This is a genomic window from Streptomyces sp. JJ38, assembly GCF_019303475.1.
GTDB lineage: Bacteria > Actinomycetota > Actinomycetes > Streptomycetales > Streptomycetaceae > Streptomyces.
On the sequence record NZ_JABLSI010000029.1, the window covers coordinates 1 to 56,933 of the forward strand.

49 protein-coding genes and 1 riboswitch are annotated in these 56,933 nt (G+C 73.0%); of the genes, 24 read left to right on the plus strand and 25 right to left on the minus strand.

Annotated elements, in window-relative coordinates:
• A partial coding sequence (locus tag HPT28_RS16880; protein ID WP_306824631.1) for a transglycosylase domain-containing protein occupies positions 1-2,493 on the plus strand: 2,493 nt, incomplete at its 5' end.
• Between the two features lie 73 nt (positions 2,494-2,566).
• Here the strand turns inward: HPT28_RS16880 and HPT28_RS16885 are convergent.
• Positions 2,567-3,019 (minus strand): GNAT family N-acetyltransferase, encoded by a 453-nt coding sequence (locus HPT28_RS16885; protein WP_219091934.1) that lies wholly within the window; start codon positions 3,017-3,019, stop codon positions 2,567-2,569.
• A 283-nt stretch (positions 3,020-3,302) separates the two neighbouring features.
• On the opposite strand from HPT28_RS16885, the gene HPT28_RS16890 reads away from it, so the two are divergent.
• Together HPT28_RS16890 and HPT28_RS27470 are read left to right on the plus strand one after the other, a co-directional pair.
• Positions 3,303-4,910: a globin domain-containing protein gene (locus HPT28_RS16890; RefSeq protein ID WP_219091935.1), complete on the plus strand. Its 1,608-nt coding sequence runs from the start codon at positions 3,303-3,305 to the stop codon at positions 4,908-4,910.
• 5 nt (positions 4,911-4,915) lie between these two features.
• Positions 4,916-6,115, plus strand: coding sequence for a pyridoxamine 5'-phosphate oxidase family protein (locus tag HPT28_RS27470; protein ID WP_306824632.1), 1,200 nt, complete (start codon positions 4,916-4,918; stop codon positions 6,113-6,115).
• Between the two features lie 12 nt (positions 6,116-6,127).
• Here HPT28_RS27470 and HPT28_RS16900 read toward each other — a convergent pair whose 3' ends face one another.
• The 4 genes from HPT28_RS16900 to HPT28_RS16915 form a co-directional block, all read right to left on the minus strand.
• Positions 6,128-6,601: an NUDIX domain-containing protein gene (locus HPT28_RS16900; RefSeq protein WP_219091936.1), complete on the minus strand. Its 474-nt coding sequence runs from the start codon at positions 6,599-6,601 to the stop codon at positions 6,128-6,130.
• Between the two features lie 186 nt (positions 6,602-6,787).
• Positions 6,788-7,948: a cystathionine gamma-lyase gene (locus tag HPT28_RS16905; RefSeq protein WP_219091937.1), complete on the minus strand. Its 1,161-nt coding sequence runs from the start codon at positions 7,946-7,948 to the stop codon at positions 6,788-6,790.
• Positions 7,945-8,229 (minus strand): hypothetical protein, encoded by a 285-nt coding sequence (locus HPT28_RS16910; RefSeq protein WP_219091938.1) that lies wholly within the window; start codon positions 8,227-8,229, stop codon positions 7,945-7,947. The genes HPT28_RS16905 and HPT28_RS16910 overlap by 4 nt, the downstream gene beginning before the upstream one ends.
• Positions 8,230-8,362: 133 nt before the next feature.
• On the minus strand, positions 8,363-8,734 hold the full coding sequence (locus tag HPT28_RS16915; protein ID WP_219091939.1) for a phage holin family protein: 372 nt from the start codon (positions 8,732-8,734) through the stop codon (positions 8,363-8,365).
• Positions 8,735-8,783: 49 nt separating this feature from the next.
• Here HPT28_RS16915 and HPT28_RS16920 point away from each other — a divergent pair, with 49 nt between their 5' ends.
• The 3 genes from HPT28_RS16920 to HPT28_RS16930 all read left to right on the plus strand — a co-directional run bounded on the left by HPT28_RS16920 (position 8,784) and on the right by HPT28_RS16930 (position 10,112).
• On the plus strand, positions 8,784-9,101 hold the full coding sequence (locus HPT28_RS16920) for a cupin domain-containing protein (protein ID WP_219091940.1): 318 nt from the start codon (positions 8,784-8,786) through the stop codon (positions 9,099-9,101).
• A 154-nt stretch (positions 9,102-9,255) separates the two neighbouring features.
• Entirely contained in the window at positions 9,256-9,477 is a 222-nt protein-coding gene (locus HPT28_RS16925; protein ID WP_219091941.1) for a DUF5326 family protein, read from the plus strand.
• 218 nt (positions 9,478-9,695) lie between these two features.
• On the plus strand, positions 9,696-10,112 hold the full coding sequence (locus tag HPT28_RS16930; protein ID WP_219091942.1) for an SsgA family sporulation/cell division regulator: 417 nt from the start codon (positions 9,696-9,698) through the stop codon (positions 10,110-10,112).
• 36 nt (positions 10,113-10,148) lie between these two features.
• Here HPT28_RS16930 and HPT28_RS16935 read toward each other — a convergent pair whose 3' ends face one another.
• Entirely contained in the window at positions 10,149-11,426 is a 1,278-nt protein-coding gene (locus tag HPT28_RS16935; RefSeq protein ID WP_308119320.1) for a YibE/F family protein, read from the minus strand.
• A 62-nt stretch (positions 11,427-11,488) separates the two neighbouring features.
• Positions 11,489-11,648, plus strand: a riboswitch (TPP riboswitch).
• Between HPT28_RS16935 and thiC the strand changes: the two genes are divergently transcribed.
• Positions 11,641-13,449, plus strand: coding sequence for a phosphomethylpyrimidine synthase ThiC (gene thiC, locus HPT28_RS16940; RefSeq protein WP_257578781.1), 1,809 nt, complete (start codon positions 11,641-11,643; stop codon positions 13,447-13,449). (Overlaps the previous riboswitch by 8 nt.)
• Positions 13,450-13,505: 56 nt before the next feature.
• Here thiC and HPT28_RS16945 read toward each other — a convergent pair whose 3' ends face one another.
• From HPT28_RS16945 to HPT28_RS16960, 4 genes are all read right to left on the minus strand, one after another.
• Positions 13,506-14,225, minus strand: coding sequence for a hypothetical protein (locus HPT28_RS16945; protein ID WP_257578782.1), 720 nt, complete (start codon positions 14,223-14,225; stop codon positions 13,506-13,508).
• Positions 14,226-14,519: 294 nt separating this feature from the next.
• On the minus strand, positions 14,520-15,341 hold the full coding sequence (locus HPT28_RS16950) for a hypothetical protein (protein ID WP_219091944.1): 822 nt from the start codon (positions 15,339-15,341) through the stop codon (positions 14,520-14,522).
• 190 nt (positions 15,342-15,531) lie between these two features.
• Complete coding sequence (locus HPT28_RS16955) at positions 15,532-16,611, minus strand: metallophosphoesterase (protein ID WP_306824633.1); 1,080 nt, start codon at positions 16,609-16,611, stop codon at positions 15,532-15,534.
• Positions 16,612-16,867: 256 nt separating this feature from the next.
• On the minus strand, positions 16,868-17,986 hold the full coding sequence (locus tag HPT28_RS16960; RefSeq protein ID WP_219091946.1) for a LacI family DNA-binding transcriptional regulator: 1,119 nt from the start codon (positions 17,984-17,986) through the stop codon (positions 16,868-16,870).
• Positions 17,987-18,454: 468 nt separating this feature from the next.
• Between HPT28_RS16960 and hisC the strand changes: the two genes are divergently transcribed.
• Positions 18,455-19,543 carry a histidinol-phosphate transaminase gene (hisC, locus tag HPT28_RS16965; RefSeq protein ID WP_219091947.1) on the plus strand — a complete coding sequence of 363 codons (1,089 nt, stop codon included), beginning with the start codon at positions 18,455-18,457 and terminating at the stop codon, positions 19,541-19,543.
• A 192-nt stretch (positions 19,544-19,735) separates the two neighbouring features.
• Here the strand turns inward: hisC and HPT28_RS16970 are convergent, their stop codons facing one another.
• Complete coding sequence (locus HPT28_RS16970; protein ID WP_219091948.1) at positions 19,736-20,134, minus strand: cyclophilin-like fold protein; 399 nt, start codon at positions 20,132-20,134, stop codon at positions 19,736-19,738.
• 261 nt (positions 20,135-20,395) lie between these two features.
• On the opposite strand from HPT28_RS16970, the gene HPT28_RS16975 reads away from it, so the two are divergent.
• Genes HPT28_RS16975 through HPT28_RS16990 form a run of 4 tightly spaced genes read left to right on the plus strand, consistent with a single transcriptional unit; the run spans position 20,396 to position 28,351 of the window.
• Positions 20,396-21,934, plus strand: a complete 1,539-nt coding sequence (locus HPT28_RS16975; protein ID WP_219091986.1) for a cytochrome ubiquinol oxidase subunit I — start codon at positions 20,396-20,398, stop codon at positions 21,932-21,934.
• Positions 21,935-21,971: 37 nt separating this feature from the next.
• Positions 21,972-22,994, plus strand: a complete 1,023-nt coding sequence (cydB, locus tag HPT28_RS16980; protein WP_219091949.1) for a cytochrome d ubiquinol oxidase subunit II — start codon at positions 21,972-21,974, stop codon at positions 22,992-22,994.
• A 4-nt stretch (positions 22,995-22,998) separates the two neighbouring features.
• Positions 22,999-26,685, plus strand: a complete 3,687-nt coding sequence (gene cydD, locus HPT28_RS16985; protein WP_219091950.1) for a thiol reductant ABC exporter subunit CydD — start codon at positions 22,999-23,001, stop codon at positions 26,683-26,685.
• 46 nt (positions 26,686-26,731) lie between these two features.
• Positions 26,732-28,351 (plus strand): GAF domain-containing sensor histidine kinase, encoded by a 1,620-nt coding sequence (locus HPT28_RS16990; RefSeq protein WP_219091951.1) that lies wholly within the window; start codon positions 26,732-26,734, stop codon positions 28,349-28,351.
• Between the two features lie 45 nt (positions 28,352-28,396).
• Here the strand turns inward: HPT28_RS16990 and HPT28_RS16995 are convergent, their stop codons facing one another.
• A complete protein-coding gene (locus HPT28_RS16995) occupies positions 28,397-29,266 on the minus strand; it encodes a Cof-type HAD-IIB family hydrolase (protein WP_219091952.1) in 870 nt (289 codons plus the stop codon).
• Between the two features lie 230 nt (positions 29,267-29,496).
• Here HPT28_RS16995 and HPT28_RS17000 point away from each other — a divergent pair, with 230 nt between their 5' ends.
• A complete protein-coding gene (locus tag HPT28_RS17000) occupies positions 29,497-30,402 on the plus strand; it encodes an LLM class flavin-dependent oxidoreductase (RefSeq protein WP_219091953.1) in 906 nt (301 codons plus the stop codon).
• Between the two features lie 63 nt (positions 30,403-30,465).
• Complete coding sequence (locus tag HPT28_RS17005; protein ID WP_219091954.1) at positions 30,466-30,855, plus strand: hypothetical protein; 390 nt, start codon at positions 30,466-30,468, stop codon at positions 30,853-30,855.
• A 40-nt stretch (positions 30,856-30,895) separates the two neighbouring features.
• Here HPT28_RS17005 and HPT28_RS17010 read toward each other — a convergent pair whose 3' ends face one another.
• Positions 30,896-32,680: an SDR family oxidoreductase gene (locus HPT28_RS17010; protein ID WP_219091955.1), complete on the minus strand. Its 1,785-nt coding sequence runs from the start codon at positions 32,678-32,680 to the stop codon at positions 30,896-30,898.
• A gap of 233 nt (positions 32,681-32,913) precedes the next feature.
• On the opposite strand from HPT28_RS17010, the gene HPT28_RS17015 reads away from it, so the two are divergent.
• From HPT28_RS17015 to HPT28_RS17035, 5 genes are all read left to right on the plus strand, one after another.
• On the plus strand, positions 32,914-33,930 hold the full coding sequence (locus HPT28_RS17015) for an ABC transporter ATP-binding protein (RefSeq protein WP_219091987.1): 1,017 nt from the start codon (positions 32,914-32,916) through the stop codon (positions 33,928-33,930).
• Entirely contained in the window at positions 33,920-34,846 is a 927-nt protein-coding gene (locus tag HPT28_RS17020) for an ABC transporter permease (RefSeq protein WP_219091956.1), read from the plus strand. The genes HPT28_RS17015 and HPT28_RS17020 overlap by 11 nt, the downstream gene beginning before the upstream one ends.
• Positions 34,843-35,760 (plus strand): ABC transporter ATP-binding protein, encoded by a 918-nt coding sequence (locus HPT28_RS17025; protein ID WP_219091957.1) that lies wholly within the window; start codon positions 34,843-34,845, stop codon positions 35,758-35,760. The genes HPT28_RS17020 and HPT28_RS17025 overlap by 4 nt, the downstream gene beginning before the upstream one ends.
• Before the next feature lie 15 nt (positions 35,761-35,775).
• The gene (locus tag HPT28_RS17030) at positions 35,776-36,498 is read left to right on the plus strand and encodes an ABC transporter permease subunit (RefSeq protein ID WP_219091958.1); all 723 of its coding nucleotides are present in this window, start codon (positions 35,776-35,778) and stop codon (positions 36,496-36,498) included.
• A 139-nt stretch (positions 36,499-36,637) separates the two neighbouring features.
• Positions 36,638-37,510 (plus strand): ATP nucleotide 3'-pyrophosphokinase, encoded by an 873-nt coding sequence (locus tag HPT28_RS17035; RefSeq protein WP_219091959.1) that lies wholly within the window; start codon positions 36,638-36,640, stop codon positions 37,508-37,510.
• A 139-nt stretch (positions 37,511-37,649) separates the two neighbouring features.
• Here the strand turns inward: HPT28_RS17035 and HPT28_RS17040 are convergent, their stop codons facing one another.
• The 10 genes from HPT28_RS17040 to HPT28_RS17085 all read right to left on the minus strand — a co-directional run bounded on the left by HPT28_RS17040 (position 37,650) and on the right by HPT28_RS17085 (position 48,598).
• Positions 37,650-38,405: an SDR family NAD(P)-dependent oxidoreductase gene (locus tag HPT28_RS17040; RefSeq protein WP_219091960.1), complete on the minus strand. Its 756-nt coding sequence runs from the start codon at positions 38,403-38,405 to the stop codon at positions 37,650-37,652.
• A 43-nt stretch (positions 38,406-38,448) separates the two neighbouring features.
• The gene (locus HPT28_RS17045) at positions 38,449-39,267 is read right to left on the minus strand and encodes an HAD family hydrolase (protein WP_219091961.1); all 819 of its coding nucleotides are present in this window, start codon (positions 39,265-39,267) and stop codon (positions 38,449-38,451) included.
• The gene (gene serS, locus HPT28_RS17050; RefSeq protein ID WP_219091962.1) at positions 39,264-40,541 is read right to left on the minus strand and encodes a serine--tRNA ligase; all 1,278 of its coding nucleotides are present in this window, start codon (positions 40,539-40,541) and stop codon (positions 39,264-39,266) included. The genes HPT28_RS17045 and serS overlap by 4 nt, the downstream gene beginning before the upstream one ends.
• 560 nt (positions 40,542-41,101) lie before the next feature.
• On the minus strand, positions 41,102-42,031 hold the full coding sequence (gene pheA / locus HPT28_RS17055; RefSeq protein ID WP_219091963.1) for a prephenate dehydratase: 930 nt from the start codon (positions 42,029-42,031) through the stop codon (positions 41,102-41,104).
• Positions 42,032-42,162: 131 nt separating this feature from the next.
• Positions 42,163-43,545: an iron uptake transporter deferrochelatase/peroxidase subunit gene (gene efeB / locus HPT28_RS17060; protein ID WP_219091964.1), complete on the minus strand. Its 1,383-nt coding sequence runs from the start codon at positions 43,543-43,545 to the stop codon at positions 42,163-42,165.
• Between the two features lie 10 nt (positions 43,546-43,555).
• Positions 43,556-45,445: a copper resistance CopC/CopD family protein gene (locus tag HPT28_RS17065; RefSeq protein WP_219091965.1), complete on the minus strand. Its 1,890-nt coding sequence runs from the start codon at positions 45,443-45,445 to the stop codon at positions 43,556-43,558.
• 13 nt (positions 45,446-45,458) lie between these two features.
• On the minus strand, positions 45,459-46,028 hold the full coding sequence (locus tag HPT28_RS17070; RefSeq protein WP_219091966.1) for a copper chaperone PCu(A)C: 570 nt from the start codon (positions 46,026-46,028) through the stop codon (positions 45,459-45,461).
• Complete coding sequence (locus HPT28_RS17075; protein WP_219091967.1) at positions 46,025-46,702, minus strand: SCO family protein; 678 nt, start codon at positions 46,700-46,702, stop codon at positions 46,025-46,027. Before HPT28_RS17075 ends, HPT28_RS17070 begins: the two co-directional genes overlap by 4 nt.
• 110 nt (positions 46,703-46,812) lie before the next feature.
• Entirely contained in the window at positions 46,813-47,544 is a 732-nt protein-coding gene (locus HPT28_RS17080) for a YcnI family protein (protein ID WP_219091968.1), read from the minus strand.
• A gap of 250 nt (positions 47,545-47,794) precedes the next feature.
• Positions 47,795-48,598, minus strand: a complete 804-nt coding sequence (locus HPT28_RS17085; protein WP_219091969.1) for a hypothetical protein — start codon at positions 48,596-48,598, stop codon at positions 47,795-47,797.
• 197 nt (positions 48,599-48,795) lie between these two features.
• Between HPT28_RS17085 and HPT28_RS17090 the strand changes: the two genes are divergently transcribed.
• The gene (locus HPT28_RS17090; protein WP_219091970.1) at positions 48,796-49,242 is read left to right on the plus strand and encodes an ATP-binding protein; all 447 of its coding nucleotides are present in this window, start codon (positions 48,796-48,798) and stop codon (positions 49,240-49,242) included.
• A gap of 69 nt (positions 49,243-49,311) precedes the next feature.
• Here HPT28_RS17090 and HPT28_RS17095 read toward each other — a convergent pair whose 3' ends face one another.
• Complete coding sequence (locus tag HPT28_RS17095; protein ID WP_219091971.1) at positions 49,312-50,883, minus strand: MFS transporter; 1,572 nt, start codon at positions 50,881-50,883, stop codon at positions 49,312-49,314.
• A gap of 109 nt (positions 50,884-50,992) precedes the next feature.
• Between HPT28_RS17095 and HPT28_RS17100 the strand changes: the two genes are divergently transcribed.
• The gene (locus HPT28_RS17100) at positions 50,993-51,733 is read left to right on the plus strand and encodes a hypothetical protein (protein ID WP_219091972.1); all 741 of its coding nucleotides are present in this window, start codon (positions 50,993-50,995) and stop codon (positions 51,731-51,733) included.
• 73 nt (positions 51,734-51,806) lie between these two features.
• Here HPT28_RS17100 and HPT28_RS17105 read toward each other — a convergent pair whose 3' ends face one another.
• The gene (locus tag HPT28_RS17105; protein ID WP_257578789.1) at positions 51,807-53,126 is read right to left on the minus strand and encodes an LCP family protein; all 1,320 of its coding nucleotides are present in this window, start codon (positions 53,124-53,126) and stop codon (positions 51,807-51,809) included.
• Between the two features lie 878 nt (positions 53,127-54,004).
• Between HPT28_RS17105 and HPT28_RS17110 the strand changes: the two genes are divergently transcribed.
• The 3 genes from HPT28_RS17110 to HPT28_RS17120 are packed head-to-tail and all read left to right on the plus strand — an operon-like array spanning position 54,005 to position 56,853.
• Positions 54,005-55,390 carry a hemolysin family protein gene (locus HPT28_RS17110; protein ID WP_219091974.1) on the plus strand — a complete coding sequence of 462 codons (1,386 nt, stop codon included), beginning with the start codon at positions 54,005-54,007 and terminating at the stop codon, positions 55,388-55,390.
• A complete protein-coding gene (locus HPT28_RS17115) occupies positions 55,387-56,433 on the plus strand; it encodes a hemolysin family protein (RefSeq protein WP_219091975.1) in 1,047 nt (348 codons plus the stop codon). Before HPT28_RS17110 ends, HPT28_RS17115 begins: the two co-directional genes overlap by 4 nt.
• 54 nt (positions 56,434-56,487) lie before the next feature.
• Entirely contained in the window at positions 56,488-56,853 is a 366-nt protein-coding gene (locus HPT28_RS17120) for a sporulation protein (RefSeq protein ID WP_219091976.1), read from the plus strand.
• Positions 56,854-56,933 lie beyond the last annotated feature (80 nt).

Here is a 56,933-nt window from a genome sequence, read left to right on the forward strand (position 1 = left end):
CGCCGTGCGCAGGCCGTGGGGGCCGGGGCCGGGGCGGGAGCCGCCGCGGTCGCGGGCCGGGCGGGCCGCCGCGCGGCCCGCCCGGCACCGGTGGCGAAGAAGCGGTTCATCGACTACCCGCGCTCGGGCAAGCAGGGCTTCCGCCGCTGGACGCCGTCCTTCAAGCAGATCTCCGCGATGTGCATCATGGGCTTCGGCATGCTCGTGGGCCTCTTCGCCATCGGCTACGCCATGGTCGGGGTGCCCAACGAGGCGAACGCCGCCGCCCGGCAGCAGAACAACGTCTACTACTGGGCCGACGGCTCCGTCCTCGGCCGTGAGGGCTCGACGAACCGGCAGAACATCGACCTGAAGGACATTCCCAAGTCGATGCAGAACGCGGTGATCGCCGCCGAGAACGAGACGTTCTGGACCGACAGCGGCGTGGACCCGAAGGGCATCGCCCGTGCCGTCGTCAACATGGCGAAGGGCGGGGACACCCAGGGCGGCTCGACGATCACCCAGCAGTTCGTCAAGAACAACTTCCTGTCCCAGGAGCAGACCCTCGACCGGAAGTTCAAGGAGCTCTTCATCTCCATCAAGGTGGGGACGACACTGGAGAAGGAGGAGATCCTCCAGGGCTACCTGAACACCGCCTACTACGGGCGCAACGCCTACGGCATCCAGGCCGCCGCGCAGGCCTACTACAGCAAGGACGCGGTGGACCTGGAGCCCGACGAGAGCGCCTTCCTGGCCACCGTCCTCAAGGGCCCCGACCTGTACGACCCCGCCGGCGGCCTCAGCGACGCCGCGAGCGCCAAGGCCAACGCCGAGCGCGCGAAGAAGCGCTACTACTGGATCCTGGACCGTCAGCTCGAGCTGGAGCTCATGACGAAGAAGGAGCACGCCCAGTACTCGAAGGAGTTCCCGATGCCGCAGGACCCCAAGCCGGTCCGCGGCGACTCGGCGCAGGCGAGCTACATGATGGAGACCGCCAAGCGGTACGTCATGGCCAAGACGGGGCTCACACGTGACGACTTCGAGCTCGGGGGCTTCCAGATCTACACCACCTTCGAGAAGGGCAAGACCAAGCAGCTGGAGAAGGCGGTCAAGTCGGCGCGGGAGAAGCACCTCAAGCCGGAGGAGCGGGAGAAGGACCAGTTCGTCCAGTTCGGCGCGGCCTCCGTCCAGCCGAACGACGGAGCCATCGTCGCCATCTACGGCGGCGAGGGCGTGGACAAGGGGCACTACAACAACAACGCCGACACCAGCGGTATCCAGGTCGGTTCGACGTGGAAGCCCTTCGTCCTCGCGGCGGCGATGGAGCACGGCACGTACCTCAGTGACGGACAGGGCATCTCGCCGGAGAGCAAGTACGACGGCGACAACGGCATCGTCATCAAGACGCAGGACGGCTCCCCGTACCTGACCAAGGACCACGAGCCCTTCCGCCAGGTGAACGAGGGCGACGCCGACTACGGCATCGTCACGCTCCGGGAGGCCATGGAGGTCTCCGCCAACAGCCCGTACGTCCAGCTCGGTATGGACGTCGGAATGCAGAGGGTGCGGGACACGGCCGCGGCGGCGGGCATCAGCGACCACAGCTTCGACGCCCTGAACCCCTCCTTCGCGCTCGGCACCTCCACCCCGTCGGCGATCCGCATGGCCGACGCCTACGCGACCTTCGCGGCCTCCGGCATCCAGACCGAGCCGTACTCGGTCACCAAGGTGCTCCGCGGCGGCGACGAGGTGGCCGGCTTCGAGAAGCCCAAGAAGAAGCAGGCCATCGACCCGAACGTGGCCAACACCGTGACCGACGTCCTGGAGGGCGTCGTCAAGAACGGAACCGGTAAGCAGGCCCTGGAGCTGAACCGCGCGGTGGCGGGGAAGACGGGTACGACCGACGACAACAAGTCAGCCTGGTGGGTCGGGTACACCCCGCAGCTCTCCACGGCGGTCACGATGTTCCGGGAGGACCCGAAGAACCCGGGCCTGCTGTCCATGAACGGCACCGGCGGGCTGGACTCCATCCACGGTGGTGACATCCCGACCCGGGTCTGGGTGGACTACATGAAGGAGGCGCTCAAGAAGACGCCCCCCGAGGCGTTCCCGGAGCCGCGTCCCATCAGCAACGTCGTCAACGGCGGGAACGTGCCGGAGGAGAAGCCGGAGGAGCCCGAGGAGAAGCCGGAGGAAGAGGAGACCGAGGAGCCGACCGAGGAGCCCACGGAGGAGCCGACGGAGGAGCCGACCGACGAGCCGACGGACAAGCCCACCGGCAAGCCGTCCTGTGGCCCGCTCGACTGGAACTGCGACGACTCGAGTGGCCAGGACTCCGGCCAGACGGGCGAGACCACCGGGGAGACCTCCGGTGAGACGACGGGTGAGACGACCGGGGACACCACCGGCGACACCGGGGACACCACCGGCGACTCGGGTGGTGGCAACGGCAACGGGAACGGCGGCAACGACAGCGGTGGCTGGTTCGGCGGGTCGGACGCCGACAGCGGCTAGCCGAGGGACGCGGCAGCACCGGCGCGGGGCGCCATCGGCCTGACGGCTGATGGCGCCCCGCGCCCGTCCGCGTTCACAGGGCGAGCTTGAAGCCCGCGTGGGAGGCCGTGAAGCCGAGGCGCTCGTAGAAGCGGTGCGCATCCGTGCGGGAGGCGTCGGAGGTGAGCTGGACGAGCGGGCAGCCCAGCCGCCGGGCCTCCTGCACGGCCCAGCGGATCAGGTCCGAGCCGAGCCCGCTGCCGCGCTCGTCGGCGTGCACCCGCACGGCCTCGATGAGGGCCCGGGAAGCCCCCTGCCGGGACAGCCCGGGGATGACCGTGAGCTGGAGCGTCCCCACCGTCCGCCCGTCGCGCTCCGCGACGACCAGATGTTGCTGCGGGTCGGCGGCGATGGCGGCGAACGCGGTGCGGTAGGGGGTGAGGTCGTCGGGGGACTCGCGCTGGGCACCCAGCGCGTCATCGGCCAGCATGGCCACGATGTCCACTATGTCGTCGGCCGTGGCGGGCCGGATGGTGAGATCGTTCATGGCCCGAAGCCTACGGCGACGGGCTCGGTGAACCCCGTGTGGACTACGGACGGTGATTTCCCCACGGCCTCTGCAGAATCGTGGAATTGCTGCGCCTCCGACGACTCTTGTGCATTCATGAGGTAACGGTATGGTCGGGTGCGCATCACGCCGCAATGCTCGGTCGGGCGTCTGACCTGCCCATGAACGCGGTGACATATCCGCGTCAGATAGGGACAAGACGAGTCGCTTCACGTCCACAGAAGTGCACGAACCGGCCTAAGACGTAGAGGACGAGGCACACATGACCACCATGTCGGCCGACAACGGGATACCCGGCCCCGAATCCGGCAGCGATGGTGACTGGGGCTGGTTTTCCCGGCCCAGCCGCAGTGAACCCGAGTCGCAGACCTCGGACGGGTCCTCCCCGTCAGGACCGGGCGGTGGCGCGGATGGCCACCCGGACGTCATCCCGCCGCAGTACACCCCCGGTCAGCCGCAGCACCAGCAGGCCCAGCCGCACCCGGGCGGCCCGCAGAATCCGCAGCACTCCGGCGCCCCCCAGCCCCGGCAGCACCCGCAGCCCGGGTACCCCGCCCAGGGCCAGCGCCCCCAGCAGGCCCAGCGTCCGCAGCAGGCGGGGCCCCAGCAGGCCCAGCGACCCCCGCAGCCTTCGGTGTTCGAGCCCGCGTCCGGCCCGCAGCCCGCCGCGAGCGGCGGCTCCCCGGCAGCCGGAGACGGCGCGCCGCAGGGCCGGGCGGGCGCGCCGCCCACCGCCGACGCCACGCTCATCCGCCGCACGATGGAGGAGGTCGAACCGGCCTCCGAGGCCGTCACCGCCTACTTCTACGCCATGCTCTTCGTGCGCCACCCGCAGTTGCGGGACATGTTCCCCGCGTCCATGGACGCCCAGCGCGACCGGCTGTTCAAGGCGCTGCTCACCGCCGCCCAGCACGTCGACAACGCCTCCGTGCTGACGGAGTACCTGTCCGCCCTCGGCCGCGGCCACCGCAAGTACGGCACCCGGCCCGAGCACTATCCGGCCGTCGGCGAGTGCCTGATCGCCGCGTTGACACGGTACGCGCACCACACGTGGTCGCCGCAGACGGAGGCGGCGTGGGTCCGCGCCTACACCGCCATCTCGCAGATCATGATCGACGCCGCCGCCGAGGACGAGGCACGTGCGCCGGCCTGGTGGCACGCGGAGATCGTCGCCCACGAGAGGCGGACGGACGACATCGCCGTCCTCACCCTCCGCCCCGACCAGCCCTACCCCTTCCTCGCCGGGCAGTACACGACAGTGGAGACGCCGTGGTGGCCGCGGGTGTGGCGCAGCTACTCGCTCGCCGCGGCGCCCCGGCCCGACGGGCTGCTGAGCATCCACGTCAAGGCCGTCCCGGCCGGCTGGGTCTCCGGGGCGCTGGTGCGCCGGGCCCGCGCCGGGGACGTCCTCCGGCTCGGTCCGGCCGCCGGGAACATGACCGTGGACCACGGAACCGACAACGGGCTGCTGTGCCTCGGCGGCGGCACGGGGATCGCCCCCATCAAGGCGCTCGTGGAGGACGTCGCCGAGCACGGCAGGCCCCGCCCGGTCGAGGTCTTCTACGGCGCCCGCAGCGACCACGACCTGTACGACCTGGAGACGATGCTGAAGCTGGAGTCGCAGCACCCGTGGCTGGCGGTGCGGCCGGTCGTCGCGGACGGCTGTCCCGTGCGCGCCTCGGGCCTGGCGGGCCAACTGCCCGACGCCGTCCGGGGAGCGGGCCGCTGGGGCACCTACGACGGCTATCTGTCCGGACCGCCGGGGATGATCCGCAGCGGCATCGACGCACTCGTGGGCGTGGGCATACCCGCCAGCCGCATACGGCACGACTCCCTGGACGAGCTCGTGTCGCAGGCCGCAGGAGACTGAGACCCTTGGGAGCACACGACGTGGAAGAGCGCGGAGACAGCGGCGGTCGGCCGGGCAGTGCGGGCGAGCACGAGATTCAGGCTCAGCTCGGATCCGAGCGGCGTGCGGACCGCTTCTACGCCGATCACATGCTCGACCACCTCAATGAGCGTATGAGGGAGTTCGCCTCCCGGCAGGAGATGTTCTTTCTCTCCACAGCGGATCGCGACGGCAACTGTGACAGTACGTTCCGGGCCGGTCCGCAGGGCTTTCTGCAGGTTCTGGACGAGCGAACGCTCGCCTATCCCGAGTACCGCGGGAACGGTGTTCACGCCAGCCTGGGGAATATCCGGGAGAATCCCCATCTGGGCATTCTGCTGATTGATTTCATCCGGGCCCGGATCGGGCTTCACATCAATGGGTCGGCGGAGATTCTGGAGGACGCGGACATACGGGCCGAATACCCGCACCTTCCGGAGGACCCGGTGCCCGGCCGCCGCGCGGAGCTGTGGGTGCGGGTGACCGTGGACGAGGCCTACATCCACTGTGCGAAGCACATCCCGCACCTCCAGCACGCGCCCAAGCGGACGAGGCGTGAGTGGGGCACCGACGACCACAAGCGCAAGGGCGGCGACTTCTTCGGCACCGCCCGCGACCGGGCCGAGCGGGAGGGGGGCCGCTCACCCCGGAGCGGTCACCGTCCGGCCGGTGGGACGTCGCCCCGGCCCACCACGCCCGGGCCCGTTTCCGCCGCCCCGGCTCCCGCCCCGGCTCCCGCCCCGGCTTCCGCCCCCGGGCCCGTGTCAGGACCGCGGGAGCCCGGCGGCGTCCCGGCCCCCGCGCCGGTGCCGAGTGCGGAGACGTTTCCGCCGCCTCCGCTCGTGCCGCCGCCGGGCGGGGCCGTCCCGCCGCCGCCCGAGCACCCGCCCGTTCCCGCCCAGCCCGCCGCCGGGCCGTCGGAGCCGGTCTCCCCGGTGCCGCCCGGGCCCGCCCCGCTGTCGGACCCGCTGACGGTGCCCGATGCCGACGCGCTCTCCGAAGCCGGCGTGCCGCCAGAAGCCGTCAAGTCGCCCGGGGCCGCGGAGCCGTCCGGGCAGCTGGCGTCGCTGGCCGCGTCGCGGGCCTGGCAGGAACGGGCCGAGCGGCTGCTGGCCGAGGCCCACGCCCGGCGCGACGAGAAGGACCGCGCCTCCTACGCCGAGTGGTTCAGCCCGCCCCGGAGCTGACCGCCCGCCGGGTCAGCCGAGGTCGTCCGCGAGCAGCGCCCGCACGCCCTCGATGTTGCGCCGGAGGTAAGCCCGCAGGGCCGGCGGGACGACGTTGACCGAGTCGACCCCGGCCGGGGTGAAGGGCAGCCGGACGACCTCGTACTCACCGGACGGCTCCTCCACCTCCGGGCCGTGCCGCCGGCTGAGGTCCATCGACGCCAGCCGGCACACGAAGAAGTGCTGGACCTTCACGCCGCCCTCGTCGCCCTCGGGCACGGTGTCCACGAAGGCGGGGACGGCATGGGTCACCTCGGCGCCGAGCTCCTCGTCCAGCTCGCGGTGGAGCGCGGCCGTGACGGACGCGTCCTCCGGCTCCATGCCTCCGCCGGGTGTGATCCAGTAGGGCTCCTCGCCGGGCTTGGTGCGCTTGATGACGATCAGCGCGTCGCGGTCGAGCAGGATGGCACGGGCGGTGCGCTTGACGACGGGTCGGGCGGAGGACATGCCAGGGGTCTCCCGCACCGGAACGCGACCGAAACCTCACCCGCCCCAGCCCATGCTCTCCGTCAACTGGACATTGACGGAGAGTCAACTACCCTGTGCCCAGAACCGCTCCGTCGGAGCGGGGGCGGCGGTTTGGGACACGAGGGGGAGTCCCAAACCGCTCGCGTCCGCGCGCCCCGCGGGCCGTCACTCCAGGGGCGTCTGTGGGCCCCCGGCCTCCGCCAGCGCCCGCAGGACGTCGGCGACGAGGTCCCGTGTGTCCTCGACGCCCACGGAGAGCCGCACGAAGCCGTCCGCCACGGCGTCCCCGCCCCAGCGGCCCCGCCGCTCCGCCGTGCTGCGCACTCCGCCGAAGCTCGTGGCCTGGTGCACGAGGCGGAGCCGGGACAGGAACCGTTCGGCGAACGCCCGGTCGGGCAGGGTGAACGACACCACGCAGCCGAAGCCGCGCATCTGCCGGGCCGCCAGCGGATGCGCCCGGTCCTGAAGCAGCCCGGGGTACCGCACCCCGGCGACCTCCGGCCGCTCGGCGAGGGCCCGCGCCACGGCCAGCGCGGACTCCGCCTGCCGCGCCACCCGGAGCTCCAGCGTCGCCAGGCTGCGGTGCGCGAGCCACGCCTCCATCGGTCCCGGGATCGCGCCCACCGTCTTGCGCCACAGCCGGACGTCCTCGGCGACGGCGGCGTCGCGGCAGGCGACGTAGCCGAGCAGCACGTCGCCATGGCCGGTCAGCGCCTTGGTGCCGCTGGCGACGGACACGTCGGCGCCCAGCAGCAGCGGACGCTGGCCGAGCGGCGTGGCCAGCGTGTTGTCGACGACGACGAGCGCGCCCTCGGCGTGGGCCGCCTCGGACAGGCGTCGGATGTCGCACACGTCGAGCCCCGGGTTCGACGGCGTCTCCAGCCACAGCAGGGACGCGCCCGCCAAGGCCTCGAACTGCTCCGGCCCCCCGGTCGGCACCGTGCGCACCCGGGCGCCGTAGGACTCCAACCGCTCCCGCAGCAGAGCCAGCAGGTTGTAGCCGTCCTCGGGGAGGACGACGACGTCGCCGGGGCGCACCCGGGAAAGCAGCACGGCGGACATGGCGGCCATGCCCGAGGCGAAGGCCACCGCCTGGGCCGTGCCTCCGGGGTCCTCCAACTCGGCGACGGCGCGCTCCAGCGCCGTCCACGTGGGGTTGCCGTCCCGGCCGTAGGTGTACGGGGCGTCGGCCGGGTCGCCGGGCAGGTGGTAGTGGGCGGCGAACGCCGGCCCGGGCAGCGGGGGCGCGTAGGGCTCCTCGGGCGGCAGCCCGGCGCGCACGGCCCGCGTGCTCTCCCCGGGCGTCTGGTGGCTGTCGGGTGTCATCGGCGGGCCAGCTCCTCCGTGATCGCGTCGAGCAGCCGCGGCATCGCGGACTCGATCATCTCCAGCACCTCGTCGAAGCCCTCGGGGCCGCCGTAGTAGGGGTCGGGGACGTCGGCGTCCTCACCGGCCGGGAAACCGCCGTCGGCCCAGCCGGGCTCGTACGAGCGCAGCAGCCGCACCTTGGCGGCGGGGGAGCGGCAGATGTTGCCGGTGCACACGACGCACACGCGGTAGGGCGCCGCGGGGCGGGCGGTGGACGGGCTCCGGTCGAGGAGGGACATGCGCCCATCATCGACGACGGGTTCCCGCCGGGGCAGCCCGCCCCCGGGGCGCCCCGAGGCGGCCCGAGACGCCCCGAGGCGGCCCGGGCGCCTCGGGGCGCGGGAAGGCGCGGGAAGGCCAGGGATCCGGGGGTCAGTCGGGCAGCACCAGCTCGACGGCCCACGCGACGATCGAGATGATCAGACCGCCCAGCAGCGCGGTGCCGAAGCCCTCGACGTGGAACGGGACGTCCAGCCCGTCGGCGATCCAGGAGGTGAGCAGCAGCATCAGCGCGTTGATGACCAGCATGAACAGACCGAGCGTGAGGATCAGCGCCGGCAGGGACAGCAGGTTCACGACCGGCTTGACCACGAGGTTGACGACGCCGAAGATCAGAGCGACCACGATGAGCGTGAGCGCCTTGTCTCCCGTGCTGTCACCGGTGAGCGTGATGTCGCCCACCAGCCAGACGGCGACGGCCAGAGCGACCGCGTTGGCGAGGGTCTTGACAAGAACATTCATCATGCTGGGGATGGTCTCCCAGAACCGCCCGGCGAAACGAGGGGTTCACACGGTGAAGTCGTTCCACTTGGCGGAACTGGAGGCCGAGCGGGCCGCCAACGACGGCGCATATCTCCAGTTCCTGCGGGAACGGAACATGTCGGTCGGCCTGTACGCCCTCGACCGGGGATCTCAGGATCCCCAGAAGCCCCACGGCCAGGACGAGGTCTACTTCGTCGTCAGCGGCCGGGCCGCCCTGACCGTCGGCGACGAGACGACGAGCGTCGCGCGCGGCAGCGTCGTCTACGTGCCCGCCGGAGTGCCGCACCGCTTCCACCACATCAGCGAGGACCTGCGGGTCATGGTCGTGTTCTCTCCCCCGGAAGGATGACGGCGGCGGGCGTGCCGCCCCCCGCGCCCCTAAGGGGCCGCTCAGGGCTGGACCCGGGCCGGCGGCACTCCCGCCGCGGTCTGCCGTTGCCTAGCATCGGAGGCAGCCGGACGACACGCCGGCACGGACTCGGCTCGGAGAACAGGGAGCGGACATGAGCACGAAGAGCACCCTCGCGGGGTTGCCCACATGGATCAAGTGGGTGGGAATCCTCGTCGTCGCGATGATCGTCTTCAAGGCGGTCGTATGGCTGGTGACGGCGGTGGTCGGCCTGCTGTTCAACCTGCTGCTGTTCGCAGCCGTCGTCGCCGTCGTCGTCTTCCTCGCACGGAAGTTCCTGTCGTCGTCCTCCGGTAACTCCTCCGGAGGCTGGTGAACCGACGCTCGGATCGCTGACCTGGGCGCCTCCCGCCGACGGAGGGACATGAACGCACCAACTCCGTTGTCAATCGGGTGACTTTGAAGCACGCGCATTGTGGAACTTCTCGATCTTGGTGAACGATGCCCCCAGGGGCCCCTGAGCCCCCAAATCCACAGCGAGGTCCACAGCAGCCCTGCCGAGACGCGGCCGGGCACGAGACGCCGGGGGCGCGGATGAACGGCAGGGTTCAGGCGCAGGTCATGATGAGCTTCCTCGCCTCGGAGGAGCTCTCCTTCCGGATTCCGGTGGAGCTCGTCTATGAGGCGGCCGATCCGTACGCGCTCCGCTTCACCTTCGGCCTCCCCGGCGACGAACCGGTGACCTGGGTCTTCGGCCGCGAGCTGCTGGTGGACGGCATCACCCGCCCGGCGGGGGAGGGCGACGTCCACATCAGCCCCGTCGCCGACGAGGCCCTGGCCGATCTGCACATCCGGCTCCAGGTCGGCCCCGAGAGCGCTCTGTTGCGGGTGAGCGCGCCGCCGCTCGTCGCGTTCCTCGACCGCACCGACCGCATCGTCCCCCTCGGCCAGGAGCCCGCCTGCGCGGACTTCGACGCCGAGCTGGACAAGATCCTCGCCGGCCGCCCGTAGCGCCGAGTCCCGGCCCGGGGTGCCCGGCCGGTGCCGTCACTTCGCGCGCCGCCGCCGGCCGCCGCGCGGGCGCCGCAGCCCCGCGTCCCCGCGGCCCAGCCCGGCGGAGACGACGAGCGCGGCCAGCCCCGTCGTCACCGGCACCGAGGCGACCAGGCCGATCGAGCCCACCAGCGTGCGGACGATCTCCTCCGCCACCAGCTCGCTCGTGGCCACCCGTCCCACCCCGGCCTCCGCGACCGAGAACAGCAGCAACAGCGGCAGCGCCGCGCCCGCGTAGGCGAGGACGAGGGTGTTGACCACCGAGGCGATGTGGTCCCGCCCGATACGCATGGCCGCGCCGTACAGCCGCCGCCGGCTCGCCGTCGGATCGGCCTGCTTCAGCTCCCACACGGCCGAGGTCTGGGTGACGGTGACGTCGTCGAGCACGCCGAGGGAACCGATCAGCACCCCGGCCAGCAGCAGCCCCTGGATCTCGATGTCCGGGTAGAGGCTGTGCACCAGGGCGGTCTGGTCGTCGGTGTTGCCCGACAGGTCCGCCCAGCCGATGAACAGCGAGCCGAGCAGGCCGATGAGCACGAGCGAGATCAGCGTGCCCAGCACCGCGACCGAGGTCCGCGCGGTCAGCCCGTGGCACAGGTACAGCGTCACGAGCATGACCGCGCTGCCGCCCACCACGGCCACCAGCAGGGGGTTCGCCCCCTGGAGGATCGCGGGCAGGATGAACAGCGTCAGCACCGCGAACGTCGTCGCCAGCCCCACCAGGGCCAGCACCCCGCGCAGTCGGCCGACCGCCACGACGACCAGCGCGAAGAACAGGGCCAGCAGGATCATCGGGACGTCGCGGTCGATGTCGACGATGCTGTACTGCAACTCCTCCGGTGCCTGTGGCGCGTAGGCCACCACGACCGTCTGCCCGGTGTCCGGGCGGCGGGTCGCGTCCGGGGTGAGCACTTCCGTGAACGTGCGTCCGGTATGCGGACCCGTCGTCACCTCCACCGTCAGCAGGCGGCAGTTCCCCGCCGTGGCCGGGTCGCCGTCCTGCTGCTGGGCGTTGACCTCCGCGCAGTCCACCACCTCGGACTTCGTGACCCGGGCCTCGCGCAGCTGGCGGTCGAAGCCCACGCCGGAACGCCCGTCCTCGCCCTCGGGGGCGCCCCCCGGCCACAGGATGACGAGCCCCGCGAGAACCGCCGTGGCGAAGGGGATGAGCACCGCCGCGATGACCGTGCGCAGATGCTGGGACACTGGCGCGGCGGGGCCGTGATGGTGGGTGTGCTGGTGGCCCTGTTCGGGAGTGTGGGAATCGGTCACGGACCGATCATCGCAAGACCCACTGGCGCGTTGCCGGGGCGAACCGCTAGCGTATGCGTGCTTTTGCACATCGCGGGAGCTCCGAGCACGGGGCTGAGAGGGCGCTGACCTCCGTACGCCGACACGTCGGGCACACCGAACGCGTCGGGACGGGGAAGGCTGCGTCGACCGCCGAACCTGTTACCGGGTAATGCCGGCGTAGGGAGTGGGTCTCATGACCATGCACGATGCACACACGCGCGCGGACGACGGCGACCAGCGTGCCGCCGACAACGCCGCCGGGAACCCGGCGGAGCCGCGCATCGGCTGGCACAAGGGTTACGTCGACGGCTCGCGCCCCGACATCCGGGTGCCCGTGCGTCGGGTCCACCTCACCAACGGCAAGGACGTGACGCTCTACGACACGTCCGGGCCGTACACCGACCCCCAGATCGACACCGACGTCCGCCGCGGCCTGCCGCCGCTGCGGGAGAACTGGATCATCAGCCGCGGCGACACCGAGGAGTACGCCGGCCGGGAGCTGCGTCCCGAGGACGACGGCATCAAGCACACCTCGCCGCGCGGCGGGCTGCGTAACCTCGACGCCGTCTTCCCCGGCCGCCCGCGGCAGCCCCGGCGCGGGCGGGACGGCGCCGCCGTGACCCAGCTCGCCTATGCGCGCCGCGGGGAGATCACCCCGGAGATGGAGTACGTCGCCGTCCGGGAGAACCGTTCCCCCGAGTTCGTGCGGGACGAGATCGCGGCCGGCCGCGCCGTTCTCCCGGCCAACGTCAACCACCCGGAGATCGAGCCGATGATCATCGGCAAGAACTTCCTGGTGAAGGTCAACGCCAACATCGGCAACTCCGCCGTCACCTCCTCCATCGAGGAGGAGGTGGAGAAGATGACGTGGGCGACGCGCTGGGGCGCCGACACCGTCATGGACCTCTCCACCGGCCGCAACATCCACACCACGCGCGAGTGGGTGCTGCGCAACTCCCCCGTCCCCATCGGCACCGTCCCCCTCTACCAGGCGCTGGAGAAGGTCGACGGCCAGGCGGAGGAACTGAGCTGGGAGGTCTACAAGGACACCATCATCGAGCAGGCCGAGCAGGGCGTGGACTACATGACCGTCCACGCGGGTGTGCTGCTGCGCTACGTCCCGCTCACCGCCCGCCGCAAGACCGGAATCGTCTCCCGCGGCGGCTCCATCATGGCCGCCTGGTGCCTGGCCCACCACAAGGAGAGCTTCCTCTACACGCACTTCGAGGAGCTCTGCGAGATCCTGCGGGCCTACGACATCACCTTCTCCCTCGGTGACGGCCTGCGCCCCGGCTCCATCGCCGACGCCAACGACGAGGCGCAGTTCGCCGAGCTGAAGACGCTGGGCGAGCTGAACAGCATCGCCAAGTCGCACGACGTCCAGACGATGATCGAGGGCCCCGGTCACGTCCCGATGCACAAGATCAAGGAGAACATCGACCTCCAGCAGGAGATCTGCGAGGAGGCACCGTTCTACACGCTCGGCCCGCTGACGACGGACGTGGCACCCGGCTACGACCACATCACCTCGGGCATCGGCGCGGCGATGATCGGCTGGTGGGGCACGGCGATGCTCTGCTACGTCACGCCGAAGGAGCACCTGGGCCTGCCCAACCGGGACGACGTCAAGACCGGCGTCATCACCTACAAGATCGCCGCCCACGCGGCGGACCTCGCCAAGGGGCACCCCGGCGTCCAGGAGTGGGACGACGCCCTGTCCGACGCCCGCTTCGAGTTCCGCTGGGAGGACCAGTTCAACCTGGCCCTCGACCCGGACACCGCCCGGGAGTTCCACGACGAGACGCTCCCGGCCGAGCCCGCCAAGACCGCGCACTTCTGCTCCATGTGCGGTCCGAAGTTCTGCTCCATGAAGATCAGCCAGGACATTCGCCGCCAGCACGGCGGCGACCTGACGACGGAGGAGATCGAGGAGGGCATGGCGGAGAAGTCCAAGGAGTTCGCCGCCTCCGGCAACCGCGTCTACCTGCCGATGGCCGACTGACCCGGCCGAACGGAACCGACCGGCGACTTCCTCCGGAGGTCGCCGGTCGTCTGTTGTCAGCTGCGTTGAGCGCTCCGCAGGCGCTCGACCTGTCGGCTGATCAGGTCGGCTGGGAAGGACGAATGTTCCCCCACATCCAGCTTGCTGAACGAGGCGATGGTGTTACCGGCGCGCACGACCGTGAAATGCTCGTTGCGCTCTTCGGGCAGTTCCGGGCCGAGCGGGATGATGACTTGGAAGCTCACGGCCTCGTCACCGAACTGCGGCGGAGCTTCCACGACGACCGACGCCGTGTACTCGCCCGTGTAGCTTTCTCCCGTGAAGAAACGGCACGAGGCGAGTGCCTGCTCGAGCTTCGTGAAGTGCTGCTCGGCCTGTCCGTGCTTGTACGAGGCCAGGGTCGACTCGCCGCCCCAGACGTCGCCCTCCCAGTTGAATACCTGGACGATCCGAGCCGCCGCGGGTCGGCCTTCGGCGATGTCCCGCATGGTCTGGCAGGTGGGGTCGGACACTGGTGGGAAGGGGCGGCTGGTGCCCGCCGGCTCGGATTCCCGCACGGGTATGCCACCATCGCGAGCCTCCGGGACGTCCCCTTCCTTGAAGGCGAGCTCTCTCAGCTGGGTGACTGTCAGGGGCTGCGGACGGGGCTCGACGGGACCCGCCGAGCTCGACGGTTCCGTCGAGGTACCGGATTCCTGCTGAGCCGAGCAGCCACACACCACGAGGACACCCGCCGCCAGAGCTGTGCACGTCGTCTTGCGCAGACCTGTGCGCATGAGTCCCTCCCGGACATCGTGAACGAAAGGCCGGGCCTCCCGTGCCTGCCGCCTGCCTCGGCTGGTCATTCTGCCTTCCGGGCACGGGAGCGGATGCCTCATGCGTTTCGGGCAGGACGTTCGCCGTGAGCACGGTGACCCTACGTCTGCGGACGGCGGTTCGGCCGGGGGTGGGCCGGCAGCCGGGGCCGGGCTCGGACGAGGACGGGGTTTCCGTTCGACGTAGCCGTACCGCCCTCGTCCTCAGGGCCCCGGGCGCGTGATCGTCCGGTGATCACACCGAAGCGTGCGGCGTCAGTCCGACGACTGGTCCGGGCCGGTGAAGTCCGGGCTGCTGAAGTCGGGGCTGGAGTAGCGGGGGCGGGTGCGCGTGTCCTCGGTGGCGGCTGGGCTGGTGAACCCCGGGTGGGAGTAGCCCAGCCGGGGTGTGCGGGACTGCTCGGGCGCGGTGGTGGCGGGCTCGGCGTTGGCCAGTGCCTCGCGCAGGAAGGGCAGGATGCCGCGGTCGAGGAGCGCACTGCGCCAGGCTTCCCGCGCGCGGTCCACCTCGGCTTCGAGCGTGCCGTCTCCGTGGCGTGCGGCGGTTCCTGGGCCCGTGCCCGCCCGTATGGAACTGGCCGAGTTGCGTAGGGCGGTGAGAACGAGGCTGATACAGGCGGCGAGCAGCCCGGCCGCGGCGAGCGCGGCGAAGACCCAGCCGACGCTCCGCATCGGGTCGGCCAGGGTGAGGTCGGGGGAGACGGCGGCGAGGGTGTAGCCGACGGCGAGAAAGATGACGGCGGCGGCCCCGGCGAGGATGGGCACGAGGACCGACACCATCGCGAACAGCCCGGCGCCGCCGGTCTCCCCGGTGCCGCCGCCCAGCCCGGGAGAGCCTCTGGAAGACCGGCGCAGCTCCTCGCGCAGGGTGGTGAAGCGCTCGTACTCCGCCGCCGCGCAGGAGGCGATGGAGGCGGTGGCGGCCAGGGCCATGGCGCGCAGCTGCTCGCTGCCGAGGCGTCGGCCGATGCCGTCGAGGCCGGGCCGGCCCGAGGCAGTGTGCAGTGCGTCGTCGAGGACCCGCTCGAACTCGTGCCGGTCCTCGAACCGCAGATGCGGGGCGCTGTTCATGTGCATCCCCCGATGCTCCGTAGGGCCGTGGCGTCGGCCGGCTTCCGGGCAGGTGGAAGGGCGGATGGAAGAGCCTTGATGGTAGAGCGCTTCCGGGGTGCGGTGACAGGGTGTTTCCGGAATTGCCCCCGGTCCGCTGTGGCTACGTCTGCCCGCTTCAGCGGCAGGTCAAGCCGCTCTGGCTGGATCTTTGGGGTCAGTCGTCGAGGGGAAGCCGGCTCACGAGTAGCTTTCCGGCCATGGTGACGCCGCCGTCCATGGCGATGGCGAGCCGGTCCGCGTACACGTGGGGCCCGGCGACCTGGGGCCCCTCGTCGCCGTCCCCGGAGCCCTCGGCTGACGCGACGTCGCCGAGCAGGTAGGGGATCGGGCTGTGGCCGTGCACGATGCGCCGCCCGCCGTAGGTGGCGAGCAGCTCGCGGGCCGTCTGCGGGCCGGCGTCCTCGTCGCGGAAGGCGAAGCGCTTGGTGAACTTGCGGAACAGGTCCCAGGTCTCGTCCGCGTCGCGCCGTTCGAGGGCCTCGGTGATGGCGTCGTTGACGGCTCCGATCGTCTCGCCGTACTCGAGGTAGGCGGTGCTGTCGGAGTGGATGAGGAGGTGGTCGTCGGCGAGCGTCATGGCGTCGAGTCGGCTCATCCACTGGAGGTGGTGCTCCTGCAGGCGCTCCATGTCGCCGCGCTGCCCGCCGTTGAGCAGCCAGGCGGCCTGGAAGGAGGCGGTTCCCGCGCCGGAGTCGACGGGGGTGTCGCCGAAGCGGCGGGCGCCGATGATGAGCAGCTCGTGGTTGCCGAGGAGAGCCTTGCAGTAGCCGCCGGCCGCGGCGGCCTCGGCGGAGAGCCGCATGACGAGCTCGATGACGCCGACCCCGTCGGGCCCGCGGTCGGTGAAGTCCCCGAGGAACCACAGCCGGGTGTTGCCGGCGGCCCAGCGGTCCTCCGCGTCGGTGAGCCCGGCCTCGCGCAGGGCGACGCGGAGCTCGTCGAGGTAGCCGTGGACGTCCCCGACGACGTAGAGCGGCCCGCGCGGATCCTGGGGGTCGGCCGCGGGGGCCGGGGTCTCGACGAGGGTCGGGGTGGGCTGGGCGGCGGCCCCGGCGCCGATGACGGGGAGGTCGCGCTGGGTCGGGGTGTAGCCGTCGTCCTCGGGGAACGCCTGCTCGTTCACGGGAGGCTGGGAGGGCATGGGGGGCATGGGGGTGTGGGCGGGCGGGACGTGGGCGATGCGCGGCATGTGCGGCGCGGTCGCGCCGCTGCTCGTGTTCGTCGGCTGCCACATCACGGGTCCCTGACCGGCCCCCTGAGTCATCGACCCCTCCACCCATACGCGCGCTGTGCACCTGCCGGACCATGCTGTCGTGGGCGTCCCTGGTCGGAGGCCGGGCCGGTGCCGTGCGCCCCATCATAGGAACGCAGGTCGGGGCTTGTGACGCACCTGGGGGGTGCCAATTGCCGTCGGGTGGCCGGGGAGCCGGGTTTTTTCAGCATTCCTCCGCTTTTCTCCTGAGCCGGTTCCGTGGCCGGGAGCCGCCGGGTCAGTCGGTGGGCGCGGGTCCGCGGCGGGGGGAGATGATCGTCGCGCGGGGCGGGCGGCGCTGGGAGGAGGCGCGCACGATGAGCTCGGTGGGCATGACCTGCTGGACGGTCTGTCCCGTGGCGCCGACGCCCTCGATGGCGTCGATGAGGAGCTGGATGACGGCGGTGCCGATGCGTCCGGGCTTGAGTGAGAGCGTGGTGATGGGCGGCTCGGTGGTGGCGTAGACGGTGGACTCGCTGCAGCACACCAGCAGGAGGTCCTCCGGGACACGGAGCCCGTAGCGGCGGGCGGCGGCGAGGAGGTCGGTGCCGTTGGGGTCGAACAGGCCGTAGACGGCGTCGGGCCGGTCGGGACGGGCGAGCAGCCGGTCGGCGGCGACGGCGCCGGCGCAGGGGTCGTGGGCGGGGTAGGTCTCGTAGACGGGGGGCTGGCCGACGCGCTCGCACCACTGGAGGTAGGCGGTGGTGGAGAGCCGGGTGTAGGTGTCGGTGCTGGTGCCGGTGAGCAGACCGATGCGGCGGGCGCCGGATTCGGAGAGGTGGTCGAGGAGGCCGGTGACGGCGGCCTCGTGGTCGTTGTCCACCCAGGCGGTGACGGGGAGGGTGGCCCCGGGGCGGCCGTCGGAGACGACGGGGATGCCCTGGCGGACGAGCTCGGTGACGACGGGGTCGTGATCGGCCGGGTCGATGACGACGGTGCCGTCGAGCGCGACGTTGGCCCAGACGTCGAAGGTGCTGTGGCGGGCGGGGGCGGGGAGGATGACGAGGGCGTAGCCGCGGGCGAGGGCGGCGGAGGTGGCCGCGCGCACCATGTCGGCGAAGTAGGCGAACTCGGTGAAGGTGAACGGTTCTTCGCCGTACGTGGTGACGGTCAGCCCGATGAGCCCGGATTTCCCTGTGCGCAGGGTGCGGGCGGCGGCGGAGGGGCGGTAGCCGAGCCGGTCGGCCACTTCGCGGACGTGGCGGCGTGTGGCGTCGGGGAGGCGGCCCTTGCCGTTGAGCGCGTCGGAGACGGTCGTGATGGAGACGCCGGCGGCTGCGGCGACATCGCGGATGCCCGCACGTGCCAGCCGACGGCCGCTGTTCCGGCTCACCTGGTGCTTCCCTGCTGCTGTCATGGCGTGCCGATAGTAGGGCTGTGCGGTGTTACTCGCGGGGGCGTTCCCCCATGGGGTAACAGGCACGATTCTGCAAGATCGTTATGGGCTAACTGCCTTTGAATGATGAGTAGTTGCAGGTCATGGCTATAGCTCCAGGGGGTATGTGGGGGCCTGGCCCCTCACTTCTCCGGATGTTGCGAAGAGGTCTCAACTCACCTTCACGAGTGAAGCGCGCCACGGAGCGCGCCTCCCGCGCTCGGCCTGTGCCGCGCGCCCCCGCCGCTGGGGCCCGCGGGGCGCCGTCCCGGCCGCCGCCCCGTGGTGGGATCGGTGAGCGGCCGAAGAGTGAGCGGCGAACTCTCGGGGAGCATGGGGGACGGAGCGGCCCTGGGGGTCCGTGGACATTCCTCTTAGGGTGTGCAGTATTGGCGGACGGGCTCCGGGGTGGTCGAACCGGGACCCGCCGAGGCTGTCAAGGAGGACGCGATGACCGACAAGACCCCGAAGCTGCGCGAGGCGCTGGACGGCATTCCCACGTACAAGCCCGGAAAGCCGGGTGCCGCCTCCGCCGGGGCCGTGTCCTACAAGCTGTCGTCCAACGAGAACCCCTACCCCCCGCTCCCGGGCGTGCTGGAGTCGGCCGTGGCGGCGGCCGGTTCCTTCAACCGGTACCCCGACATGGCCTGCACCGGCCTGCTGGCCGCTCTCGCGGAGCGCTTCGACGTCCCCGTCTCGCACCTGGCGACCGGAACCGGCTCGGTGGGTATCGCGCAGCAGCTCCTGCAGGCCACGGCCGGGCCGGGGGACGAGGTGATCTTCGCCTGGCGCTCCTTCGAGGCGTACCCGATCATCACGCAGATCTCCGGGGCGACGGCGGTGAAGGTGCCGCTGACGGAGACCGAGGAGCACGACCTCGACGCCATGGCGGCCGCCGTCACCGAGCGCACCCGGCTCATCTTCGTCTGCAACCCGAACAACCCCACGGGCGCGGCGATCGGGCGGGAGGCCCTGGAGCGCTTCCTCGACCGGGTGCCAGCCGAGGTTCTGGTGGTCCTGGACGAGGCGTACCGCGAGTTCGTGCGCGACGAGGACGTGCCGGACGGCCTGGAGCTCTACCGGGACCGGCCGAACGTGTGCGTGCTGCGGACGTTCTCCAAGGCCTACGGCCTGGCCGGGCTGCGGGTGGGCTTCGCGGTGGCGCACGAGCCCGTGGCCGCGGCCCTGCGCAAGACGGCCGTGCCCTTCGGCGTCAGCCAGGTCGCGCAGGACGCCGCCGTCGCCTCGCTGGGCAACGAGCAGGCGCTGCTGGAGCGCGTGGAGTCCCTGGTGGCCGAGCGGGCCCGGGTCAGCCGCGAGCTGGTGGTGCAGGGCTGGACGGTTCCGCCGACGCAGGCCAACTTCGTGTGGCTGCGGCTGGGCGAGCACACCGTGGACTTCGCGGCCCGGGCGGAGCAGGCGGGCGTGGTGGTCCGGCCGTTCCCCGGCGAGGGCGTGCGTGTGACGATCGGTGAGCCCGAGGCCAACGACATCTTCCTCCAGACGGCGGCGGCGTTCCGCAAGGAGCTGGAGGCGTAGCCACGTCGCGGGAGTCCGGCCCACCCCGGAGCCGGGTGGGCCGGACGTTGGTGGGCCCTGCGCTCGCGGGCCCTGCGCTCGCGGGCCCTGCGCTCGCGGGCCGTGCGCTCGGGGGCGGCGGACGCCGGGCGCCGGCCGTGGACGCGACGGGCGCTGCCGGGCCTGCGGGGTGCGCCGCGGGGGCGCCGCGAGTCAGGCGCGTTCGACGCGGATCGGATCGCCGTTGCGGACCGTCGCGAGCCGCCGGGCGTCGCCGTCGACGCTGCCCAGGACGTTGCAGGGGCTGGCGAGGCGGCACTCGTCGCCGCGGGAGATCGGGGTCGGGCCGTAGGGGAGGGCCAGGGCGTCCCCCTCCGTCCAGAAGGCGACGGTGCCGGGGTCGACGACCTGCCGGGCACCGCTTTCCAGGGGCAGGCTGAGCCCGGTGTCGAAGTAGACCTCCTCGCCCCAGGTGGCGGCCCGGGACTCCACCGGGAGGGCGGCCAGCAGCTTCCCGGCCGCCGGGGTGTCGTCGAGGGTCGCGGTGAGCTGACCCGCGGGCCAGACGATGCGGATGGTGCGGTGGGGGGCGGTTTCGGGTGTCTCACTCATGAGCTGATTTCAACATTTTGTTGACGTTTGAGGGAAGGGGGACCCCCTGATTCGTTGCGTGGACCCGTGCGACATAATGCTTGTGATTGTGAACGCATTCACGATCCTCTCCCTTTCGGGTGAGATCGTCCGTTCATGATCGGAAAACGTCAGACATCAGCAATGCCTGGATAAGACCGGAAAGGGAGAGCCGGACGAGAAGGGCAGCAGCCGTGCGCGTTCCCGCGCTCGCGGCGACGTGAAGGAGACAGCGACGTGCACGTGGACCTCGCCCTGGCGCCGGAGACGCTGGCGCGCTGGCAGTTCGGCATCACGACCGTCTACCACTTCCTCTTCGTCCCCCTGACGATCTCGCTCGCCTCGCTCACCGCGGGCCTGCAGACCGCCTGGGTGCGAACCGGCCGGGAGAAGTACCTCAGGGCGACCAAGTTCTGGGGCAAGCTCTTCCTGATCAACATCGCCATGGGCGTCGTCACCGGCATCCTGCAGGAGTTCCAGTTCGGCATGAACTGGTCCGACTACTCCCGCTTCGTCGGCGACGTCTTCGGGGCACCCCTCGCCTTCGAGGCCCTGATCGCCTTCTTCTTCGAGTCCACCTTCATCGGCCTGTGGATCTTCGGCTGGGACAAACTGCCCCAGCGCATCCACCTCGCCTGTATGTGGATGGTCGCGATCGGCACCATTCTGTCCGCGTACTTCATCCTGGCCGCCAACTCCTGGATGCAGCACCCCGTCGGCTACCGCATCAACCCGGAGTCCGGCCGGGCGGAGCTGACCGACTTCTGGCACGTGCTCACCCAGAACACCGCCGTCGCGCAGTTCTCCCACACCATCACCGCGGCCTTCCTCACCGGAGGCGCCTTCATGGTGGGCATCGCCGCCTACCACCTGATCCGCCGTCGGCACGTCGCCGTCATGCGGACCTCCCTGCGGCTGGGCCTGGTCACCATGGTGATCAGCGGGCTCCTCGTCGCCGTCAGCGGCGACCGGCTGGCCAAGATCATGTATGACCAGCAGCCGATGAAGATGGCCGCCGCCGAAGCCCTGTGGGACGAGGAAGGGCCCGCGCCCTTCTCCGTGTTCGCCTACGGCGACGTGGACGAGGGGCACAACAAGGTCGCGATCGAGATCCCCGGCCTGCTCTCCTTCCTGGCCCACGACGACTTCAGCACGCCCGTGCCCGGCATCAACGACACCAACGAGGCGCTCAAGGAGCGGTTTGACGAGGAACTCGGGCTCGGCGACTACCGGCCCAACATCCCCGTCGCCTACTGGGGCTTCCGCTGGATGATCGGGTTCGGGATGACGTCCTTCGCCCTCGGCGCCCTCGGCCTCTACCTCACCCGCAAGAAGCTCTGGCTCGCCCCCGCACTGCGCACCGGCGAGGACGAGGTGCCGCGCCTCGCCCTCACCCGCGGCCGCGAGCTCGGCCCCACCCTCACCCGCTGGTACTGGCGCGTCGCCCTGCTCACCATGGCCTTCCCCCTCATCGCGAACGCCTGGGGCTGGATCTTCACCGAGATGGGCCGCCAGCCCTGGGCCGTGTACGGCGTCCTGCCGACGTCCGCGGCCGTCTCGCCCAGCGTTTCCCAGGGTGAGGTGATCGCCTCCATGTCCGTCTACACCCTGCTGTACGCGGTGCTCGCGGTGGTGGAGGTCCGGCTGCTGGCCAAGTACGCCAAGGCCGGGCCGCCGGAGCTCACCGACGCCGACCGCAACCCGCCCACCCGCATCGGCGGGGGCCCGTCCTCCGGCTCGGGCGCCGCCGACGAGGACCGGCCGATGGCCTTCTCCTACTGACCGACGCCGACCCCACGACAGCGCGGAAAGGAGCATCATGGAACTCCCCACCCTCTGGTTCATCGTCATCGCCGTTCTGTGGACCGGCTACTTCTTCCTCGAGGGATTCGACTTCGGCGTCGGCGTCCTCACCAAGGCCCTCGCGCGCGACCGGTCCGAGCGTCGCGTGCTCATCAACACCATCGGCCCCGTCTGGGACGGCAACGAGGTGTGGCTGCTCGCCGCGGCCGGCGGCACCTTCGCCGCCTTCCCCGACTGGTACGCCACCCTCTTCTCCGGCTTCTACCTGATCCTGCTGACCATCCTGGTCAGCCTCATCGTGCGCGGCGTGGCCTTCGAGTACCGGGCCAAGCGCCCGGAGGAGCGCTGGCAGCGCAACTGGGAGCACGCGATCTTCTGGTGCTCCGCGCTGCCGGCCTTCCTCTGGGGTGTCGTCTTCGCCAACCTCGTCCGCGGCGTCCCGATAGACGCCGACAAGGAGTACGCGGGCACGCTGCTGGACCTGCTCAACCCGTACGCCCTGCTCGGCGGCCTGCTCACGCTGGCCCTGTTCACCTTCCACGGCGCCGTGTTCACCGCGCTCAAGACGGTGGGCGACATCCGGACCCGCGCTCGCCGCCTCGCCACCGGCCTCGGCGTGTGCACGGCCGTGCTGGCCGGTGGCTTCCTCGGCGCCACCCAGGCCGACGGGGGCGGCACCGCCTCGCTCGTGGCCTTCGCCGTTGCCGTGGCGGGGCTGATCGCGGCCATGGTGGCCAACCTGCGCGGCCGGGAGGGCTGGGCCTTCGGCCTCTCCGGCGTCACCGTCGTGGCCGCGGTCGCCATGCTCTTCCTCGTGCTGTTCCCCGACGTCATGCCCTCCTCGCTGAACGCCGAGTGGAGCCTGACCGTGGACGAGGCCGCGTCCAGCCCCTACACCCTCACCATCATGTCCTGGTGCGCGCTGATCGCCACCCCGCTGGTGCTGCTCTACCAGGGCTGGACGTACTGGGTGTTCCGCAAGCGGATCGGCACGCAGCACATCGCCCCCGATCCGCACGGGCCCGCGGCCACCGGCTGACGTCATGCGGCCCATCGACCCGCGGCTCCTCCGACACGCCCGCACCACCCGGCTGTTCCTGCTGGCCGCGGTGGTGCTCGGGCTCGCCGGGGCGGGGCTCGTCATGGCCCAGGCCATGCTGCTCGCCGAGCTCGTCGTCCGCGCCTTCCAGCAGGGCGCGGACGCCGGTGAGCTCGCCCGGCCGCTCCTGCTGCTCCTGGCCGTCACGGCCGGGCGGGCGGCGGTGGCCTGGCTGACCGAGCTCGCCGCCCACCGCTCCAGCGCCGCGGTGAAGTCCGAGCTGCGGACGCGGGTGCTCACCCATGCGGCCACGCTCGGGCCCGCCTGGCTGGGCGGACGGCGCACCGGTGAGCTCACCACCCTCGCCACCCGGGGCGTGGACGCCCTCGACGACTACTTCGCGCGGTACCTCCCGCAGTTGGGGCTGGCGGTCGTGGTGCCGGCGGCGGTGCTCGCCCGCATCGTGTGGTCGGACTGGATCGCCGCCGCCACCATCGCGGTGACCCTGCCGCTCATCCCGGTGTTCATGGTGCTCATCGGCTGGGCCACCCAGTCCCAAATGGACCGTCAGTGGCGGCTGCTCTCCCGGCTCTCCCACCACTTCCTCGACGTGGTGGGCGGGCTGCCGACGCTGAAGGTCTTCGGCCGGGCGAAGATCCAGGCGGAGAACATCCGGGCCATCACGGGCGACTACCGGCGGGCCACGATGCGGACCCTGCGCATCGCGTTCCTGTCCTCCTTCGCGCTCGAACTGCTGGCCACCATCTCGGTGGCGCTGGTGGCGGTGGGCATCGGCATGCGGCTCGTGCACGGCGAGCTGGATCTCTACACCGGGCTCGTCGTGCTCATCCTCGCCCCCGAGGCCTATCTGCCGCTGCGGCAGGTCGGCGCGCAGTACCACGCCGCGGCCGAGGGCCTGTCCGCCGCGGACGAGGCGTTCACCGTGCTGGAGACCCCGCTTCCGCGCGGTGGCGGGCGCCCGGTGGGCCCGGTGGGCCGCATCGAACTGGAGGGCGTCACCGTCCGGCACGAGGGTCGCGGCACCGCCTCCCTGCCGGCCACCGACCTCACGTTGCGGGCCGGGGAGGTGGTGGCCCTCGTCGGACCGTCCGGCGCGGGGAAGTCCACGCTGCTCAGCACGGTGCTCGGCTTCACCCGCCCCGACGCCGGCCGGGTCCGGGTCGACGGCGTGGACCTCGCCGAACTGGATCTCGTGGACTGGCACAGCAAGATCGCCTGGGTGTCCCAGCAGCCGTATCTGTGCGCCGGGACGATCGCGGACAACGTGCGGCTGGCGCGCCCCGAGGCGGGGGACGAGGCCGTCCGCACGGCGCTGCGGGACGCGGGGGCGCCGGAGCTGGACCCCGCCACCGAGCTGGGGGAGGGCGGTGCCGGTCTGTCCGCGGGACAGCGGCAGCGGGTGGCGCTGGCCCGGGCGTTCCTGGCCGACCGGCCGGTGCTGCTGCTGGACGAACCGACAGCCGCGCTGGACGGGGCGACCGAGGCGGCCGTGGTCGAGGCGGTCCGCCGCCTCGCACGGGGCCGTACCGTGCTGATGGTCGTGCATCGCCCGGCCCTGCTCGGTGTCGTGGACCGGGTCGTGCGGCTGGACGGGGCGTCGACGGAGGCGGACGGGCCCTCGACGGAAGCGGACGCCGCAGTGAAGGCGGACGCCGCGGCGAGGCCGGAGACCGCGCCTGGCCCGGGCGACGTTGGCACCTCCTTCCCGGTTGACCACATCGCGGTCGAACGGGCCGACGAGGGCTCCGGCGAGACCGTGTTTCACGTGAAACCGGACCTCTCCGCGACAGCGGACCCCTCTCGGGCTCCGGTCGCACCGCGGTCCTCGGCCGACTCCGCCCTCGACGGCGGAACCATGCTCCACCCCGGAACACCGGGTGCGGCCGACCCGCTGGCACGGGTGCGGGAGGCGGGGAGAGCGCTGCGTGGACGGTTCGCGCTGGCCACCGCCCTCGGAGCGCTGGCCCTGGCGAGCGCGGTGGGCTTGATGGCGGTCTCCGGCTGGCTCATCTCCCGAGCCTCGGAACAACCGCCGGTCCTCTATCTGCTGATGGCCGTCACCGCGACGCGGGCCTTCGGTATCGGGCGTGCGGTCTTCCGCTACGCCGAGCGGCTGGTCTCGCATGACGCCGTGCTGCGCGTCCTGGCCGAGCTGCGAGTCGGCGTCTTCACCCGGTGGGAGCGCCTCGCACCGGCCGCCCTGCACCGTAGCCGCCGTGGAGATCTGCTGGCCCGGCTCGTCGGGGACGTTGAAGCACTCCAGGACTACTTCCTGCGCTGGTTCCTGCCTGTGGCCGCCGCGGTCACGGTGGCCCTCGGGGCGACCGGGTTCACGGCCTGGCTGCTGCCTGAGGCCGGGGCGGCCCTGGCCGTGGGGCTGGCTCTCGCGGGCATCGGGGTGCCTGCGCTGACCGCCGTGGTGGCACGCCGGGCCGGGCGCCGGCTCGCCCCGGCGCGCGGCACCCTGAGTGCGCGCACCCTGGACCTGCTCACCGGCGCCGGGGAGCTGACGGTGGCCGGCGCACTGCCGTCCCGCCTCGCCGCCGTCCGCCGCGCCGACGCGGAGCTGACCGGCGTCGCGGCGCGCGGGGCCCGGGCCACGGCCCTGGCCGGCGCCGCAACAGCGCTGATCACCGGGGCGACCGTGGCCGCGGCGGCGGCCTTCGGAGCCCAGGCCGTGCAGGCCGGACGGCTCGACGGGGTCAGCCTGGCCGTCGTCGTCCTCACCCCGCTGGCCGCCTTCGAGGCGGTACTGGGCCTGCCCTCAGCCGTCCAGTACCGCCAACGGGTGCGCCGCAGCGCCGAACGGCTGTACGAGACGACGGACCTGCCCGACCCGGTGCGGGAGCCCGCCGAGCCGCTGCCCGCCCCCGCCGACCCGTTCCCCCTGGAACTGCGCGGTCTGACGGTGCGCCATCCCGGCCAGCGGCGCCCCGCGTTGAGCGGGCTGGACCTCCGGTTGGTTCCGGGCCGCCGGGTCGCGGTCGTCGGCCCCTCCGGCGCCGGGAAGACGACGCTCGCGCACTCCCTCCTGCGCTTCCTCGAGCCGGAGGCGGGCAGCTACACGTACGGCGGCGCGGACGCCCGCGCGTACGCGTCGGACACCGTGCGGCGCGGGGTGGGCCTGTGCGCCCAGGACGCCCACCTGTTCGACTCCACGCTGCGGGAGAACCTGCGCCTCGCCAGCCCCGACGCGTCCGACGACGCGTTGCGCCGAGTCCTCGCCCGGGCGCGGCTGCTCGACTGGGCGGAGACCCTGCCCGAGGGCCTGGACACTCCGGTGGGCGAACACGGGGCACGGCTCTCCGGCGGCCAGCGGCAGCGGCTCGCCCTGGCCCGGGCGCTGCTGGCCGGTTTCCCCGTCCTCGTCCTGGACGAGCCGGCCGAGCATCTGGACCTGGAGACGGCGGACGCACTGACCGCGGATCTCCTCGCCGCCACCGAGGGACGGACGACGGTCCTGATCACCCATCGGCTCGCCGGGCTGGAGGCGGTGGACGAGGTGCTCGTCCTTGACCAGGGCCGCTGTGTCCAGCGCGGCCCCTACGCGCGGCTCGCGGCCGTCGAGGGGCCGTTGCGCGACCTGCTCGCCCGGGAGGCGGAGGCCGACGCCCTGAAGTCCACTGGAGGGAGAGCCGCACCCCAGGACGCCCCGGCCCCCGTGTCCTGAGTCGGGTGCCCCGAGCCGCGTGACCGCGTCCGGAGGGAGGGTGGCCATGGCACGGCACCGTCCGGACGCGGGCTCCCTCGCCGAGCAGCTGGCCGCCGAGTCGCTGCAGAGCCTCACCCCCGAGCTGGTCCGCCGGCTGCCCCAGGTGCTGGAGGCCATGGTGGCGATCGGCGCCGACGTCGATCTGCGGACCGTCCTCGACCGCATCGTCCGCACGGCGGCGGCGCTCACCGACGCCCGGCACGCCGCGATCGGCGTCCTGGGGGCGGAGGAGAGCGCCCACGTCGAGGACTTCATCACCCATGGAGACGCTGCCCTCATGCGGCGACGCGTCCGGGGCCGCCCGGACGCGCACCTCCTCAGCGTGCCGATCCGCGTGCAGAACGAACCGTTCGGACACCTCTATCTCAGTGACAAGTCGGGTGGGCAGCCGTTCACGGACGCCGACCTCCACCTGGTCCGCGTCGTGGCCACCGAGGCGGGCATCGCCATCGGCCACGCCCGCCTGCTGGAGTCGGCCCGGCAGCGTGCCCGCTGGATCGACGGCAGCGCCGCCCTCACCACCGCCCTCCTGAGGGGCACGGGAGACGCCCTCTCCGTCGTGGCCGAGCAGGCCCGCCGACTCGCGGACGCCGCGGCCGGGCTCGTTTTCACGCCCACCGAGGAGGGCGGCCTGCGGATCGTCGCCGCCGCCGCGAATGACCCCGACGAACTGCTGGGCCTGCGGCTCCCGCCGCACAGCCCGCTGGTGGGCGCGCTCCTGCTCGGCGAGCCGGTGTTCGTCGAGAACTGCGCGACCGATCCCCGGCTGATGACCCGGGCCGCCGCCCGGTACGGGCCGAGCATGATGCTGCCGCTGGGCAGCGAGGGCCGGATCCTGGGCATGCTCGCCGTCCCCCGGGGGCCGGGCGCTCCCCTGTTCACCGCCACCGAGCGCACTCTCGCCCAGCGCTTCGCCTCCCAGGCCGCGCTGGCCCTGCTGCTGGCCGAGGCCGGACGGGACCGGGAACGTCTGGCCGTCTACGAGGACCGCGACCGGATCGCCCGGGACCTGCACGACCTCGTGATCCAGCGGCTCTTCGCCACGGGCATGATGCTGGAGGGCGCCCAGCGCAGCGCCGACCGGACGGGCGGGCTGGGGCCGCGGGGCGAGGTGCGGCAGCGGATCACCCAGGCCGTCGACGAGCTGGACGCCACCGTCCGGGAGATCCGCACCGCGATCTACGCGCTCCAGCAGGGCCCCGTGGAGCGCCCCGACGACTCCCTGCGCTCCCGCGTCCTGCGGGAGGTCCGCACCGCCGGGGAGGCCGCGGGCTTCCCGCCCTCCGCGACGTTCACCGGGATGGTCGACTCCCTGGTCGGCGAGGAGACGGCGCGGAACCTGGTGGCCGCGGCCCGCGAGGCGCTGTCCAACGCGGTGCGGCACGCCGCGGCCGGCCGCATCGAGGTGACGGTGGACGCCGCTGCGACGTTCCCCGACGGCCGCCCCGCCGTGCGGCTCACCGTCGCCGACGACGGCGTCGGGCTGCCGTCCGGCTCGGCGGGCCGACGCCACAGCGGACTGGCGAACCTGCACCGCCGGGCCCAGGAGCTGGGCGGTACGACCCGGACCGGCCCGGGGCTGGACGGCGCGGGCACCACCTTCGTCTGGGAGGTGCCGCTGTGAGACACCGCCGGGAGGGAGGTGCCTCCAGGGGGTTGCAGAAACGTTCTAGCGCAAGGTGAGCAGCGCTTCGATGGTCACCGCGACGCCGTCCTCGTTGTTGCTCAGCGTCTGGAACGTCGTGGCCTCCCGCACTTCCGGGTGCGCGTTGGCCATCGCGTACGAGGTGCCCGCCCACGTCAGCATCTCCAGGTCGTTCGGCATGTCCCCGAACGCCACGACCTCCTCCGAGGCGATACCCCGCTCGGCACAGCAGTGCGCCAGCGTGCCCGCCTTGCTCACCCCGCGTCCGCTGACCTCCAGCAGGGCCGTCGGGCTGGAGCGGGTGAACTCCGCGAACTCCCCGGCAGCCCGGCGTGCGAGCTGGAGGAAGGCGTCCGGGTCCAGCTCCGGGTGGTGGACGAGGAGCTTGAGCACGGGCTGATCCGCGTCGCGCCCGCCCTCCCCGAGCAGCTTCCCGATCGGCGCCACCTCCGCGCCCGGGTCCTCGAAGAACGGCGGGTACGCCGGCTCGTAGTGGAAGCCGCCCGCCCGTTCCACGGCGAACGCCACCCCGGGGGCGACATCGCGCAGCGCGCCGACCACGGCCATCGCGGCCCACGGACTCAGCTCCCGCACCTCGACGATCTCCCGCCCCCGGTGCAGGTCGACCACGGCGGCGCCGTTCGCGCAGATGGCCAGCCCGTGGCCGTGTACGTGCTCGCTGACCACGTCCATCCAGCGCGCCGGGCGCCCGGTGACGAAGAAGACCTCGATCCCCGCCTTCTCCGCGGCGGCCAACGCCGCGACGGTGCGCTCGGACACCGACTTGTCGTCGTGCAGGAGCGTTCCGTCCAGGTCCGTCGCGATGAGCCGGGGCGCGCGAGGGGGCAGCGGAAGACGACGGAACGTAGCGGCAGCATCAGTCACGGTGACCATCATCCCGCACCGACCGCACATTCGGGCACCGCCCTGCCCGTTCGAGCTCCGAGCCGTCACCGGGACACCAACGGTCACCCCCGGCCCGCGCTCCGTGCCGGCCCGTGCCCGGGTTCCGGCGCCCGGGCACGGTACGCGTACGGAGAGCACCGTGCCGTCCTCTGCGCCCCGACGGCCGGCGCCCCGGCCGGGCCGTCGGGGCCGCCGGGCGTCGTCGTAGGCTCGGGCCCATGAGCCTGCGTCTGAGCACCGCGATCCTGCCCGTCGACCGCTGGCACGAGGCGGGGGGCGCGAAGTGGCGGCGGGCCGAAGAGCTCGGTTTCCACACCGCTTACACCTACGATCACCTCTCCTGGCGGGTGCCGTTCCGGGACGGGCCCTGGTTCGGGGCCGTGCCCACGCTCACCGCCGCGGCGACGGTCACCGAGCGACTGCGCCTGGGCACCCTCGTCACCTCGCCCAACTTCCGGCACCCGGTGACCCTCGCCAAGGAGCTCATCTCGCTCGACGACGTCTCCGGGGGCCGGATCACGCTGGGCATCGGCGCGGGGACCAACGGCTTCGACGCGACGGCGCTGGGGCAGGAGCCCTGGTCGCCCCGGGAGCGCGCCGACCGCTTCGCCGAGTTCGTCGGGCTCCTCGACCGGCTGCTCACCGAGGACGCCGTGTCCGCCAAGGGGGCCCACTACGCCGCCGACGAGGCCCGGAACATCCCCGGCTGCGTGCAGCGGCCCCGGCTGCCGTTCGCGGTGGCCGCGACCGGCCCGCGCGGCCTGCGCCTGGCCGCCCGGCACGGGCAGGCGTGGGTGACCACCGGCGATCCCAAGCTGTTCGCGGACGGCACGCCGGAGCAGTCGCTGGCGGCACTGCGCGGTCAGCTCGACCGGCTGGCCGAGGCCTGCGCCGGGGTGGGGCGGGACGTGGCGGAGCTGGACAAGGTCCTGCTCACGGGCTTCACCCCGGAGGCCAACACGCCCTTCGATTCCGTGGACGCCTTCGTGGACTTCGCCGGGCGCCATGCGCGGCTCGGCTTCACCGAGCTCGTCCTCCACTGGCCGATCCCCGACTCCCCGTTCGCCGTGGAGCAGGGCGTGTTCGAGAAGATCGCCACCGAGGCCCTGCCTCAACTCGGCTGAGGCCCCGGCTGCGGGCTACCCCGTCCCCAGGGTGAGGGGCGGGGTCGGTGAGAGGATGCGCGCATGACAGGCGGCTACCTCCGGTTCCAGTGCACGACGCCCAATGACCGGGGCGTCCTCCCGGGCATCTTCTTCGCGGTGAACGGGCTGGCCCGCGAGGGCCGGCTCACCGCCGAGCAGGAGGAGTTCCGGCGGACGACGAACGCCTGGTACGACGCCGCCTACACCACCCCGACCGATGTCGATCCCACCGTCTACGACCCTGCGGTGAACCCCGGCGCCGTGGCCTGGTTCAAGCCCACGGCCCGCCATCTGCTGGACCGGATCGGCGGTTATCTCGACATCCTCGACGCACACGGCGTGCCCTACGTCCGCCTGGAGTCCGCCGACCCCGGGCGCGTCGTGTACGAGGACGAGGACCAGATCGTCGTCATCCCGCATCCGGAACCCTGAGCCTCGTGCCGCCCGGCCCCCGCCCGACGGCCCGGGGCGGTCAGCCCGGGAGGTTCAGGCGGGCGGCGGCGCGCAGGAGGCGTGGGGAGAGGCGCGAGAGGGCCCGCACCACCCTGGCCTCCGGAGTGACCGGAACGACCGCCTGGTTGCGGACGACAGCCTTCAGGACGGCGTCGGCCACCTTCTCCGGGGCGTAGTCGCGCCGGGCGTACAGCCGGGCGGCCTTCTCCCGGCGGCGCTGCTGCTCCTCCTCGCCCACGCCGACGAACCGGGACGTGGCCGTGATGTTGGTGTTGACGACGCCGGGGCATATGGCGGTGACGCCGATGCCCCGGCCGGCCAGCTCGGCGCGCAGTGACTCCGTCAGCATGAGGACGGCGGCCTTGGAGGTGCTGTAGGCGGGCAGCGCGGTGGAGGGCAGGAACGCGGCGGCGGAGGCGGTGTTGACGATGTGGCCGCCCTGCCCGCGCTCGGCCATCTGCCGGCCGAAGAGGCGGCAGCCGTGGATGACACCCCACAGGTTGACGTCGAGCAGCCGCCGCCAGTCCTCCGCGGTGGTGTCCAGCAGGGGGCCGGCGACGCCCACGCCCGCGTTGTTGACCAGGACGTCGACGACCCCGTGCTCCGCGGCGACCTTGGTGGCCAACTTCTCCATGGCCTGCTCGTCGGCGACGTCCACCTCCTCGGGCCACGCTTCCTGGGCGCCGACCAGCCTGGCCGTCTCCGCCGTGCGGGCGGCGCCTTCGGCGTCCCGGTCCACCGCGATGACCCGGGCGCCCGCCTCGGCGAAGGACAGCGCCACCGCGCGGCCGATGCCGCTGGCCGCACCCGTGACCAGCACGAGCTGCCCCCCGAAGCGGTCCGCGTAGGGGCCCTGGGCCCTCGCCTCGTCTCCCGGGCCCGCGGTGGAACCCTCGTGCTCGGTGACGAACGCGGCGATCCAGGAAGCCAGTTGGTCGGGACGAGTCCGGGGAACCCAGTGCCGGACGGGGAGGGTGCGCCGGGTGAGCCGCGGCGCCCACAGCTCCAGCCCGTCGTAGAGGGCGGGGGAGAGATAGGGGTCGCGGGTGGGCACGACGAGCTGAACCGGCACGTGGGCGTAGGCGTCGGTGCGTGGGCGGCGGACCCGGTGGCCGTTGTCGCGGTAGAGCCAGATGCCGTGGACGGCGTCCTGGCGGAGGGAGGCCGAGGGGAAGTCGGCGTCGGTGATGCCTTCCGCGCGGCGCACCATGGTGGGCCAGCGCGTGCCCAGCGGGCCGCGCCAGGCCGGCTCGGCCAGGCGCGTGAGCAGGGCGTGGACGTACCAGGACTTGGCCTGTTGCCGCAGGAGTTGGCCGACGTGCCGGGGCGTGGGGCGGGCGCGCCGCTGCCGGATCCAGTGGCCGAGGTGGTCGAGCGACGGGCCGGAGACGGAGGTGAAGGAGGCGACGCGGCCCCGGGTGCGCTGGGCCGTCGCGAACTCCCAGCCCTGCACCGAGCCCCAGTCGTGCCCGACGAGGTGTACCGGGGCGTCGGGGCTCACGGCATCGGCCACGGCCAGGAAGTCCGCCGTGAGCTTCTCCAGGGTGAATCCCCCGTGCAGGGGCCGGGGAGCGGTGGACCGGCCGTGCCCGCGGACGTCGTAGGCGACGACGTGGAATCGGCCGGCCAGCCGCCGGGCGACCGGCCACCACAGCTCCTTGCTGTCCGGGTAGCCGTGCACGAGCACGATCGTCGGCCGGTCGGGGCTGCCCAGCTCGACGAGGCTCAGCCGCACCCCCTCGGCCGTCGTGACCTGGCGCTCGCGTACCTCCGCCGGCAGCCCAGCGCCTCCGCCGTTGCCCATGTGGCCGCTCCTCCCCGTTTCCCGTGGGACGATCCCGTACGACGCTCCCCATACGGCGTTCGCCGTCCGATGCCAGGACAGCCTATGGCGGCACACACCGAGACGAAAGGGCTGTGGATACCGTCGGTAACCCCTACGGTCGGCGGGATGCTCTCCACCCTGAGGCTGATACACCTCCAGCCGTCGAGGCGGACGCCGCGTCTCCGGCGCGCCGATAGCGTCGAGGTGTGACTGTGATCGCGACCCAAAGCCTCACCAAGCGGTATCCCCGGGTGACCGCGCTCGACCGCCTGACCGTCGACATCACACCGGGCGTCACCGGCCTGGTGGGTGCCAACGGCGCGGGCAAATCCACTCTGATCAAGATCCTGCTCGGGCTCTCCCCGGCGACCGAGGGCGGCGCCCGGGTCCTCGGCCTCGACATCGCCACCGAGGGCTCCGCCATCCGGGAGCGCGTCGGCTACATGCCCGAGCACGACTGCCTCCCTCCCGACGTCTCGGCCACGGAGTTCGTCCTCCACATGGCCCGGATGTCCGGGCTGCCGCCCATCGCCGCCCGCGAGCGCACCGCCGACACCCTCCGGCACGTCGGCCTCTACGAGGAGCGCTACCGCCCCATGGGCGGCTATTCGACGGGCATGAAGCAGCGGGTGAAGCTCGCCCAGGCCCTCGTCCACGACCCTGAGCTCGTGCTGCTGGACGAGCCCACCAACGGCCTCGACCCGGTCGGCCGGGACGACATGCTGGCCCTCATCCGGCGCGTCCACACCGACTTCGGCATCTCGGTGCTCGTCACCTCCCACCTGCTCGGCGAGCTGGAGCGCACCTGCGACCACGTCGTCGTCGTGGACGGCGGTCGGCTGCTGCGCTCCTCCGCCACGACCGAGTTCACCCAGGCCACGGCCGCCCTCGCCGTCGAGGTCACCGACACCGACGCCCACCCCGACGGCGGCGCCGCCCTGCTGGCAGCCCTCCGGGCCGCGGGGCTGACCGCCCGGCCGGCCGGGGCCGAGAACGGCCTGCCCGGTGCCGGACACGTCCTCCTCGTGGACCTCGCCCGCGCCGGGGACGGCCCGGGCGGCGCGGCCGGGGGCGACCAGGACGCCGAGGCCACCTACGACCTCGTGCGGGACGCCGTCGCCGACCTCGGCCTCGGACTCGTCCGCATGGAACAGCGCCGCCACCGCATCGCCGAGGTCTTCCAGAGCCACGACAGCGACCCGAAGGGAGGCAGCGGCCATGCAGACTGAGCACCCCCACCGGCCCGGCGGGACGCAGAACGCCACCACCGCGCACGCCGCCAGCATCCACGACATCGGCTACCGGAACTACGAGGGCGCCCGGCTCGGCCGCGCCTACGCCCGGCGCTCGCTGTTCGCGCAGTCGCTGCGCGGCGCCTACGGCCTGGGCCGGTCGGCCAAGTCCAAGATCACGCCGATGATCCTGTTCGGCATCATGTGCGCGCCGGCGCTCATCGTCGTCGCCGTGGCCATCACCACCGACCTGAACGACCTCCCGGTGGACTACCGCGAGTACGCCGGATACCTTGCGCCCGTCCTCGGCCTGTACCTGGCGGCCATGGCCCCGCAGTCCGTCTCCCGCGACCTGCGCTTCCACACGGTGCCGCTGTACTTCTCCCGGCCGATCGAGCGGGTCGACTACGTCCTGGCCAAGTACGCGGCCATGGCCTCGGCACTGCTCGTCTTCACCACGGCGCCGCTGCTGATCCTGTACGTGGGCGCGCTGCTGGGCGAGCTGGACTTCGGGGAGCAGACGGCCGACCTCGCCCTCGGGTTCGTCTCCGTGGCCGTGCTCTCCGTCCTCTACGCCGGGATCGGGCTCGTCATCGCCGCCCTCACCCCCCGCCGGGGATTCGGCGTCGCCGCGATCATCGGCGTGCTGACGGTGCCCTACTTCGCGGTGTCCACGCTCCAGTTCATCGCGGACAACGGGAACAACGCCGACGCCGTCGGCTGGCTCGGCCTCGCCTCGCCCGGCACCCTGGTGTCCGGATTCCAGGCCAAGTTCCTGGGGGCGCCCTCCGACTTCCCCGGCGCCGTCGTCCCCTCCCACGCCGCGGGCGCCTGCTACCTCCTCCTCGTCCTCGCCCTCGTGGCCGGCTCCTACGCCGTCCTGATGGCCCGTTACCGGAAGGCCGGACTGTGAGCACGATCCGCATCGACCACGTCTCACGCTGGTTCGGCAACGTCGTCGCCGTCAACGACGTGACGATGGAAGTGGGCCCCGGAGTCACCGGGCTGCTCGGCCCCAACGGAGCCGGGAAGTCGACGCTCATCGCCATGATGGGGGGCTTCCTCGCCCCCTCCGTCGGCACCGTCACCCTCGACGGCGCCGCCGTCTGGCGCAACGAGGGGGCCTACCGGGAGATCGGCATCGTCCCCGAGCGGGAGGCGATGTACGACTTCCTCACCGGCGAGGAGTTCGTGCTCGCCAACGCCGAGCTGCACGGCCTGCGCGACCCGGGCGCCGCCGCTCGGCGCGCCCTGGCCACCGTGGAGATGGAGTACGCCCAGACCCGCCGCATCGACACCTACAGCAAGGGCATGCGGCAGCGGGTCAAGATGGCCTCCGCCCTCGTCCACGAGCCCTCCGTGCTCCTCCTGGACGAGCCGTTCAACGGCATGGACCCGCGGCAGCGCATGCAGCTCATGGAGCTGCTGCGGCGCATGGGCGACGACGGCCGCACCGTGCTGTTCTCCTCGCACATCCTGGAGGAGGTCGAGCAGCTCGCCTCGCACATCGAGGTGATCGTCGCGGGACGCCACGCCGCGAGCGGCGACTTCCGCCGCATCCGCCGGCTGATGACCGACCGCCCGCACCGCTACCTGGTCCGTTCCAGCGACGACCGGGCGCTGGCCTCGGCCCTCATCGCCGACGCCTCGACGACGGGCGTCCAGTTCGACCAGAGCGAGCGTGCCCTGCGCGTGCAGGCCGTGGACTTCGAACGCTTCACCCGTGAGCTGCCCCGCATCGCCCGCGCCCACGACATCCGGCTCCTGACCGTCTCGCCCTCCGACGAGTCGCTGGAGTCCGTCTTCGCCTATCTGGTCTCGGCCTAGCAAGGAGCCCGCGAGATGTACGACCCCACCGTCGCCCGGCTCACCTACCGGGCGCTGCTCGGCCGACGCCGGGCCGCCCTGCTGAGCCTTCTCCCGGCACTGCTGCTGCTCATCGCCGTGGCCGTGCGACTCATGGACCTCGCCGACGACGAGGTGGCCGTGGAACTGCTGCGGGGCTTCGCCCTCGCCACGATGGTCCCGCTCATCGGCGTCATCGCCGGAACGGGCGCCATCGGCCCCGAGATCGACGACGGCTCCATCGTCTATCTGCTCTCCAAGCCGGTGAAGCGGAGCACGGTCATCACCACGAAGCTGTATGTGGCCGTCGCCGTCACGATGACGTTCTCGGCCGTCCCGATCCTGCTGGCGGGGCTCATCCTCGTCGGGGGAAGCCAGCAGATCGCCGTCGCCTTCGCCATCGCGGCCGTGGTGGCCTCCATCGCCTACAGCGCCCTGTTCCTCCTGCTGGGCACCGTCACCCGGCACGCCGTCGTGTTCGGCCTCGTCTACGCGCTGCTCTGGGAGGCGTTGTTCGGCTCCTTCGTGCCCGGCGCCCGTGCCCTGAGTGTCCAGCAGTGGGGTCTGTCCGTCGCCGAGGAGGTGGTGGGCAGCGGCGCCGGCGTCACGGCTGAGGTCGGCCTCGGCGTGGCAGCGGTCCTCCTCACGGCGGTGACGGCGCTGGGTACCTGGTACGCCGCGCGGCGGCTCAAGGTGCTGACGCTGACCGGAGAGGAGTGAGCTTGCGCCGGTTTCACGTGAAACCGGCGCAAGCATCCGGCCATCACTGACCGGCCATCAGGAGTAGCGTCCGTGACGGTCATCGGCCTCCGCCGTTATACGCGGCGGATCTGCTCCCTCCTCGTTGGGATGTACGCCGATGACCACTCCCTCCTCCGCCACGCGGAACCGCTCCGCCGGCCGCGCCCTGACCGGTGCCGTACTCGCCGCCGCCCTCGGCCTCGCCTCGGCGCCCGGGGCCCTCGCCCTCGACTCGCCCGCCGCCTCCGGCGCCCTGATCGGGAAGCCCGTCAAGGCCAAGCCGCTGCCCGTCGGCGACCCGTCCGACGCCACCGCGGGGGAGGCCGCGGCTGCGCAGAAGGACGGTTGGCGGCAGGGCGACCTCCGTCTCGACGCCAGCCAGAACGCCGCGGTCGAGGCCTTCCTGAACCGTGCGGCGAAGGCCGAGAAGACCATCAGCCCCCAGATCCGTACCGTCGCGGCGTGGACCGGTGCCGAGCTCGTCGGCTTCGACTACCGGCTGAAGTCCGAGGAGTCCACGAAGCGCAAGATCGCCACCTGGCTCAAGGACGACCCGAACCAGACCGTGCACGAGGCCCTGGACGACCTCAACGACTCCGTGCGCTACACCCTCGTGTGGCAGGACGGGGAGTACACCGAGGGCGCCCGCGAGGCCTCGCACATGCTCGTCCACTGGGGTCACGACAGCGTGCGCTGGGCCAACACGTGGAAGAACCGCACCGGCTACAAGGCCATCAACGCGGCGTGGAAGGACCCCATGTGGGGCCACAAGTTCGAGGTCCAGCTCCACACCCCGGCGAGCAAGTGGGCAGCCGAGCTGACCCACCCGCTGTACGAGGAGTTGCGCCTGCCCAGCACCTCTCCCGAGCGCAAGGCCGAACTCGCCGCGGAGCAGGCCCGGATCTTCGCCGCCGTGCCGGTGCCGGCCGGGGCGGCGGAGCTGAAGGCCCCCGAGTTCACCCGTCCGCCCCGGGTGCCACAGCCCGCGTGACCCGGTCCGCGTGACCCGGCCGGCGTGACGGGCGCCCGTCCCCCGGCCCTCAAGACCCGACCTCGTGCATCCGGCTCCCGTGAACCCCGGGCACGTCAGCCGGGCACCTCAGCCGGGGCGCGCACCTCGGCCGCCGCACTCAGCGGCCGAGGTGCGCCCCGCCGTTGACCTGGATGACCTGGCCGGTGATGTGCCCGGCGGAGTGCGAGGCCAGCCAGTGCAGCGTCTCGGCCACGTCGCCCGGCGTGCCCGGACGGCCGTTGAAGGTCTCGTCGACCAGCCGTTCGTGGCGCTCGCGCGGCAGCCCCTCGCCGAAGAACTCGGTCGACTCCACGTAGCCGGGCGCCACCACGTTCACGGTGACGCCGCGGGGGCCCAGTGTCCGGGCCAGGTCGAAGGCGTACGGGTGCAGCGCGGCCTTGCTCGCCGCGTAGGCGCCGGAGCCCGAGCCGCGATAGGCCGCGATGGAGCTGAGGAACAACACCCGGCCGCCGGGGGAGGCGAGCCGGTCCCGCAGGGCCTCGGTGAGCAGGACGGCCGTCAGCGTGTTGAGCCGGAAGTTCAGCGTCCAGTCGTGCTCGGCCGAGGCCACCGGATCCTCGCGGTCCAGGCCCTCGGGCTCGGACTCCAGGCGGCCGTTGCCGCCCGCGCTGTGCACGAGGACGTCGACGGCGCCGCACTCCTCCGCCACCGTCCGGGCGAGCCGCCGGGCGCCCTCCGCCGTGGCGAGGTCCGCCGGCACGGCCAGGGCCCCGGGTACCTGGGCGGCCGCCTGCTCCAGCACCTCGCCGCGCCGCCCCGCCAGGACCACCTGGTCGCCCTCGGCCGCGAAGCACCGGGCCGTCGCCAGGCCGATGCCGCTGCCGCCACCGCTGATCACCACTGTGCGCGTCATGGCGCGAGCGTAACGTCACGCAGCGGAGGACGCGTGGCGGTTCCTACGCTCCGGGGACGCCGCCGTCGAGCAGACGCTCCAGCACGAGGGCGATGCCGTCGTCCTCGTTGGAGGCGGTGACCTCGTCGGCCACCTCGATCAGCTCGGCGTGCGCCCCCGCCATCGCGACGCCGTAGCCCGCCCACGCGAACATGGGGGCGTCGTTGGGCATGTCGCCGAAGGCGATGGTCTCCGCACCGCGCACCCCCAGCCGACGGCCCGCGAGGGAGAGCCCGGTGGCCTTGGTGAGCCCCGGCGGCAGCAGCTCGACGATCCCCGGGCCCGCCATGGTGACGCCGACCAGCGCGCCCACCGTCTGCCGGACGAGCTTGGTGAGGACGTCGTCCGACAGGCGCGGGTGCTGGAGGTAGAGCTTGCTGAGCGGCGCGGCCCACAGCGCGTCCCGTTCCGGGCACGGCAGCACCGGCAGGGGGCCCTCCTGGACCCGGTAGCCGGTCTCCACCAGGACGTCGCCGTCCAGCCCGTCCCGGGCGGCGGCCAGCAGGAGGGGGCCGGTCTCGGCCTCGATCCGCTCGACCGCGTGCCGGGCGAGCCGGCGGTCCAGGGTGACGGAGGTCAGCAGCCGGTGCTCGCCCGCGTGGTAGACCTGCCCGCCCTGGCCGCAGACGGCCAGCCCCCGGTAGTCCAGGGCGTCCAGGATGTGGCGCGCCCAGGGCACCGAGCGGCCGGTGACGACGAGGTGCGCGGCGCCGGCGTCCGTGGCGGCGGTCAGCGCCTTCCGGGTGCGGGGCGAGATCGTCTCGTCCCCGCGGAGCAGGGTGCCGTCGAGGTCCGTCGCCACCAGCCGGTAGGGGAAGCTCACGAGGCGACGGGCTCCAGCAGCTCCCGGCCGCCCAGGTAGGGGCGGAGGGCCTCCGGCACCCGCACCGAGCCGTCGGCCTGCTGGTGGTTCTCCAGCAGCGCCACGATGGTGCGGGGGACGGCGCACAGCGTGCCGTTGAGTGTGGCCAGCGGTCGCACCTGCTTGCCGTCGCGCATCCGCACCGACAGCCGGCGGGCCTGGAACTCGTCGCAGTTGGAGGTGGAGGTGAGCTCGCGGTACTTGCCCTGGGTGGGGATCCAGGCCTCGCAGTCGTACTTACGCGAGGCGGAGGAGCCCAGGTCGCCCGAGGCCACGTCGATGACCTGGAAGGGGAGTTCGAGCGAGGTCAGCCACTGCTTCTCCCACTCCAGCAGGCGGGCGTGCTCGGCCTCGGCCTCCTCCGGGGCGACGAAGGAGAACATCTCCACCTTGTCGAACTGGTGGACCCGGAAGATGCCCCGGGTGTCCTTGCCGTAGGAGCCGGCCTCGCGGCGGAAGCAGGGCGAGAAGCCCGCGTAGCGCAGCGGGAGCCGGGAGGCGTCCAGGATCTCGTCCATGTGATAGCCCGCGAGCGCGACCTCGGAGGTGCCGACGAGGTAGAGCTCGTCCTTCTCCAGGTGGTAGACGTCCTGCGCGGCCTGGCCGAGGAAGCCGGTGCCCTCCATGGCACGCGGCTTGACCAACGCCGGCGTCAGCACGGGGGTGAAGCCGGCCGCGGTGGCCTGCGCGATGGCCGCGTTGACCAGGGCCAGTTCGAGCAGGGCTCCGACGCCGGTGAGGTAGTAGAAGCGCGAACCGGACACCTTCGCGCCACGCTCGACGTCGATGGCGCCGAGGAGCTGGCCCAGCTCCAGGTGGTCCTTGGGCTCGAAGCCCTCGGCCGCGAAGTCCCGGGCGGTGCCGATCGTCTCCAGCACGGTGAAGTCGTCCTCACCGCCGACGGGGACGTCGGGGTGGACGAGGTTGCCGAGGCGGCCCAGCAGCTCCTGCGTCAGGCCCGCGGCCTCGTCCTGTTCGGCGTCCGCGGCCTTGACGGCGGCCGAGAGCTCGGCGGCCTTCTTCAGCAGCTCGGCCTTCTCCTCGCCGGTGGCCTTGGGGATGAGCTTGCCGAGCTGCTTCTGCTCGGAGCGCAACGCGTCGAAGCGGGCGCTGGAGGACCTGCGCCGCTCGTCGGCGGCCAGGAGCGAGTCGACGACGTCGACGTCCTCGCCTCGGGCGCGCTGGGAGGCGCGCACACGGTCTGGGTCCTCACGAAGCAGGCGAAGGTCAATCACCCCCCCAGGCTACCGGGGTGTGGAAGGGGAGCTCTAACCGATATCCCGTTTGGTGGTTCTATGCCCCTTTTGATCGTCTTTGCCGATCGCGAGCGAAGGGAATTCCGCCGTGTTCGCCACAGGCTTATCCACAGGTCACGGGGGGTCGGCAAAGATATCCACAGGGTGTTCGCGTCTGCTGTGGAAATGATCGGAACAGGTTTGAGGCGGGGAATCCTGGGTGTGGCGAGGGCTGCCACGCGGGGGCACTTCGGACAATTCGTCGGTCAAACTCGAAACCCCTACCCGAAAGAGGGGTACGGCTGTGACGCGCCTCACGGTGAAGTGTGCTGCGCCGTCGCCGCGTTGACTCTGCCGCCACCGAGCCGGGCCGTGCCCGCCCGTCACCATCGCACTCGGGTCGACTTATACACAGGAGAATGCCCCCAGCCTGTGGATAACTTGGCCCCCCGGCCTGTTTCCCCGTCGGTCCCCGGACGTTTCCCACTGCGTTCCGCAACCTTCGACGACCTTCGACGACCTTCGACGACCGCCGACGACCGCCGACGACCGGCGGCGGCTCAGCCGCGGCCGTCCATACAGCGCAGCACCCAGTCCGCGGCGGCTGTGAAATCCGCGTCCGTCGTGCCCTGCTCCAGCGTGGGCCGCACCGCGTCGGCGCGCGGGTACGAACCCAGGAACCGCACCTCGCGGCAGGAGCGCCGGAGCCCCATCAACACGTCGGCCACCCTGCGGTCCTGGATGTGCCCCTCGCAGTCCACCGAGAAGCAGTACCGGCCGATGCCCTCGCCCGTGGGCCGCGACTCGATGCGCATCATGTTGACTCCGCGCGACGAGTACTCGTGCAGCAGCTCCAGCAGCGCGCCCGGGTGGTCCTTGCGCAGCCACATCACCACCGACGTCTTGTCCGCGCCGGTCGGGGCGGCGGGACGCGCCGGGCGGCCGACGAGCACGAACCGCGTCACCGCGTTCTCGGCGTCGTGGATGTCCGTGACGAGCGCCTCCAGCCCGTAGGTGGCCGCCGCGAACTCCCCGGCGAAGGCCGCGTCGTACCGTCCCTCGCGCACCAGCCGCGCGCCGTCCGCGTTCGACGCGGCCGACTCCCAGACCGCCTCCGGCAGCTTGGCCGCCAGCCAGTTGCGCACCTGCGGCTGGGCCACCGGGTGCCCCGTGACCGTCCTGACGTCCTCCAGCGCGGTACCCGGCCGCACCAGCAGCGCGAACGCGATCGGCAGCAGCACCTCGCGGTAGATCATCAGCGGCTCGCCGGACGCCAGCTCGTCCAGCGTGGCCGTGACACCGCCCTCCACCGAGTTCTCGATGGGCACGAGAGCCCCGGCGGCCTCCCCGGCCCGCACGGCGTCCAGGGCGGCGGCCACCGAGACCATCGGCACGAGCTGCCGGGTGGCGGCCTCCGGCAGGGAGCGCAGGGCCGCCTCGGTGAAGGTTCCCTCGGGGCCCAGATAGGTGTAGCGGCTGGCAGGTGACATGTCGCAACAGTAGGCGCATCCGGGCGCCCCGCGCCCCGCCGTCTCACCCGAGCCACACCGGACGCGCCCTCCCGCCGGGGCCGGACGCGCCCTCCCGCCGGGCCGGAGGGGGCGGCCGACCGCGGCCGGGCTCAGCCCTCCAGCAGCGGCTGGGCCACGTACTCGCCCTCCGCCGGCGCCGGCGGGACGGCGAACAGGGCGCTGGCCTCGTGCCGGATGAACTCGGACAACGCGTCGCCGCGGTCCAGCTTCCGCTGCACCGGCACGAAGCCCCGCAGCGGGTCCGACTGCCAGGCGACGAACAGCAGACCGGCGTCCACCGTGCCGTCAGGGCGCTGCCCGTCCTGGTAGGAGTACGACCGCCGCAGCATCGCGGCGCCGCCGTTCGTCTCCGGCGCCGAGACACGGACGTGCGCGTTCGCCGCGACGGCGAGTTCGCCCCCGGCCGTGCGCTTCTCCAGGTCCACGGGCGTCGTCTCGCGGCCCCCGGACAGTGGCGCGCCGTCGGACTTCCGGCGGCCGATCACCTTCTCCTGCCCGTCGAGCGGCAGCTCGTCCCACGCGTCCAGCAGCATCCGGATGCGCCGGACGACGGCGTAGGAGCCGTCGGCCATCCACGCGGGGTGGCGGCCGTCCCCGCCCTCCCGGGGCACGAAGACCCGGGCGTCGAAGTCCGGATCGCCGGGCCTGGGGTTGTTCGTGCCGTCCACCTGGCCCATGAGGTTGCGCTGCGACCGGGGCTCGGCGGTCGCGCCGGGGGTCCGGTTGAAGCCGGTCATGTGCCAGCGGACGCGGGCGGCGTCGCCCGCCTGTCGCCGGACGAGGCGCAGCGCGTCGAAGGCCACCAGGGCGTCGTCGGCGGCGATCTGCACCCACAGGTCGCCGTCGGAGCGCCGCCGGTCGAGCGCGTCGGCGGAGAAGGCGGGCAGCGGGGCGAGCGCGGCGGGACGGGCGTCGGCCAGCCCGGTGCGGTCGAAGAAGGTCGCGCCGAGTCCGAAGGTGATCGTCAGAGCCGACGGTCCGGCGTCCAGTGCGATACCGGTGGGCGTCGCGTCCCCGTCCTGCGGCGTCCGGCCCGCCATGAGCGTGGCGGCCGTCCGCGACCAGCGCCGCAGCAGCGCCGCCGCCTCCCGCCGCCCGGCGCCGGGCGCCAGGTCGAAGGCCACCAGGTGACCGTGGGCCTGTAGCGGTTCGACGATGCCGGGCTGCCGCCGGCCGTGGAAGGCGTACTCGGTGCCGCCGACGCTGTTCAACGCCGTCGGCGGCTCCGGTCGCGTGGCCGCGTGCCCGAACACCCCGCCGGCCGCCCCGGCCGCCAGGCCGACCGCCCCCGCGGCGCCCGTCGTGCCGAGCAGCCGCCGCCGGGAGACGCCCGGAGAGACAGCCGGACAGGCGGGGGGAGAGGCGGTGGGAGAGGCCGCGGAGGAGGCGCTGCCGGCCCGGTCCCGCGCGGCGCCCTCGTCGATGTCGTCGTGCGCGGGGGAGTCCCCGCCTGCGTCGTGTGACTGGTTCATGAGTTTCGCTTCAGCCGATCCTGAGGGTCTTCTTCTCGGTGACCTGGTCGATGTCCGAGGTGCGGACGGTGACGGCGACCTCCCACTCACCCGCCAGCGGCAGCCGTACGCCGGTGGCCGTCCACACGCGCCCGGCGGCGTCCGCGCGTTCGGGGGTGACCGTCAGCGGGCCGATGTCCCGGGAGGGCAGCGTCAGCGCGACGCGGACCTCCTCGGCGGCCACGTCGGTGCGGAGGTCCAGGGTGTTCTCGCCGCTTCGGCCCGGGGCGAGTTCGAGGGTGGCGGTGCCCCGGCCGTCCGGGCCGCCGGTGTCGAAGGGCACGCTCAGCCGGACGGGTCCGGCCTCCGCCTCGGCCGCCGCGGCGGCCTCGGTGCGGGCCGGCTGGGTGCCGGTCAGCGCCGTGGTGACGGCGAGCAGGACGACAGCCACGGCGGCCTCCGCCAGGACGGAGCGCCGGAGCGCGGCGCGCGGAACGTCGGCGTCCAGGTCCCGTCGGCGCCGGGCGGCCGCCACGGCGGCCCGCTGCCGGGCGAGCTGTCGGGCCCGCTCAGGCGTGACGTCGTCCCCGGCGCTGTTCGCGGCGTCGTCCTCGGTGTCGTTCCCGGTGTCGTTCCCGGCGCCGTCCCCGCCGCGCGGTGCCGGTGAGGGGGCCCGGGCCGCCTCACCGAGTCTCGCCGTCCAGCGCCGGGAGCGCGCGGCCGCCCCCACCAGGACGGCGATCAGCAGCACCTTGACGACGAGCAGCCGCCCGTAGTCCGTCCCGGTGAGCGCCGACCACGAGCCCACCTGCCGCCAGGACTGGTACAGCCCCGTCGCGACGAGGAGCAGCACGCTGACGAACGCGAGCCGCGAGAAGGCGTGGGCGGCGGAGCGGGGGAGGGCCGGCCCCCAGCGCAGGACGGCGGCCAGGGTGGCGAGACCGCCCAGCCAGGCGGCGACGCACAGCAGGTGGACGACGTCGAGGGGCATGGCCACGCCCGGCTGGAGCCCGGTGGAGGCGTGCTCGGACATGGCCCACGTGCCGCCGAGGCCCGCCGCGACCACACCGCCGCCCAGGCAGAGCCCGAACAGCAGGTCGCGCCGTTCGGCCGCCGGGCGGGGCCGGGTGAAGGCGCCGAACAGGACGGTGACGAACAGGGCCGCCGCGCCCAGCAGGACGAGCCGGGAGACGAGGGCGGAGCCCGTCTTCGTCTCCAGCACCTCGCGCATGCCGCCGAGGTCGAGGGCGTCCGCCACGGCGCCGCCCGTGGTGTACGGGGAGCGCAGCAGCAACAGCGCGAGGGTGGCCACGAACAGCGTCACCCAGCCGGTGACCACCACCCGCCGGACCGGGCGGGCGGAGGCGCCGTCGCGCCAGCAGAGCAGGACGAAGGCCGTGCCGCCGACCAGCAGTGTGAAGCCCGCGTACGCGGCGTAGCGGGCCACGTCGTAGAGCAGGCCCACCGTGCCCCCGCCGACCACCTGTCCGGGCAGGACGACGGTGGTCTCGGACGGGGCGCCGACGGAGAAGGTGAAGGCACCCGCGATGGGATGGCTGTCGGCCGAGACGGCCTGCCAGGTCACGGTGTACGTGCCGTCCGCGATGCCGGGCCGCAGCGCGACGCTGACGGTGCCGGACTCCGGCTGCTTCGCCCCGCCCTCGTCGACGCGTTCGCCTCGCGGGTCCAGGACGCGGACGGCGTCGTCGGACACGGCGACGTCCTCGGTGAAGGTGAGGGTGACGGCGTCCGGTGCCCGCGCCACCACCGAGCCCTCCGCCGGGTCGGACTCCGTGAGCGTCGCGTGCGCGGCGGCCGGGGGAGCCCAGGCCAGCGCGGCCAGGAAGGCCGCGCAGACCAGGGCGGCGAGCACGAACCCGCCGAACGGCCGGCGGAGCGGCGGCGGAACGGTGGCGGTCATGTCCGGCGGTCCCTCACCCGTGCCCGCCGTGGCCGTCGTGCCCGCCGTGGCTGTCGTGCCCGCCGTGTCCGGTGTGCCCGCCGTCGCCGTCGCCGTCCGCGTGCTCGGGGTGCTCCACACCGTCCGTGCCCGGCTGGTAGGTCTTCGCCCTGACCGGCACCTCCAGCGTCAGCGGGTCGGACTTCGAGAAGCGCAGCTCCACCGTCACGGTGTCGCCCTCGCGCGGCAGGCGGGTCAGGTCGTGGAACATCAGGTGGTCGCCGCCGGTGCGCAGTTCGACCTTCCCGCCCGCCGGGATGGCGAGGGAGTCGACCTTCCTCATCGTGTTGTCGACGCTGCGGTGCAGGGTGATGTCGTCGGACAGCTCACTGCTGACGGAGATGAGCGCGTCGTCCTCGTCGCCCTCGTTGGTGAGGGTGACGTACCCGGCCGCGAGCTTCGCGGTGACGGGCTCGGGCATGTACGCGCTGCCCTCGACGGTCTCCGGCTCGGGCCCGGAGGTGCCGCAGGCGGCCAGCACCAGGGCGCCGACGAGGGCCAGCGCGGAGGCCGCGACGGTACGGGTGCGGGGCGTCCGGCTCATGGCAGCTTCCCCTCGACCAGCTTCGGCAGGTCCTTCTCGTAGGTCGCGAGGGGCACGTCCTCGGTGTAGACGACGCGGGCCTTGTCGTCCTCGGGCGAGAAGTAGACGACCTGCGAGCCGTGCACGGACTCGACCTCGCCGTCCTCCCGCACCGTGGAGGGCTCGACGCTGATGCCGAGGGTGCGGGCTCCGGCCTGGATGGTGGCGAAGTCGCCGGTCAGTCCGACGGCGCCGGGCACCACGCCCTTGAGCCAGGTGCCCAGCTCCTCCGGCGTGTCCCGCTCGGGGTCGGTGGTGACGAAGACGACCTGGAGCTCGTCCTGCTGCTCCGGCGTGAGCTGGGACTCGGCCAGGGCGATGTTGCCCATCGTCAGGGGGCAGACGTCGGGGCAGTTGGTGTAGCCGAAGAAGAGGAGCGTCGGCTTGCCCGCCGTCTGCTCGACGAGGCTGTACTCCTCGCCCTCGGTGTCCGTCAGGACGAGATCGGGCTTGTCGAAGGGGTTGTCGAGGACCGTCGCCTTGGACGCGTCGGCCGCGCCGGAGACCTCGACGGCGGGGGTGCCGCCGTCGCCCTGGTCGTCGCCGGAGCCACAGGCGGTGGCGCCGACGGCGAGCACGGTGGCGAGGGCGAGTGCGAGTGCGCCGCGACGGCGGCGTGGGGTACCGAAGTGCATGAAGGTGTCCTTGGTGAGTGCTGCGCGTACGTTGCCGGGGGCCGGTCGGCGGGTGGGGCGGGCCCGGCGCGTCGGCCGGGCCCGCCGGTGCCCGTGGGCGGGTTGGGCCGTCAGGCGTCGCGGCGCCGTCCGGCGAGGACGCCGAACGCGACGCCGCCGAGGCCGACCACGATGCCGATGACGGCGAGGACGCGGGCGGTGGCGTCGGTCGTGCCGTCGTCCTCGGCGGCCGTGGTGTCCGCGACGGGGTCCGGGTCCTCGCCCACGATCTCCTCGGCGTTCCCGCCGTGGTGGCCGTGGCCCTCGCCCTCGGTCAGGCTCAGGACGGGCGCCGGGCTGTCGGGCTCCTCGCCGCCCTCCTCGGGGACCTCGATCCAGCGCACGACCTCGCCGCCGTCGTAGGTCTGGATCGCCTTGAAGACGAGCCGGTCGGCGTCCTCGGGGAGGCGGCCCAGGGACACGGGGAAGCGCTGGAAGGTGCCGGGCGCGATGCCGCTGTCGGTCGCCGTCCAGGTGATCTTGCTGGGCGCCTCGTCGATCTTCTTGCCGTGGACCTCCAGCGGCGTGTCGAGCTTGGCCTCCTCGACCTCGACGTCCCAGCCGGGCACGGGCTCGGGCATGGCGGAGGAGAGCGGGTGCTCCTTGGGCAGGGTGACCTCCAGCTTCACGGTGGAGGCGTTGTCCCGCTCGTTCGGGACCTTGAAGTTGACCGTCGCGTAGCCGCCGCCGGGGGTCGTCTTCGGGTCGACGGTGACGTGGGCGAGGGCCGGGGCGGCGGTGGCGAGCACGGCCGCGGCGGCGACGGCGCCGATGGCGGTGAGACGGTGCGGGAAGGTGTTCATGAAGGCTCTCCGGAGAGGGTGGGTCGGATGACCGCGCGTCCGGGCGCGCACACGCCGGTGTGCCGGAAGCGGGTCTGGGCAGGGCACGGTCCGCGGTAGCGCCCGGCCTGCCCGGAGCGTCCGAGCCCTCCCGGGAGGCGCCGTCGAGGCGCCGTCGAGACACCGTCAGGGCGCTGTCCGAGCGCCGTCGGGGCGGAGTCGGGGGCGCCCGGTCGAGGGCACGCCGGTGGCAACCGGCGGAGGGGACGCGTCAGGCCGCGAGCGCGTACGCGCGGGGGGACGTCGGCGGGCCGCGGCGGATGACGCTGTGCCGCAGCGGCCGCGGCTCGTCCGGAAGCTCGTCACCGGCACCCGGCGCCGGTACGCCGACGACCGCGCCCGTCGCGCCCCCGCCGAGCCGCAGCCAGGCCAGGGCGACGCGCATCACGCGCAGCAGCAGTCCGTCCACGGCGGTCGCCGACAGCCGCACCAGCCGCCACAGCGCGGCGTCACCGCAGCGCAGCAGCCAGCCCGCGGCGAGCGCGGCCAGCAGGTGCCCCAGCAGCATGGGCCAGGACGTCAGATCGAGCAGGGGAGCCGCGTGGTGCCCGGCGCCCGGGGCCGGGGGCGGGGTCTGAGCCGCGGCGAGTCCGCCGAGCCCGGCGTCGTCGAGGACGCGGCGGGCCTCGGCCTCGCTGAGCGGCGCCGCGGAGGCGCCGTTGCACAGGAGGCGCTGGGCGAGGGCGGCGAGGCCACCGGAGGCCGGTGCCGCTCCGGTCGCCGCCGGGGCACCGACGGCCGGCTCGGAGAGCTGGGCGCCGGCGAAGAGCACGTGGAGGCCCACCTGCCCGGCCGCGAGTCCCGCCGCGATCCCGGGGAGCGAGCGCTCCTGCCCGGCCAGGGGTACGGCGAGTGCGAAGACGAGCGCGGCGGCGGCGCCGAAGGCCCACAGGGGAACCGTCGCCCCGGCCGCCAGCACGTGCCCGGCGGCCGACAGCACGACACAGGCCGCGGTGAACACCGCGGCCCGGAGAAGTCGCAGATCGGCGCTCGCGCGCGCGACGGGCACGTCCATGGCGGCCACATCATCTCACCGGGGCACCGCCGAGCCGCCGGGCAGGGGCCCGGTTGGCGGCCTGGGCCCGCCTTTCGACCGGGATCGGCCGATTGAGCGTTCTGCCGCGCGGGCCATGCTTACTGTGCGTGGAGAAGGGCAATACGTATCCGTACGTCAAGCCTCGGTTCGTCGAGCCGCAGCCGGGAGGCCGAAGCATGAGCATCTGGTGGTCTCTTCACCTGCGGCGCGAGGCTGCGAGCGTGCCGTTGGCGCGCCGGCTCCTGCTCGGTGCGATGGAGACCGCGGGGGTGGAGGCGGACGTCGCGTACGAACTCTCCGTGGCCCTCTCCGAGGCGTGTGCCAACGCCGTCGAGCACGGCGGCGGTCCGGGCCACGGGGAGCGCTACCGGGTCACGGCGTATCTGGACGGGGACGTGTGCCGCATCGAGGTCACCGACCACGGGCCCGGCTTCGTCCCGCCGGTCATGGCGGGCGGCCCGGCCGAGCCCGATGAGACGGAGCACGGGCGGGGGCTGTTCCTCATCAACGCGCTCGCGGATCACGTCCGCTACCGCAACGGCCCCGGCGACGGGGCCGTCGTCACGTTCGACAAGATCCTCAAGCTGCGGGACGACTCGCTGCTGCGGACGACGCCCTGCTGACGCCCACCGACGCCCCGCTGGGCGCGCCCCCGCCGACGTCCCGCCGGTCCGCGGGCCACGGCCGTGCCGTCACCGTCGTTCCGGCTCACCGCCCGGATGCGGCTCGGAGACGTGCCCCGGGTCGAGGGGCGGGGCGGCGACGCCGCAGTGGGTGTGGCACTCGGCGGTGCAGTGGTGGGGCGGCGGCGCCCCGGGCTCCGCCGCGGGGGCGTCGCCGGTCTCCAGGACGTCGCCGCGGACGGTCAGCCAGGCCAGCGCACCGCCGACGACGAGCACGAGCGCGCAGTACAGCATCGAGCGGTCGAACGCCGCGTCGAACACCGTGGGGTCGCGGTAGGACTCGGGGCCCATCCCGGCCAGCAGCGGCAGGGCGGCCACCGCGACCAGCCCGGCGGCGCGGGCCACGGCGTTGTTGACGCCGCTGGCCAGCCCGGCACGGGACACGTCCACCGAGGCCAGCACCGTCGCGGTGAGCGGCGCCACCAGCAGGACCATGCCCGAGCCGAGGACGAGCAGCGCGGGCAGGACGTCGGACACGTACGACGCGCCCGGGCCCGCGCGCGTCATCAGCACCATGCCGCCCGCGCACAGCAGCGGTCCGACAGTGAGCGGGATGCGCGGCCCGATGCGGCTGCCCAGCGCCCCGGCCCGGGCCGAGAGCAGCAGCATGAGGACGGTGGTGGGCAGCAGCGCCGTCCCGGCGGCGAGCGCGGAGTAGCCCACCGAGACCTGGAGCTGCACGACGGCCAGGAAGAAGAACCCGCCGAACGCCGCGTAGACGCACAGGGTCACCGCGTTGACGGCGGTGAACTGGCGTGAGGTGAAGATCTTCGGCGGCACCATCGGGGCCGGAACGCGCCGCTCCCACCACACGAAGACGGCGGCGAGCACGCCGCCGGCGAGGGCCGCGCCGACGACGGCGGCGGAGGCGCCCACCTCCGGGGCCGCGATGAGCGCGTAGGTGACGCCGCCCAGCGCCAGCGCCGCGAGCGCCGCCCCGGTGACGTCGAACCGGCCCTCGGCCGCCGGGTCGCGGCTCTCCGGGACGTGCCGCAGGGCGACCGGCACGCACAGCAGCGCCAGCGGGACGTTCAGCAGGAACACCCAGCGCCAGCCGGGACCGTCCACGAGCCAGCCGCCGAGGAAGGGGCCGACGGCGGCCGCGACCCCGCCCAGGCCCGACCAGGCGCCCACGGCGCGGGCCCGGTCGTCGGGGCGGAACGTGGCCTGGATGAGGGCGAGGGAACCGGGGGTGAGCAGGGCACCGCCGACGCCCTGGAGCGCCCGGGCCGCGATGAGCACACCCGCGTTCCAGGCGAGCCCGCACAGGGCGGAGGCGAGGGCGAACCAGACGATGCCGAGGAGGAAGACCCGGCGCCGCCCGTAGCGGTCGCCGAGCGTCCCGCCGAGGAGGATCAGCCCGGCGAGGGTGAGCATGTAGGCGTTGACCGTCCACTGGAGCACGCCCAGGTCGGCGTCGAGTTCGGCGCCGATGTGCGGCAGGGCGACGCCGACGACGGTGCTGTCCAGCATCGCCATGCCCGAGCCGAGGACCGTCGTGAACAGCACCCAGCGGCCCTGCCGCTCCGCGAGCCGCAGGGCGCCGGCGCCCGCCGTGCCGTGGGGGTTGGCCGCGCTCATAGGGCGATGATCCACGCTGCCGTCCGCGCGGGCCACCGGGCGGCGCGGGCGGCCGGGGCCCCGGCGGGCGGCCACGCGCGTCGGCGTGACGGGCCGCGCCGCGGCACGGTTGCGCACTACTCTGCCAAGGGGCGGCGAGCGCAGGGGCGGTGACGAGTTGGGCAGCGGGACGACGGAGCACACGACGCGCGGGACGACGGAGCACACGACGCGCGGGACGACGGAGCACACGACGCGCGGGGCCGGGGCGCTCACGCGTCGTGGGGCGGTGTGGCTGGGCGCGGCGCTGGTGACCTTCGGCGCGTGCGTCGTGGCGGGGGCGACGCTGGGCTCCGCCCGGGGCGGTCCGGACGACGACGCGTCCGGGGGAGTGACGCGGCCGTGGCGGGAGTCGCCGCCGCGGACGACGACACCGGTGACCTCCGAGGCGGAGGCGGCGCTGGGGCGGCTGCGGCAGGCCGGGCTTCCGGTGGAGTCGGTCCGCGTCGTCACCCGTTCGGGCGACCCGGACCGGTTGCTGGGCTACGCGGACGGCTACCGGAGCAAGCTGTCCTTCGAGGACCGCAGGGTCAACGGCGGTCTCGTGGTGGACAACGACCCGGGCAGCGTGTCGCTCGGCGGCGTCATCGAGGTGTTCCCCGACGCCGTGGCCGCGCGGGAGCGGGCCGAGCAGTTGCAGCGGGACGCCCGGGGTATCCCGCCGAAGGCCGAGCGCGGCTTCCTCGCCGGGCGGGTGCTGCTGCGGCTCTCGCCCTACCTGGCGGACGCCCAGGCTCTGGAGTACGGCCGCGCCCTCGGCGCCCGGCCGGTGCCGACCCTCGCCCCGCCGCAGAACCTCCGCGACGTCTGACGGGCGCGCAGGACACGCCGGGCGCACCGGGCGGCGGGCACACGGCCCGCCGGAGCGCTCCGGAAGGCCCGGGTCAGCCGCGCAGGCCGGGGAAGTCGTCGCCGATGACGAGGATGATCACGCCCGGTGCCGCGCCGGGCTCGGCGACGGTCGGCTCGCTGCCCGGGACCCGGCCCGCGAGGACCTCCGCCGTGGCCGCGAGGCCCTCCGGGTAGCGGATGGCCGTCTCGGCGGCCGGTTCGGCCGCGTTGCCGGTCCCGACGACCTGGAAGCCAGCGCGCCGCAGCTCCTCGGCCACCTCGCCGGCCCGGCCCGCCTCGCCGGTGCCGTTGAGCACCTGGACCCGGATCTGCCCGGGCCGGATGTCGCGGCTCTCCTCGGCGCTGGCCTCCAGGGCCTCCTTGTCCACTTCCTCGTCCCGGGCGAGCTTGCTGAACAGCGTCTCGGTCTGCGGGTACTGCCACACGACGTTGGCCGTGTCGGTGGGGACGTCCAGTTCCCGGGGATAGTTCGGCACCGTGATGAACGTCAGCCGGTCGGTGGGGATGCCCTGCACGCTCCTGGCCAGGTCGGACAGGGGGCGGACGCCGTCGAGGGCGCTGTCGGTGGCGAGGTTGGAGGTGAAGGCGTCCAGGAAGCCGAACATCGCCTTGGGGTCGCGCAGCTTGGACTGGGCCTTCTTGGCCAGCGTCTCCATGAACTCCTGCTGGCGCCCGATGCGGCTGATGTCGCTGCCGTTGCCGAGGGCGTAACGGGTGCGGACGTAGCCGAGCGACTCCTCGCCGTTGAGCGTCTGGCAGCCGGGCTGCAGGTCGAGGTTGGCCTTCTTGTCCTTGATGGCCTGCTCGGGGCAGACCTCGACGCCGCCGAGCGCGTCGACCATGCCCTTGAACCCGTTGAAGTTCAGCGACATGAAGTGGTCGATCCGCAGGCCCGTGTTCTGCTCGACGGTCTTCACGGTGCAGGTGGCCGCGCCCTCGATGTCGCCGCTGAGGCCGCCGATGGCGAAGGAGGAGTTGATTTTGAAGTGGTGGGGCTCGGACATGGTGCCGTCGCCCTTGTCGCAGGCCGGGATCTCCACCCAGGAGTCGCGCGGCAGCGAGACGGCGGTGGCCCACTCCCGGTTGGCCGCGATGTGCACGATCATCAGGGTGTCGGACTGCATGGTCTCGAAGCCCGAGCCGTACTTGCCGCCCGTGCCCTCGCGGCTGTCGGAGCCGACGACGAGGATGTTCTTCGCGCCGGGGCTCAGGTTGGCGGGCCGGCTGTCCTCGTCGAGGCCGCGTTCGAGGTCGAAGCCCTCGATGTTGCCGTCGAGGCGCTGGTAGAGGTAGGCGGCCGTGCCGGCGCCGGCGAGCAGGAGCAGGGACAGCGCTCCGGCGGTCCACAGCAGGGCCCGGCGGCGGGTGGAGCGCGGCCCCTTGCGGCGTCTGCTCCCGGCCCGGCGCCCCTCGCCCGGTTCCGCCGGGGCGGCGGCCCACGAGGGCGTCTCGGACTCCGGGGCCGCCTGGGACGCGCTGCGTATATCGCCCACCTCTGAGCCTTTCCTCCGTTCGGGGCCTGCCGAGACCGGGGCTCGACGTGGCCGGACCGCTTCCGACCCGACAGACCGCTGCCTGGCGCCCGCCCGAAGAGACGGCGGGGCGTCGATCGGGGTTCCTGGGCGCGCCGTGGGGGGCCGCACTGGTGTGCGGGGCGGCGGGTGCGAAGGGACAGTACCAATTGGTCCCGGAGGCGGGGCAGTTCCGTGATCATGAAGGGCGGCGGAAAGCCCAGCCGCGATCCGCGTGACCGGAGCGGAACGCTGGGTGAGTAAAGGTCCGGGAAAGGCCGGGGAACGTCGCCCGGCTCCGGCACGGTGCGCTGTGGTGAGCCGCTGGTGAGGCGCCCGAACGGAGTTCACCCCGGTGTGGGGGCGGGTTCCTGGGCCGCTTGCCGCCACTGCGCGGGGAATGGCGGGAGAAGCTCCGCTGTTATGCCGTTCGCCCCGGAATCCCCGCCCTCTCGTGTGGCGCAGGCCACGCGCGAATATTTGCGTTTCCTTTACGATGCCCGGATAGGAACTGTTAGCAGCGGGCATACCAGTGTTCCGGCCCGTACGGTGTTGTCACCCGTGGGCCGGTCCGTCCGACACACCCAACCGACCGATCGGCAGTGATCGGCTTCCCGCCCGACCGAAAGGAGCCATAGTCCCGCCATGGGCGAACCTCCCAGTACCGGCCGTGCCAGGCCCTGCGTAGCCACGACTCAGGTGGAAGCGGGGGTGGCACGGTGACCGAAGTGCTGCTTCTGCTGCTTGCCCTGCTGCTGACTCTGGCCTGTGCCGTCTTCGTCGCGGCCGAGTTCTCCCTCACCACCGTCGAGCGCGGTGCGCTGGAGCGCGCCGCGGAATCCGGTGAGCGCGGCGCCGAGGGCGCTCTCCGCGCCGTCCGGCGGCTGACGTTCCAGCTCTCCGGCGCACAGCTCGGTATCACCGTCACCTCGCTGGTCATCGGCATGCTCGCCGAGCCCTCGCTGGCGGCGCTGCTGCGCGGCCCGCTGGAGTCCGCGGGGCTGTCCGGCGGCATCGCGTCCACCGTGGCGCTCGCCCTGGGCGTGGTCGTCTCCACCGTGGTCCTCATGGTCGTCGGTGAGCTCGTCCCCAAGAACTGGGCGATCTCCCGTCCGCTGGCCGTGGCCAAGGTGGTCGCCGGGCCGCAGCGCGGCTTCACCGCCGTGTTCTCCCCGCTGATCCATCACCTGAACGAGACGGCGAACCGCCTGGTGCGCCGCCTGGGCATGGAGCCGGCCGAGGAGCTGGCCTCGGCCCGCACCCCCGCCGAGCTGGTCGCCCTGGCGGAGCACTCCGCGGCCGAGGGCGCCATCGAGGCCGACTCCGCCGAGCTCTTCGTGCGCACCCTGCACCTGGGCGAGCTGACCGCCGAGAACGTCATGACGCCCCGCGTCGACGTGAAGGCCCTGGAGGTCCGCGCCACGGCCGCCGACGCCGCCAACCTCACCCTCGCCACCGGCCTGTCCCGTTTCCCCGTCTACCGCGACACGCTCGACGAGGTCATCGGCGTCGTCCACGTCCGGGACGTGCTCGCCCTGGACGAGGCCCGGCGCGGCTTCACCCCCGTGGGTGAACTCGCCGCCGAGCCGCTCTTCGTCCCGGACAGCCTCCCCGTCGACCGGCTCCTGGACCGGCTGCGCGGCAGCCGCACCATGGCCGTCGTCGTCGACGAGTACGGCGGCACCGCGGGCGTCGCGACGCTGGAGGACATCGTCGAGGAGGTCGTGGGCGAGGTGCGCGACGAACACGATCCCGAGGAGCACCCCGGCCTGCTGCCCACCGGGCGCACGGAGGCCGGACGGCCCGAGTGGGACGCCGAGGGCAGCGTCCGCATGGACGAACTGGCCGCCATCGGCCTCGACGCCCCCGAGGGCCCCTACGAGACACTCGCCGGGCTCATCGCCACGCGGCTGGAGCGCATCCCCGACAAGGGCGACCGTGTCCTGCTGGACGCCTGGGAGCTGACCGTGCTCGAGACCGAGCACCACCGCGCCGACCGCATCCGCATCACCGGCCCCCGCGAGGCCGGCCACCAGGAGCAGGCCGACGTGCCCGCACCGGCGGCCGGCGCCGGGGCCGAGCCCCTGCTGGAGGACGCCCGATGACCGCGCTGCAACTCACCATCGGTGCGATCACCCTCTTCACCAACGCGTTCTTCGTGGGCGCCGAGTTCGCCCTCATCTCCGTGCGCCGCAGTCAGATCGAGCCGCTCGCCCGCGCGGGCAACAAGCGCGCCCGCACGGTGCTGTGGGGTCTCGAGCACGTGTCCGTGCTCATGGCCACCGCACAGCTCGGCATCACCGTCTCCTCCCTGGTGCTCGGCATGGTCGCCGAACCGGCCATCGCCCACCTGCTGGAGCCGCCGTTCGAGGCCCTGCACGTCCCGCACGCGCTGGTGCACCCGATCGCGTTCGCGATCGCCCTCACGCTCGCGACGTACCTGCACATGCTCATCGGCGAGATGGTGCCGAAGAACATCGCGCTGGCCGCCCCCGAGCGCACCGCGCTGCTGCTCGGCCCCGGCCTCGTCGGCCTGACGCGGGTGATGCGTCCCGTCGTCTTCGGCATCAACAAGCTGGCCAACGTGCTGCTGCGGATGCTGCGGGTGGAGCCGAAGGACGAGGTCGCCTCCGTCTTCACCGACGACGAGCTGGCCCGCCTGGTGGAGGACTCCAGCGCCGCCGGGCTCCTGGAACCGGGCGACAGCGCACGTCTGCGGGACGCGCTGGAGCTGGGCCGCCGCCCCGTCGGCACGGTCATCGTGCCGCTCGGCCGCATGGTGACCGTCGGCCACGGCGTCACCCCGGCCGAGCTGGAGCGGACGGCGACGGCCTCCGGTTTCTCCCGCTTCCCGGTCAGCGGCCCCGGCGGCACCGTCCTGGGCTACCTGCACATCAAGGACGCGCTCGGCGTGGCCCGCGACCGGCCGTTCCCGCGCAGCGCCCTGCACACGGTGATCCGGGTGCGCATCGACACGCCGCTGGACGACGCCCTCACCGCGATGCGGGCGGCCGGCACGCACCTCGCCGCCGTCACCGGCGACAAGGGCGCCGTCCTCGGCTTCGTCACCATGGGCGACGTGCTGGAGGAGCTGGTCGGCTCCACACCCACCGCGCAGGCCGACGGCCAGGCCCCCGCGCCGCGCTGACGGCGCCCGGGCTCCCCGGGGAACCGGGATGGCCCCCGGCACCGACCGGTACCTGTGTGCGGCGGCCCCCCTGGGGCCGCCGCACCGCCGAGGAGGCGTTCCGGACGCGAAGGGGCGGAGACGGCATGGTGTTCAAGCGGCTACTCGGACCTGGAGAAGGGACACATCCGCGGCACCGGCCAGAAGCTGCCCTTCTACCAGGAGATCGAGCTGCACCCCGCCCCGCGCTACGCGGCGGCCCTGAACCAGCTCGAGGTGACGTTCCTGGCCGGACCGGACGGCGTCGAGGTCGTGCTGGAGGCCGACCAGCGCATCGGCGGTGACGCGCTGAACCTCCACCGGGTCCGGCACGAGGGCGTCGAGCACCGCGACTTCACCACGGAGGTCGACGGCTGGGTGCGCGACCTGCTGCGCCGCTGAGCACCTCCGGGCACGGCCCGGGGCGCGGGGAGCCCGGACCGCGGCGCGGTGGGCGCGATCCGGAGTGCGGTCGGTCCCGG

Bases quoted from the DNA above. Each gene is read 5' to 3' on its own strand.
- HPT28_RS16885 (WP_219091934.1), bottom strand. From the start codon at position 3,019: ATGAACGATCTCACCATCCGGCCCGCCACGGCCGACGACATAGTGGAC.
- HPT28_RS16890 (WP_219091935.1), top strand. From the start codon at position 3,303: ATGACCACCATGTCGGCCGACAACGGGATACCCGGCCCCGAATCCGGC.
- HPT28_RS16900 (WP_219091936.1), bottom strand. From the start codon at position 6,601: ATGTCCTCCGCCCGACCCGTCGTCAAGCGCACCGCCCGTGCCATCCTG.
- HPT28_RS16905 (WP_219091937.1), bottom strand. From the start codon at position 7,948: ATGACACCCGACAGCCACCAGACGCCCGGGGAGAGCACGCGGGCCGTG.
- HPT28_RS16910 (WP_219091938.1), bottom strand. From the start codon at position 8,229: ATGTCCCTCCTCGACCGGAGCCCGTCCACCGCCCGCCCCGCGGCGCCC.
- HPT28_RS16915 (WP_219091939.1), bottom strand. From the start codon at position 8,734: ATGATGAATGTTCTTGTCAAGACCCTCGCCAACGCGGTCGCTCTGGCC.
- HPT28_RS16925 (WP_219091941.1), top strand. From the start codon at position 9,256: ATGAGCACGAAGAGCACCCTCGCGGGGTTGCCCACATGGATCAAGTGG.
- HPT28_RS16930 (WP_219091942.1), top strand. From the start codon at position 9,696: ATGAACGGCAGGGTTCAGGCGCAGGTCATGATGAGCTTCCTCGCCTCG.
- thiC (WP_257578781.1), top strand. From the start codon at position 11,641: ATGACCATGCACGATGCACACACGCGCGCGGACGACGGCGACCAGCGT.
- HPT28_RS16945 (WP_257578782.1), bottom strand. From the start codon at position 14,225: ATGCGCACAGGTCTGCGCAAGACGACGTGCACAGCTCTGGCGGCGGGT.
- HPT28_RS16950 (WP_219091944.1), bottom strand. From the start codon at position 15,341: ATGCACATGAACAGCGCCCCGCATCTGCGGTTCGAGGACCGGCACGAG.
- HPT28_RS16955 (WP_306824633.1), bottom strand. From the start codon at position 16,611: ATGTGGCAGCCGACGAACACGAGCAGCGGCGCGACCGCGCCGCACATG.
- HPT28_RS16960 (WP_219091946.1), bottom strand. From the start codon at position 17,986: ATGACAGCAGCAGGGAAGCACCAGGTGAGCCGGAACAGCGGCCGTCGG.
- hisC (WP_219091947.1), top strand. From the start codon at position 18,455: ATGACCGACAAGACCCCGAAGCTGCGCGAGGCGCTGGACGGCATTCCC.
- HPT28_RS16970 (WP_219091948.1), bottom strand. From the start codon at position 20,134: ATGAGTGAGACACCCGAAACCGCCCCCCACCGCACCATCCGCATCGTC.
- cydB (WP_219091949.1), top strand. From the start codon at position 21,972: ATGGAACTCCCCACCCTCTGGTTCATCGTCATCGCCGTTCTGTGGACC.
- cydD (WP_219091950.1), top strand. From the start codon at position 22,999: ATGCGGCCCATCGACCCGCGGCTCCTCCGACACGCCCGCACCACCCGG.
- HPT28_RS16990 (WP_219091951.1), top strand. From the start codon at position 26,732: ATGGCACGGCACCGTCCGGACGCGGGCTCCCTCGCCGAGCAGCTGGCC.
- HPT28_RS16995 (WP_219091952.1), bottom strand. From the start codon at position 29,266: ATGGTCACCGTGACTGATGCTGCCGCTACGTTCCGTCGTCTTCCGCTG.
- HPT28_RS17000 (WP_219091953.1), top strand. From the start codon at position 29,497: ATGAGCCTGCGTCTGAGCACCGCGATCCTGCCCGTCGACCGCTGGCAC.
- HPT28_RS17005 (WP_219091954.1), top strand. From the start codon at position 30,466: ATGACAGGCGGCTACCTCCGGTTCCAGTGCACGACGCCCAATGACCGG.
- HPT28_RS17010 (WP_219091955.1), bottom strand. From the start codon at position 32,680: ATGGGCAACGGCGGAGGCGCTGGGCTGCCGGCGGAGGTACGCGAGCGC.
- HPT28_RS17020 (WP_219091956.1), top strand. From the start codon at position 33,920: ATGCAGACTGAGCACCCCCACCGGCCCGGCGGGACGCAGAACGCCACC.
- HPT28_RS17030 (WP_219091958.1), top strand. From the start codon at position 35,776: ATGTACGACCCCACCGTCGCCCGGCTCACCTACCGGGCGCTGCTCGGC.
- HPT28_RS17035 (WP_219091959.1), top strand. From the start codon at position 36,638: ATGACCACTCCCTCCTCCGCCACGCGGAACCGCTCCGCCGGCCGCGCC.
- HPT28_RS17040 (WP_219091960.1), bottom strand. From the start codon at position 38,405: ATGACGCGCACAGTGGTGATCAGCGGTGGCGGCAGCGGCATCGGCCTG.
- pheA (WP_219091963.1), bottom strand. From the start codon at position 42,031: ATGTCACCTGCCAGCCGCTACACCTATCTGGGCCCCGAGGGAACCTTC.
- efeB (WP_219091964.1), bottom strand. From the start codon at position 43,545: ATGAACCAGTCACACGACGCAGGCGGGGACTCCCCCGCGCACGACGAC.
- HPT28_RS17065 (WP_219091965.1), bottom strand. From the start codon at position 45,445: ATGACCGCCACCGTTCCGCCGCCGCTCCGCCGGCCGTTCGGCGGGTTC.
- HPT28_RS17070 (WP_219091966.1), bottom strand. From the start codon at position 46,028: ATGAGCCGGACGCCCCGCACCCGTACCGTCGCGGCCTCCGCGCTGGCC.
- HPT28_RS17075 (WP_219091967.1), bottom strand. From the start codon at position 46,702: ATGCACTTCGGTACCCCACGCCGCCGTCGCGGCGCACTCGCACTCGCC.
- HPT28_RS17080 (WP_219091968.1), bottom strand. From the start codon at position 47,544: ATGAACACCTTCCCGCACCGTCTCACCGCCATCGGCGCCGTCGCCGCC.
- HPT28_RS17085 (WP_219091969.1), bottom strand. From the start codon at position 48,598: ATGGACGTGCCCGTCGCGCGCGCGAGCGCCGATCTGCGACTTCTCCGG.
- HPT28_RS17090 (WP_219091970.1), top strand. From the start codon at position 48,796: ATGAGCATCTGGTGGTCTCTTCACCTGCGGCGCGAGGCTGCGAGCGTG.
- HPT28_RS17095 (WP_219091971.1), bottom strand. From the start codon at position 50,883: ATGAGCGCGGCCAACCCCCACGGCACGGCGGGCGCCGGCGCCCTGCGG.
- HPT28_RS17115 (WP_219091975.1), top strand. From the start codon at position 55,387: ATGACCGCGCTGCAACTCACCATCGGTGCGATCACCCTCTTCACCAAC.